At 71.4% G+C, this 53,601-nt stretch carries 58 protein-coding genes and 1 pseudogene (1 of these 59 running past the window's edge); 34 read left to right on the top strand and 25 right to left on the bottom strand.

Translation table 11 applies throughout. The annotated features are described in order from the left end of the window. Positions 1-46: 46 nt before the first annotated feature. Positions 47-874 (bottom strand): DUF1206 domain-containing protein, encoded by an 828-nt coding sequence (locus ACIGXW_RS14275; protein WP_399573111.1) that lies wholly within the window; start codon positions 872-874, stop codon positions 47-49. A gap of 324 nt (positions 875-1,198) precedes the next feature. Between ACIGXW_RS14275 and ACIGXW_RS14270 the strand changes: the two genes are divergently transcribed. Next, positions 1,199-2,374: a GH25 family lysozyme gene (locus ACIGXW_RS14270; protein ID WP_399573109.1), complete on the top strand. Its 1,176-nt coding sequence runs from the start codon at positions 1,199-1,201 to the stop codon at positions 2,372-2,374. A 48-nt stretch (positions 2,375-2,422) separates the two neighbouring features. On the opposite strand, the gene ACIGXW_RS14265 is transcribed toward ACIGXW_RS14270, so the two are convergent. Continuing rightward, positions 2,423-2,854 carry a peptidoglycan-binding protein gene (locus tag ACIGXW_RS14265; RefSeq protein WP_399573106.1) on the bottom strand — a complete coding sequence of 144 codons (432 nt, stop codon included), beginning with the start codon at positions 2,852-2,854 and terminating at the stop codon, positions 2,423-2,425. A 97-nt stretch (positions 2,855-2,951) separates the two neighbouring features. Between ACIGXW_RS14265 and ACIGXW_RS14260 the strand changes: the two genes are divergently transcribed. The 7 genes from ACIGXW_RS14260 to cutA all read left to right on the top strand — a co-directional run bounded on the left by ACIGXW_RS14260 (position 2,952) and on the right by cutA (position 8,471). Continuing rightward, complete coding sequence (locus tag ACIGXW_RS14260) at positions 2,952-4,211, top strand: APC family permease (protein WP_399573104.1); 1,260 nt, start codon at positions 2,952-2,954, stop codon at positions 4,209-4,211. A gap of 9 nt (positions 4,212-4,220) precedes the next feature. Next, complete coding sequence (locus ACIGXW_RS14255) at positions 4,221-4,949, top strand: tyrosine-protein phosphatase (protein WP_399573102.1); 729 nt, start codon at positions 4,221-4,223, stop codon at positions 4,947-4,949. A gap of 100 nt (positions 4,950-5,049) precedes the next feature. Beyond that, the gene (locus tag ACIGXW_RS14250; protein ID WP_399573100.1) at positions 5,050-5,535 is read left to right on the top strand and encodes a GNAT family N-acetyltransferase; all 486 of its coding nucleotides are present in this window, start codon (positions 5,050-5,052) and stop codon (positions 5,533-5,535) included. A 152-nt stretch (positions 5,536-5,687) separates the two neighbouring features. After that, entirely contained in the window at positions 5,688-6,245 is a 558-nt protein-coding gene (locus ACIGXW_RS14245; protein WP_399573097.1) for a GNAT family N-acetyltransferase, read from the top strand. Between the two features lie 233 nt (positions 6,246-6,478). Continuing rightward, positions 6,479-6,928, top strand: a complete 450-nt coding sequence (locus ACIGXW_RS14240) for a peptidoglycan-binding protein (RefSeq protein WP_399573095.1) — start codon at positions 6,479-6,481, stop codon at positions 6,926-6,928. 97 nt (positions 6,929-7,025) lie between these two features. Beyond that, entirely contained in the window at positions 7,026-8,060 is a 1,035-nt protein-coding gene (locus tag ACIGXW_RS14235) for a peptidoglycan-binding protein (protein WP_399573093.1), read from the top strand. A gap of 90 nt (positions 8,061-8,150) precedes the next feature. Next, complete coding sequence (gene cutA, locus ACIGXW_RS14230; protein ID WP_399573091.1) at positions 8,151-8,471, top strand: divalent-cation tolerance protein CutA; 321 nt, start codon at positions 8,151-8,153, stop codon at positions 8,469-8,471. A gap of 21 nt (positions 8,472-8,492) precedes the next feature. On the opposite strand, the gene ACIGXW_RS14225 is transcribed toward cutA, so the two are convergent. Next, the gene (locus ACIGXW_RS14225; protein ID WP_071967563.1) at positions 8,493-9,440 is read right to left on the bottom strand and encodes a glycosyltransferase; all 948 of its coding nucleotides are present in this window, start codon (positions 9,438-9,440) and stop codon (positions 8,493-8,495) included. A gap of 338 nt (positions 9,441-9,778) precedes the next feature. On the opposite strand from ACIGXW_RS14225, the gene ACIGXW_RS14220 reads away from it, so the two are divergent. After that, positions 9,779-10,012 carry a hypothetical protein gene (locus ACIGXW_RS14220; RefSeq protein ID WP_071967564.1) on the top strand — a complete coding sequence of 78 codons (234 nt, stop codon included), beginning with the start codon at positions 9,779-9,781 and terminating at the stop codon, positions 10,010-10,012. Positions 10,013-10,067: 55 nt separating this feature from the next. On the opposite strand, the gene ACIGXW_RS14215 is transcribed toward ACIGXW_RS14220, so the two are convergent. Next, positions 10,068-11,288: a beta-ketoacyl-[acyl-carrier-protein] synthase family protein gene (locus tag ACIGXW_RS14215; protein WP_071967565.1), complete on the bottom strand. Its 1,221-nt coding sequence runs from the start codon at positions 11,286-11,288 to the stop codon at positions 10,068-10,070. 149 nt (positions 11,289-11,437) lie between these two features. Next, the gene (locus ACIGXW_RS14210; protein ID WP_399573089.1) at positions 11,438-12,031 is read right to left on the bottom strand and encodes a PadR family transcriptional regulator; all 594 of its coding nucleotides are present in this window, start codon (positions 12,029-12,031) and stop codon (positions 11,438-11,440) included. Positions 12,032-12,129: 98 nt separating this feature from the next. On the opposite strand from ACIGXW_RS14210, the gene ACIGXW_RS14205 reads away from it, so the two are divergent. After that, positions 12,130-12,552: a nuclear transport factor 2 family protein gene (locus ACIGXW_RS14205; protein WP_399573086.1), complete on the top strand. Its 423-nt coding sequence runs from the start codon at positions 12,130-12,132 to the stop codon at positions 12,550-12,552. Between the two features lie 309 nt (positions 12,553-12,861). Here the strand turns inward: ACIGXW_RS14205 and ACIGXW_RS14200 are convergent, their stop codons facing one another. Continuing rightward, a complete protein-coding gene (locus tag ACIGXW_RS14200) occupies positions 12,862-13,617 on the bottom strand; it encodes a ferritin-like domain-containing protein (protein WP_399573084.1) in 756 nt (251 codons plus the stop codon). 197 nt (positions 13,618-13,814) lie between these two features. On the opposite strand from ACIGXW_RS14200, the gene ACIGXW_RS14195 reads away from it, so the two are divergent. Next, positions 13,815-14,390, top strand: a complete 576-nt coding sequence (locus tag ACIGXW_RS14195) for a TetR family transcriptional regulator (RefSeq protein WP_071967570.1) — start codon at positions 13,815-13,817, stop codon at positions 14,388-14,390. A 44-nt stretch (positions 14,391-14,434) separates the two neighbouring features. On the opposite strand, the gene ACIGXW_RS14190 is transcribed toward ACIGXW_RS14195, so the two are convergent. The 5 genes from ACIGXW_RS14190 to ACIGXW_RS14170 form a co-directional block, all read right to left on the bottom strand. Beyond that, positions 14,435-16,129, bottom strand: coding sequence for an ABC transporter ATP-binding protein (locus ACIGXW_RS14190; protein WP_399573508.1), 1,695 nt, complete (start codon positions 16,127-16,129; stop codon positions 14,435-14,437). Between the two features lie 67 nt (positions 16,130-16,196). Further along, positions 16,197-16,613, bottom strand: a complete 417-nt coding sequence (locus ACIGXW_RS14185; protein ID WP_071967572.1) for a lasso peptide biosynthesis B2 protein — start codon at positions 16,611-16,613, stop codon at positions 16,197-16,199. Then, entirely contained in the window at positions 16,610-16,867 is a 258-nt protein-coding gene (locus ACIGXW_RS14180) for a lasso peptide biosynthesis PqqD family chaperone (RefSeq protein WP_399573082.1), read from the bottom strand. Before ACIGXW_RS14180 ends, ACIGXW_RS14185 begins: the two co-directional genes overlap by 4 nt. A 4-nt stretch (positions 16,868-16,871) precedes the next feature. Beyond that, positions 16,872-18,794 (bottom strand): lasso peptide isopeptide bond-forming cyclase, encoded by a 1,923-nt coding sequence (locus ACIGXW_RS14175; protein WP_399573080.1) that lies wholly within the window; start codon positions 18,792-18,794, stop codon positions 16,872-16,874. Between the two features lie 152 nt (positions 18,795-18,946). Beyond that, positions 18,947-19,054, bottom strand: coding sequence for a keywimysin-related RiPP (locus tag ACIGXW_RS14170; protein ID WP_399573078.1), 108 nt, complete (start codon positions 19,052-19,054; stop codon positions 18,947-18,949). Positions 19,055-19,628: 574 nt separating this feature from the next. Between ACIGXW_RS14170 and ACIGXW_RS14165 the strand changes: the two genes are divergently transcribed. The 4 genes from ACIGXW_RS14165 to ACIGXW_RS14150 all read left to right on the top strand — a co-directional run bounded on the left by ACIGXW_RS14165 (position 19,629) and on the right by ACIGXW_RS14150 (position 23,422). Then, entirely contained in the window at positions 19,629-20,486 is an 858-nt protein-coding gene (locus tag ACIGXW_RS14165) for a hypothetical protein (protein WP_071967573.1), read from the top strand. A 32-nt stretch (positions 20,487-20,518) separates the two neighbouring features. After that, positions 20,519-21,775 (top strand): DUF1266 domain-containing protein, encoded by a 1,257-nt coding sequence (locus ACIGXW_RS14160; protein WP_399573076.1) that lies wholly within the window; start codon positions 20,519-20,521, stop codon positions 21,773-21,775. Between the two features lie 224 nt (positions 21,776-21,999). Then, positions 22,000-22,431 carry a hypothetical protein gene (locus tag ACIGXW_RS14155; RefSeq protein ID WP_399573074.1) on the top strand — a complete coding sequence of 144 codons (432 nt, stop codon included), beginning with the start codon at positions 22,000-22,002 and terminating at the stop codon, positions 22,429-22,431. A gap of 139 nt (positions 22,432-22,570) precedes the next feature. Further along, the gene (locus tag ACIGXW_RS14150; protein ID WP_399573072.1) at positions 22,571-23,422 is read left to right on the top strand and encodes an SAM-dependent methyltransferase; all 852 of its coding nucleotides are present in this window, start codon (positions 22,571-22,573) and stop codon (positions 23,420-23,422) included. On the opposite strand, the gene ACIGXW_RS14145 is transcribed toward ACIGXW_RS14150, so the two are convergent. Both ACIGXW_RS14145 and ACIGXW_RS14140 read right to left on the bottom strand, forming a co-directional pair. Further along, positions 23,400-24,866, bottom strand: coding sequence for an asparagine synthase-related protein (locus tag ACIGXW_RS14145; RefSeq protein WP_399573069.1), 1,467 nt, complete (start codon positions 24,864-24,866; stop codon positions 23,400-23,402). The genes ACIGXW_RS14150 and ACIGXW_RS14145 overlap by 23 nt on opposite strands. A 399-nt stretch (positions 24,867-25,265) precedes the next feature. Then, the gene (locus ACIGXW_RS14140) at positions 25,266-25,430 is read right to left on the bottom strand and encodes a lasso RiPP family leader peptide-containing protein (protein ID WP_177338725.1); all 165 of its coding nucleotides are present in this window, start codon (positions 25,428-25,430) and stop codon (positions 25,266-25,268) included. Between the two features lie 158 nt (positions 25,431-25,588). Here ACIGXW_RS14140 and ACIGXW_RS14135 point away from each other — a divergent pair, with 158 nt between their 5' ends. Both ACIGXW_RS14135 and ACIGXW_RS14130 read left to right on the top strand, forming a co-directional pair. Next, on the top strand, positions 25,589-26,293 hold the full coding sequence (locus ACIGXW_RS14135; RefSeq protein WP_399573067.1) for a hypothetical protein: 705 nt from the start codon (positions 25,589-25,591) through the stop codon (positions 26,291-26,293). A gap of 31 nt (positions 26,294-26,324) precedes the next feature. Beyond that, positions 26,325-26,708, top strand: a complete 384-nt coding sequence (locus tag ACIGXW_RS14130; protein WP_399573065.1) for a hypothetical protein — start codon at positions 26,325-26,327, stop codon at positions 26,706-26,708. 364 nt (positions 26,709-27,072) lie between these two features. Here ACIGXW_RS14130 and ACIGXW_RS14125 read toward each other — a convergent pair whose 3' ends face one another. After that, positions 27,073-27,363, bottom strand: a complete 291-nt coding sequence (locus tag ACIGXW_RS14125; RefSeq protein WP_399573063.1) for a hypothetical protein — start codon at positions 27,361-27,363, stop codon at positions 27,073-27,075. A 317-nt stretch (positions 27,364-27,680) separates the two neighbouring features. Next, positions 27,681-29,234, bottom strand: coding sequence for a hypothetical protein (locus ACIGXW_RS14120; protein ID WP_399573061.1), 1,554 nt, complete (start codon positions 29,232-29,234; stop codon positions 27,681-27,683). Between the two features lie 239 nt (positions 29,235-29,473). Between ACIGXW_RS14120 and ACIGXW_RS14115 the strand changes: the two genes are divergently transcribed. Further along, positions 29,474-29,833: a hypothetical protein gene (locus tag ACIGXW_RS14115; RefSeq protein WP_399573059.1), complete on the top strand. Its 360-nt coding sequence runs from the start codon at positions 29,474-29,476 to the stop codon at positions 29,831-29,833. A gap of 10 nt (positions 29,834-29,843) precedes the next feature. Here the strand turns inward: ACIGXW_RS14115 and ACIGXW_RS14110 are convergent, their stop codons facing one another. Further along, entirely contained in the window at positions 29,844-30,230 is a 387-nt protein-coding gene (locus ACIGXW_RS14110; RefSeq protein ID WP_071967581.1) for a hypothetical protein, read from the bottom strand. Positions 30,231-30,525: 295 nt separating this feature from the next. Here ACIGXW_RS14110 and ACIGXW_RS14105 point away from each other — a divergent pair, with 295 nt between their 5' ends. Further along, a complete protein-coding gene (locus ACIGXW_RS14105) occupies positions 30,526-31,083 on the top strand; it encodes a hypothetical protein (RefSeq protein WP_399573057.1) in 558 nt (185 codons plus the stop codon). A gap of 129 nt (positions 31,084-31,212) precedes the next feature. Here the strand turns inward: ACIGXW_RS14105 and ACIGXW_RS14100 are convergent, their stop codons facing one another. After that, a complete protein-coding gene (locus ACIGXW_RS14100; RefSeq protein WP_071967583.1) occupies positions 31,213-31,653 on the bottom strand; it encodes a MarR family transcriptional regulator in 441 nt (146 codons plus the stop codon). An 86-nt stretch (positions 31,654-31,739) separates the two neighbouring features. Here ACIGXW_RS14100 and ACIGXW_RS14095 point away from each other — a divergent pair, with 86 nt between their 5' ends. Continuing rightward, positions 31,740-32,114 (top strand): cupin domain-containing protein, encoded by a 375-nt coding sequence (locus ACIGXW_RS14095; RefSeq protein WP_399573055.1) that lies wholly within the window; start codon positions 31,740-31,742, stop codon positions 32,112-32,114. 54 nt (positions 32,115-32,168) lie between these two features. Further along, entirely contained in the window at positions 32,169-32,672 is a 504-nt protein-coding gene (locus ACIGXW_RS14090) for a GNAT family N-acetyltransferase (RefSeq protein ID WP_399573052.1), read from the top strand. A 69-nt stretch (positions 32,673-32,741) separates the two neighbouring features. Here ACIGXW_RS14090 and ACIGXW_RS14085 read toward each other — a convergent pair whose 3' ends face one another. Then, positions 32,742-33,398, bottom strand: a complete 657-nt coding sequence (locus tag ACIGXW_RS14085) for a hypothetical protein (protein WP_399573050.1) — start codon at positions 33,396-33,398, stop codon at positions 32,742-32,744. 134 nt (positions 33,399-33,532) lie between these two features. Then, positions 33,533-34,096 carry a hypothetical protein gene (locus tag ACIGXW_RS14080; RefSeq protein ID WP_399573048.1) on the bottom strand — a complete coding sequence of 188 codons (564 nt, stop codon included), beginning with the start codon at positions 34,094-34,096 and terminating at the stop codon, positions 33,533-33,535. A 33-nt stretch (positions 34,097-34,129) separates the two neighbouring features. Here ACIGXW_RS14080 and ACIGXW_RS14075 point away from each other — a divergent pair, with 33 nt between their 5' ends. The 10 genes and pseudogenes from ACIGXW_RS14075 to ACIGXW_RS14030 all read left to right on the top strand — a co-directional run. Then, positions 34,130-34,840 carry a response regulator transcription factor gene (locus ACIGXW_RS14075; RefSeq protein WP_071967587.1) on the top strand — a complete coding sequence of 237 codons (711 nt, stop codon included), beginning with the start codon at positions 34,130-34,132 and terminating at the stop codon, positions 34,838-34,840. Beyond that, positions 34,837-36,225 carry a sensor histidine kinase gene (locus ACIGXW_RS14070; protein WP_399573046.1) on the top strand — a complete coding sequence of 463 codons (1,389 nt, stop codon included), beginning with the start codon at positions 34,837-34,839 and terminating at the stop codon, positions 36,223-36,225. The genes ACIGXW_RS14075 and ACIGXW_RS14070 overlap by 4 nt, the downstream gene beginning before the upstream one ends. Before the next feature lie 130 nt (positions 36,226-36,355). Beyond that, positions 36,356-37,786 carry a cellulose binding domain-containing protein gene (locus ACIGXW_RS14065; RefSeq protein ID WP_399573044.1) on the top strand — a complete coding sequence of 477 codons (1,431 nt, stop codon included), beginning with the start codon at positions 36,356-36,358 and terminating at the stop codon, positions 37,784-37,786. 117 nt (positions 37,787-37,903) lie between these two features. Then, the gene (locus tag ACIGXW_RS14060; RefSeq protein WP_399573042.1) at positions 37,904-38,920 is read left to right on the top strand and encodes a lytic polysaccharide monooxygenase; all 1,017 of its coding nucleotides are present in this window, start codon (positions 37,904-37,906) and stop codon (positions 38,918-38,920) included. A gap of 125 nt (positions 38,921-39,045) precedes the next feature. Then, positions 39,046-39,603 (top strand): PadR family transcriptional regulator, encoded by a 558-nt coding sequence (locus ACIGXW_RS14055; protein WP_071967590.1) that lies wholly within the window; start codon positions 39,046-39,048, stop codon positions 39,601-39,603. A 64-nt stretch (positions 39,604-39,667) separates the two neighbouring features. Further along, a complete protein-coding gene (locus ACIGXW_RS14050; protein WP_399573040.1) occupies positions 39,668-41,389 on the top strand; it encodes an acyl-CoA dehydrogenase family protein in 1,722 nt (573 codons plus the stop codon). Between the two features lie 125 nt (positions 41,390-41,514). Further along, complete coding sequence (locus ACIGXW_RS14045; protein WP_399573038.1) at positions 41,515-42,438, top strand: oxidoreductase; 924 nt, start codon at positions 41,515-41,517, stop codon at positions 42,436-42,438. Positions 42,439-42,569: 131 nt separating this feature from the next. Beyond that, positions 42,570-44,276 (top strand): amidohydrolase, encoded by a 1,707-nt coding sequence (locus tag ACIGXW_RS14040; protein WP_399573036.1) that lies wholly within the window; start codon positions 42,570-42,572, stop codon positions 44,274-44,276. Positions 44,277-44,308: 32 nt separating this feature from the next. Then, a complete protein-coding gene (locus ACIGXW_RS14035) occupies positions 44,309-45,313 on the top strand; it encodes a response regulator transcription factor (protein ID WP_399573034.1) in 1,005 nt (334 codons plus the stop codon). Positions 45,314-45,513: 200 nt separating this feature from the next. After that, positions 45,514-46,587, top strand: a pseudogene (locus tag ACIGXW_RS14030) (serine hydrolase domain-containing protein); the annotation flags it as partial. Positions 46,588-46,643: 56 nt separating this feature from the next. Here the strand turns inward: ACIGXW_RS14030 and ACIGXW_RS14025 are convergent. Beyond that, entirely contained in the window at positions 46,644-48,014 is a 1,371-nt protein-coding gene (locus ACIGXW_RS14025) for an MFS transporter (RefSeq protein WP_399573032.1), read from the bottom strand. 89 nt (positions 48,015-48,103) lie between these two features. Beyond that, positions 48,104-48,901: a helix-turn-helix domain-containing protein gene (locus tag ACIGXW_RS14020; RefSeq protein ID WP_399573030.1), complete on the bottom strand. Its 798-nt coding sequence runs from the start codon at positions 48,899-48,901 to the stop codon at positions 48,104-48,106. A gap of 6 nt (positions 48,902-48,907) precedes the next feature. Between ACIGXW_RS14020 and ACIGXW_RS14015 the strand changes: the two genes are divergently transcribed. Together ACIGXW_RS14015 and ACIGXW_RS14010 are read left to right on the top strand one after the other, a co-directional pair. Then, the gene (locus ACIGXW_RS14015) at positions 48,908-49,279 is read left to right on the top strand and encodes a hypothetical protein (protein WP_399573027.1); all 372 of its coding nucleotides are present in this window, start codon (positions 48,908-48,910) and stop codon (positions 49,277-49,279) included. Positions 49,280-49,351: 72 nt separating this feature from the next. Beyond that, positions 49,352-50,494 (top strand): NAD(P)/FAD-dependent oxidoreductase, encoded by a 1,143-nt coding sequence (locus tag ACIGXW_RS14010; RefSeq protein WP_399573025.1) that lies wholly within the window; start codon positions 49,352-49,354, stop codon positions 50,492-50,494. A 38-nt stretch (positions 50,495-50,532) separates the two neighbouring features. Here ACIGXW_RS14010 and ACIGXW_RS14005 read toward each other — a convergent pair whose 3' ends face one another. Next, positions 50,533-51,192 (bottom strand): TetR/AcrR family transcriptional regulator C-terminal domain-containing protein, encoded by a 660-nt coding sequence (locus tag ACIGXW_RS14005; protein WP_399573022.1) that lies wholly within the window; start codon positions 51,190-51,192, stop codon positions 50,533-50,535. Between the two features lie 76 nt (positions 51,193-51,268). On the opposite strand from ACIGXW_RS14005, the gene ACIGXW_RS14000 reads away from it, so the two are divergent. Beyond that, entirely contained in the window at positions 51,269-51,724 is a 456-nt protein-coding gene (locus tag ACIGXW_RS14000) for an ester cyclase (protein WP_399573020.1), read from the top strand. Between the two features lie 498 nt (positions 51,725-52,222). Here the strand turns inward: ACIGXW_RS14000 and ACIGXW_RS13995 are convergent, their stop codons facing one another. The 3 genes in view from ACIGXW_RS13995 to ACIGXW_RS13985 are tightly spaced (at most 23 nt apart) and all read right to left on the bottom strand, a layout consistent with a single transcriptional unit that may run on beyond the window. Next, a complete protein-coding gene (locus ACIGXW_RS13995) occupies positions 52,223-53,128 on the bottom strand; it encodes a glycosyltransferase (RefSeq protein WP_177338731.1) in 906 nt (301 codons plus the stop codon). Between the two features lie 23 nt (positions 53,129-53,151). Then, positions 53,152-53,376: a hypothetical protein gene (locus tag ACIGXW_RS13990; RefSeq protein WP_399573018.1), complete on the bottom strand. Its 225-nt coding sequence runs from the start codon at positions 53,374-53,376 to the stop codon at positions 53,152-53,154. Further along, a protein-coding gene (locus tag ACIGXW_RS13985; RefSeq protein ID WP_399573016.1) for an NAD-dependent epimerase/dehydratase family protein crosses the window boundary here: on the bottom strand, positions 53,376-53,601 show its end. The gene runs 1,004 nt beyond the window's last position; the window shows 226 of its 1,230 coding nt (coding positions 1,005-1,230); its start codon lies off the right edge, out of view; its stop codon occupies positions 53,376-53,378. Before ACIGXW_RS13985 ends, ACIGXW_RS13990 begins: the two co-directional genes overlap by 1 nt.

Below are 53,601 nucleotides of genomic sequence, written 5' to 3'. Positions count from 1 at the left end.
CGCGAACGTCCCGCGCTGCCGACCGGCCCCGCCTTCCCGTACGGCGTCACACTTTCCGCCAGCGCGCCATCGCGAAGGAGAACAGCCCGAACATCACGAGTCCCACCGCCACCGCGGTGAGGAGCCACGTGCCGGCGGGCGTGTCGGCGAAGCTGCGGAGTGTGTCGTCCAGCCCCTTGGCCTGCCCGGGGTCGTACGTCGCCGCCGCCTGGATGGCGAATCCGCCCGCGGCGGCGAAGAGCAGGCCCCGGCAGATGCCGCCACCGACCCCCAGGACGTCCACCGCGTTTCGCGTGCCGGCGGACATCTGCAGCAGATTCAGGTTGTCGCGGTAGGCGCGCATGGCGGCCCGTACCCCGATCCAGACACCCGTGCCCGCCAGTGCGGCTCCGGCGACGATCAGCAGCACCTGCCCGCCGGGCCAGTCCAGCACCCGGGCGGTGATGTCCTTGGACTGCTCGTCGGTCGAGCCGGCCCCGCTGCCCCGCTCGCCCGCCGCGAAGGCGATCACCGAGCCCGCGACGACGGAGTAGAACACGAAGCGGACGGCCGACAGCAGCCGTTTGCGCTTCTTCCGGCCGTCGGGGCCCGCCGAGCCGAAGACCACTTCCGACAGCCGCCACAGGGCCATGCAGATCAGCCCGATGCCCACCGCCCAGACCAGCACCTGGCCGAACGGCTTCTCGGCCAGCTCCTGCACCGCTCCACCCCGGTCGGCCTGTTCACCGCTGCTGCCGTGGGCGATGCGCAGAGCCAGCACTCCGACGAGCAGATAGATCACCCCGCGTGCCACCAGTCCCGCACGCGCAGCCGCGACCGTCCCCGTCCTGCGGGCCGCCTGTGCACTGTCGCCGTTCGGCCACTGCCGCATCATGCCGCCTCTCACATCACGCGCTCGGTCCGCGCCATGGATAGGTTCAGCTGCCCCCGGGTTCCCGGAGCGAAACGGCCCGCACGGGGGACGGCGCCGGGCCGGCGGGGGCCGACTGCACCCCGGGGTGGAGAAGCGGCCGCTCGCACCGGCCCGGGTGTCGGCCGCAGGGATGAGACGCCTCACACGCTACCGCCTGGGTTCACGCGCCGACTCAACCCCGCACGGGATGGTCCCTGGCATGTCCTCGTCGATAACGTCCGGGGTGCCCACCGACGAACGGCACACCGCACCGGCGCATCGGCAGACCAGAAGGGAACACCTCCGTTGAGAACATCCCTGAGCCACCGTTACCTGACCGTAGGGGCAGGCGCCCTCGTCCTGGCCCTCGTCCAGCCCGGCACGGCCCGCGCGGGCGAGCCCGTACCGCCGCCTTCCGGCATCCGGACAGCGGCCGACGTACGCGGCCTCGACGTGAGCAGCCACCAGGGAGAAGTGGACTGGCCCGCCGTGGCGGCCGCCGGGGCCTCGTTCGCCTATGTGAAGGCCACCGAGGGCCTGACGTACAAGAACCCGTACTTCGCCCAGCAGTACAACGGCTCCGCAGCCGCAGGGCTGGTCCGCGGCGCCTACCACTTCGCGAGACCTGACAACTCCGGCGGCGCCGCACAGGCCGACAACTTCGTCGACAGCGGCGGGACCTGGACAGCGGACGGCAAGACGCTGCCGGGCGCCCTCGACATCGAGCATCACCCGGTGCCGGGCGCTCCGGTCTGCTACAGCCTCGGTCAGGGCGCCATGGTCGACTGGATCAGCGCCTTCGTCGAGCGGTACCACGAGCGGACCGGACGCTACCCGGCCATCTACACGACCACGGACTGGTGGTCGCAGTGCACCGGCAACTCCGCCGCGTTCGCCGCGAAGTCACCGCTGTGGATCGCCAACTACAACGGCACGCCCGCCCCGCTCCCCAAGGGCTGGTCCGCCCACACCGTCTGGCAGCACGCACGGTCCGGCACGTTCCCCGGCGACCAGAACGTCTTCAACGGCTCGCTCGAGGACCTCAGGACCTTCGCGAAGCGCGACTACACGCCTCCCCCGACGGTGGCCTGGCCGATCGTGAAGCAAGGGCAGAAGGGCCCGCACGTGACCGCGGCCCAGTATCTGCTCAACGCCCGGGGCGCCGCACTGGAGGTGGACGGCGCGTTCGGTGGCGCCACGCGCGCCGCCGTCGTCGCCTTCCAGGAGGCCAACGGCCTCGGCGCCGACGGCATCATCGGCCCCAAGACCTGGCAGGCACTGATCACCACGGTCCGGTCGGGCTCGGGCGGGGACGCCGTACGGGCCGCCCAGTCCCTGCTCAACTCCCACGGAGCGACGCTGCAGGTGGACGGCCTGTTCGGCGCCGGCACGCGCGATGCCGCCGTCTCCTTCCAGAAGAGCCGCAACCTCACCCCGGACGGTATCGTCGGCCCCCACACCTGGCAGGCGCTCCTCTCCTGAGACCGGGCAGCGACGACGCTGCCGCCGGTCGACGGGGCCGGTCCCAGGTCAGCTGTGCCGCAGCTCCGCCCAGGTCCTGGCGTCGACCACGCCTGTCGGAGGCAGCCCGCGGCGCTCCTGGAAAGTCTTCGTGGCATCCTCGGCGTTCGGGCCGAACACGCCCTCGGGCTCCTCCTCGGTCTTCTGCAGACCGGTCCAGAACAACAGGAGGCACTGTGCTTCCTTCACCGTATTGCCGGTGCTGCCGACCTGAACGGTGGGCGGTGGGTTGCGGTTGTCGAAGCCGCAGGCCAGTCCTTCGATCTCCGATCCCGCGGCCGCTGTCGCGGTTCCGGCGGAGAAGGTCAGGGCCCCGGCGAAAAGCGAGGCGACGAGCGCGGTCGATGCCGCGGTGCGAGTAAGTAATTTCATGGTCCGGACCTTACTGATCAATGAGTTCGGGGTGACATGGATTTTTTCAAGCTGTTTGGCTTGGAACATTCCGTGAAAGGCGCCTCTCGCGAAGAACGTCTATCGTGCCGGGCGACAACCGGACGTGAGACGGCGGCGTACGAGCCCGCCGGGGCGGAGAAGCGACATGACCGAGCCCGAGGGAGCGCCCCCAGGGGGCGCGCTGCGGCGGCGCCTGGGCGTGGGCGACGCGGTCGTGATCGGCCTCGGGGCGATGATCGGCGCAGGGATCTTCGCCGCCCTCGCTCCCGCTGCCGCCGCCGCGGGCTCCGGCCTGCTCGTGGCCCTGGCGGTCGCGGGCGTGGTGGCGTACTGCAACGCCACCTCCTCCGCCCGGTTGGCCGCCCGCTACCCGGCCTCCGGCGGGACCTACGTCTACGGCCGCGAGCGCCTCGGCCCGTTCTGGGGATATCTCGCCGGCTGGGGATTCATCGTCGGCAAGACCGCCTCCTGCGCGGCCATGGCCCTCACGGTCGGGACCTACGCATGGCCCGGCCAGGCCCACGCGGTGGCGGTGGCGGCCGTGGTGGCGCTGACGGCGGTGAACTACGCCGGGGTGCAGAAGTCCGCCCTCCTCACCCGCGTGATCGTCGCCGTGGTCCTGGCCGTGCTCGCCGCCGTGGTGGTCGCCTGCATCGCCTCCGGTTCCGTGGATCCGGCACGGCTGGACGCCGGCCCGGACCTCACCTGGGGCGGAGTGCTGCAAGCGGCCGGTCTGCTGTTCTTCGCGTTCGCCGGGTACGCGCGCATCGCCACCCTGGGCGAGGAGGTCCGCGACCCGCGGCGCACCATTCCCCGCGCCATCCCGATCGCGCTCGGCATCACCTTGGCCGTGTACGCGTGCGTCGCCGTGGCCGTGCTGACGGTGCTGGGCCCGCGGCAGTTGGCCCAGGCCGCGGCGCCGCTGTCGGATGCCGTGCGGGCCGCGGACGCGGGCGGCCTGGCCCCGGTTGTACGCGCCGGTGCGGCGGTCGCGGCGCTCGGGTCGCTGCTGTCCCTGATCCTGGGAGTCTCCCGCACGACCCTGGCCATGGCCCGCGACCGGCACCTGCCCCACGCCCTGGCGGCCGTCCACCCCCGTTCCCACGTGCCGCACCGGGCCGAACTCGCCGTCGGCGCGGTGGTGGCGGTGCTCGCCGCCACGGCCGACGTCCGCGAAGCCATCGGCTTCTCGTCCTTCGGCGTGCTGGCCTACTACGCCATCGCCAACGCCTCCGCATGGACCCTCACCCCGGCCGAAGGCCGCCCGGCCCGACCCGTTCCGGTGCTCGGCCTGGCAGGCTGCCTGGCCCTGGCCTTCGCTCTGCCCGTGGCCTCGGTGGCCTGGGGCGCCACCGTCCTGGCCGTCGGCGCCACCGCCTACGGCATCCGCCGCACACACTCGTAGGGTGACCCCATGAGCAGACACATCGCGTTCGAGCGCCTGCACAACTTCCGCGACCTGGGCGGCTATTCCTCCGACGACGGCCGTACGGTCCGATGGGGCCGGCTCTACCGGTCCGACTCGCTCGCCAAACTCGGCGGTGAGGACTGGGACCGCTTCCTCGCACTCGGCGTGCGCACGGTGATCGACCTGCGGTATCCGTGGGAGATCGAGGCGAAAGGACGCGTGCCGCACAGCGACGGGCTGGCCTACTTCAACCTCAGCGTCGAGCACCGTCCCTACGACCAGGCGGAGATCGACGCGGATGTGGACCCCTGGCGCTTCCTCGCCGACCGGTACGCCGAGGTGGCGCTCGACGGCGTCAAGGAGCTGAGGCAGGCGCTGGACGTCATCACCGCCGCCGACGGCCCCGTCGTGTTCCACTGCGCCTCGGGCAAGGACCGTACCGGCCTGCTGGCCGCCCTCGTGCTCTCCCTGCTGGGAGTGACCGAGGACGACATCGCCACGGACTTCGCCCTCACCGAACTGGCGACGGAACGCCTGATCGCCGACTGGCACGCCACCCACCCGGGCCGCCCCCTGCGCTGGCCCGGATACGGCCGGGCCCCGGCCGAGATCATCCGCCTGTTCATGACCGACCTGACCACCCACCACGGGTCGGTGCGCCGCTACGTCACCGACCACCTGGGCTTCGACGAGAAGCAGATCACCGGACTGCGCGACCGACTCCTCACGGCGTGATCGCCGCTCATCGCGCCGGCCGTACTGGGTTCGGCCGCTCCCGGCCGAGTGATACTGCCCCAGCCGCCATCGCCCGGCGGACAGGGTCGAGGAGGAACGCATGAGCGACATCGTCATCCGTCCCGCCCTGCCCGAAGACTTGGTGCCCGTCGCCGAGCTTCGGTGGCAGTGGCTGCAGGAGAACCAAGGAGAAACCGTCGCGACCCGCGAGGAGTTCGTGCGTCACTTTGTGAAGTGGGCAGAGGCGAACCCGTCCCACCATTGCATGGTCATTTCCCGTGCTGGCTCGGTCATCGGCATGGCGTGGTTGGCGATCGTCCAGCGCGTGCCGCACCCGCGTGCCCTTGAACGGGCGTCCGGCGACGTGCAGTGCGTGTACGTGGTGCCGGAGGAGCGCGACGGCGGCCTCGGAGGACGGCTCATCGATGCCGTCCTGGCCCTCGCGCGTGACCTCGGGCTCGAGCGGGTGACGGTCCACTCCAGCGACCGGGCCATCACGGCGTACTCCCGTCATGGATTCGCGACCTCCCCGCGACTGCTCCAGTCGGCCACCGCGCCGGCCCCCGAACAGCCGACTGCGCCGTGATGGCGCTCATGGGCCCCGAGGCCATGGCGAGCCCCAGCAGGATGGCGCAGCCGATCGGCAGGACTGCCACGACCGCCGAGATGACGGACAAGGCGATGCGGATGCCGCATAATCGATCGCCCCGCTCACCGCGATCCCGCTAGGTTCACGCGATGATCGAGAAACCGACCGAGCTGCGAACCGCCCGCCTCCTGCTCCGGGGATGGCGCGAGGCCGACCTGGCCCCGTGGGCGACGATGAATGCCGATCCCCAGGTCCGGGAGTACTTTCCCGAGGTACTCACGCGTGAGCAGAGCGACGCGTCCGTCGCCCGCTACCGGGCGGATCTCGACCTGCGGGGCTGGGGATGGTGGGCGGTTGAAGTGCTTGCCACCGGGGAGTTCATCGGATTCGCCGGCCTGGACCCGGTGGAGGAGGACATGCCGTTCACCGGGGTGGAGGCCGGCTGGCGGCTGGCGCGGCCGGCCTGGGGACACGGCTATGCCACCGAGGCCGCGCTGGCGGTGCTTTCCTTCGGCTTCGAAGAGCTCGGTCTGCCGGAGGTCCTGGCGGTGACAGCGGCCACCAACGTTCGTTCGCAGGCGGTGATGCGCCGCATCGGGATGACCCGTGACCCGGCCGACGACTTCGACGACCCGACCGTGCCCGCGGGGCCGCTGCGCCGAAGCGTCGTCTATCGTGCGGTGCCTTCCGGCGTCGCGGCGAGGTGATGCGGGCGGGCAGGTGGGCGGATACCACCGATGCTGTACAACCCCTGCCGCTACCGCGGTTGATGGAGACGGATGCCGGTTCCTGGTCGAGCGAATGTCAACTCCCGGGTTGATGAGCGCCGGTTCGCCGAGAGATAGCTTCTGTGCCTGCAGAAGAGAGACGGGATCGACGCGGCCGACGACCAGTGCGCCGGCCTCGTGAGGTGCCGCCCCACGACCCGAAAGGTGAACGAATGCGACCGAATGCTGTGACCAGGACGCTCGTCAGTGTCACTGCCCTCGTCGGGATTGCCGCCGGGAGCCTGACGGGCGCGAGTGCCGGCTTCGCGGCGTCCGCGCCGGCCTCGAAGCCGGCGACGAGCTCCGAAGCCATCGCGCCGTTCGCGGTGAACAACCTCGGCCTGAATGCCGAGGAGGCCAAGAAGGTCCAGCGCTGGCTGAGGACGTACTGGGGGTACACCGCAGGGATCGACGGGCAGCTGGGCACCAACAGCTGGAAGTCGTTCCAGCGCTGCCTGAAGGAGAACTGGGGCTACGGCGGCGCCATCGACGGAATCGTCGGTAGCGGCACGGTGAAGGCGTTGCAGCGCCTGCTGCAGAACTGGGGCTACACCGGCGACATAGACGGAATCGCCGGATCGGGGACCAAGGCCGCGTTCAAGCGGTTCGCCAACGGCATCTAGCGGGCAGCGGACCTCCCGGCGCGTCCCGGGAGGTCCGCTGCTGTCAAGACCGGCCCGACCGTTGCCAAGCGACGTGGGCCGCGGCAAGGATGCTGGTATGGCGAGCCAGGGGGATATGGCGCCGCACGGGGCACGGGACGCGGCTGAGTTCGTCGCTCTGATGCGGCAGCTGAAGGAACGATCCGGGTTGACCTACCGGCAGTTGGAGGAGCGTGCCGCCGGGCGCGGTGAGGTTCTGGCGCGCAGCACGCTGGCCGATGCCCTGCGCCGGGAGGCGTTGCCCCGCTCCGAGATGCTGTCCGCGTTCGTCCGCGCCTGCGGGGACGACCACGAGGTCGACGCCTGGCTGGAGGCCCGGGACCGGATCGCCGCCGCCGAGGCACCTCCGCCCGGCGGCACCTCGAGCACCTCGGCGGTCTCCCGCGCATCGTCCCTCCCACGGCGCGCCCGCGTCACCGCGGTCGTGGTCACGGCTCTCCTGCTGGTGACGTCCGCGTGGACGCTCGTCCTCGAAGGCTCGAACCGGAGTGCGGCCCGTCCCGGCGCGCCCGCCAAGAACGCGGAGGCGAGCGGACAACCCCTGCTCTCGTCGAAGGCATGCGCCGCGACCCTGTCCAAAGGCGATCACAGTGTGTGCGTCCAGGAGGTGCAGAAGCGGCTCCAGCACCACGGACTCGACCTTCCGGCCGACGCCGTCTTCGGTCCTTACACCAAGATGCGACTGTCGGCCTTCCAGGTGTTCGCCGGAGTACCGGTGACCGCGATGGCGGACGACGTCACCAAGAAGGCCCTGTACAAGCAGAGCCTCAAAATCACCATGTGGTCGCCGGAGCGGGTGGAGCGGCGACTGCGCGAGGTGTTCCCCGAAGAGCCCGAGACGGCGGTGCGGCTCGTGCGGTGCCTCTCTCAGTTGGATCCCCTGTGGATCTGGGGCCATCGCGACGGCAACCGCGAATGGGGCCTGTTCCAGTTCTCGGACCTGGAACTCCGGGAACTGCGCGCCACCCCCGCGACCGCCCTGGACCCCGAGTGGAGCATCCAGCGTGGACGGGCCGTCTGGGCACGTACGAAGGACTTCGGCCATTGGTCGTGCACGCCCCGCGTCACGGCGATGGACGATCAGCAGGGTTGACCGGCACGGGCACCGGCACCGGCATGGGCATCGGCACCAGTTCCGGTCCGGCGCGCGGGACGGGAACCCCATGCCTCTACGCTCTGTGGCATGAGGAATGAGTGTGCCGTCGTGACCACGACCACCGACTCCGAGGACAAGGCCCAGGCACTGGCCGCCGGAGTCGTCGAGGGCGGACTGGCTGCTTGCGCGCAGGTCTACCCCATCGGCTCGGTCTACCGTTGGGAGGGCAAGGTCGAGTCCGCGCGGGAATGGCGGATCGACTTCAAGACGCGCTCCGCGCTGGTGGACGAGCTGACCGCGTTCCTCGTCGGCAAGCACGACTACGACACCCCGGAGGTCATCGCCGTGCCCGTGACCGGAGGGCATGCCGCGTACCTGGCCTGGGTCACGGCCGAGACGCGACCCTGACGCACCGCCCGGGGCCGCGGATCAGTGACGGGAGCGTTCCCGCTCTCGCTCCGGCCAGCCCGGCAGGCCCATGAGCGGCGGCAGCTCCGCCGTCCGGGCGGCGCGCCGGACGACCTCACCAGGACGTTCGCCGGGCGTCATGACCACGCTGCCCCAGTGCTCGGGCAGCGGCTGCCCCTGGGCGCGCAGCTCGTTCCGCAGCGCCACGTAGAGCAGTTCGAACGCCTGCAGGGAGATGTGCGCCCAGTCCCCTTTGACGTGCTCCTTGTAGCGCAGGTCCACCTGGCCGATGGCCTCGGCGCCGTGCCGGCGGCTGATCTGGTCGAGGATGGAGAACTCGGTACCCCACCCCACCGGGAACACCAGCTCGGCCAGCGTCGTCCGTCGGCTGGCGTGCTCGCCGCTGAGCGGCTGCCGCATGCCGGCCAGCTCGGGATGCAGCAGCGACAGCACCGGACGGGCCATGGCCTCGGTTGTACGGCCGCCCCCGTAATGGTCGTAGAACGCCCGTACGTGGTGGAGGGACGGGTCGCGCAGCAGGGGGCCGATCAGCCGGGAGACCTTCGAGGAGTCGAACCTCAGATGGTCGCCGTCGATGAAGACGACGATGTCGCCCTCGCTGGCCCAGATGCCCTTCCACATCACCGACCCCTTGCCGGAGTCGGGGATGTCGGTGATCGGCCCGGCGGTCGGGAAGTCGACCACCCGCGCCCCGGCGCCGGCCGCCAGCCGGGCGGTGTCGTCCGAGGAGCCGTGGTCGACGACCACCACCTCGTCGATGACCCGGGCGGTCAGGAGGTCCTTCACGACCGGCGTCACCACCCCCTCGATCGTCGCGGCGCAGTTCCGGGCGGGAACGACGACGGATATCCGCAGGGGAGTACCGCTGTCCGTCGTACGAGCGGCTTTGACTGCTGCGAGATCCTCGGGGGGATCCGCGTCGGAACCGAGGAAAGTCTTGATCGTCACGTTGCTCAGTCCCTTCGATCCTCACGACCTTGAGTTGCGGGGGCCGGCCAGAGCGAGGGCACGTGGTTGCGCGAGCGCAAAAGGATGCTGCACCCAGTGGAAATCTAAGGCGTGCCGCCACGGGCCGCGACTCGGGGCGACGACCCGGGGCGACGACCCGGGCCCGCGGCGGGCGGAGCCGGGGCCGCAAGGGTCCGGCCGTACGGGCGATACGGGCGATGTTCGCCCGCCCGCACCGTGGCGCTGCGGGGCACGGGGGCCCGTCGGATGCATCCTGGCGACCGAGCGCCGGACCGCGAGGGTGTCCCGGCGGGCGACCCGGCCAGGAGAGGTGCGGCATGGCGCAGTGCGAGGTATGCGGAAACGACTACGGCATGGCCTTCGAAGTGCACGCGGCAGGGGCCGTACACGTCTTCGACAGCTTCGAGTGCGCGGCCTACAAGCTCGCGCCGATCTGTGACAACTGCGGGTGCCGCATTCTGGGCCACGGCCACGAGACCGACGGCAAGTTCTTCTGCTGTGCCCACTGCGCCCGGAAGAAGGGGTACACCAAACTGGCCGATCACGTCTGAGCCGCATCTGCGTCGTGCCGGGCCCCGGCACGACGCAGATGCGGCCGGCCCCGGTTCAGGGAGCGGGGGTGAACACCAGCGAGGCGTTGTGGCCGCCGAACCCGAAGGAATTCGTCAGCGCCGCCTTCAGCGCGCCCCGCCGGGGCGCGCCCGCGACGACGTCGAGCTTCACCTCCGGGTCCAGGGTGTCCAGGTTCTGGGTGGCGGGGATGACACCGTCGCGGACGGCGAGGATCGCGGCGAGTGCGCCCATGGCTCCCGCAGCTCCGAAGAGGTGGCCGGTCATCGACTTGGTCGCGGTGACGGCCGGGTGGGTGCCGATGGCTTCGCCGATGGACAGGGCCTCCACGAGGTCGCCCTTGGGCGTGGACGTCGCGTGGGCGTGGACGTGCTCGATCGCGAGCGGGGAGAGCCCCGCGGAGGCAACGGCCGACCGCATGGCGCGGACCTGTCCGTCGGCGTGGGCGGCGGTGATGTGGTGCGCGTCCGAGGTGACGCCGGCTCCGGCGAGCGTCGCGTGGACGCGGGCCGTCCGCGCCGCGGCGAACTCGGCGCGCTCCAGGACGACCACGACCGCTCCCTCGCCGATGACGAACCCGTCCCGGTCGACGTCGAAGGGCCGGGACGCCAGCCGGGGTGCGTCGTTGCGCGTCGAGTGGGCCTTGGCCTGCGCGAAGCCGGCCAGCGGCAGCGGATGGATGCACGCCTCGGTGCCGCCCGCCACGACCACGTCGGCCCGGCCGAGACGGATCAGGTCCAGGCCCATCGCGATCGCTTCGGCACCGGAGGCGCAGGCGCTGACCGGTGTGTGGGCGCCGCCGCGGGCGCCGAGGTCGATGCTGACCCAGGCGGCGGGGCCGTTCGCCATCAGCATGGGCACGGTGTGGGGCGAGACGCGCCGCACGCCTGACGCCTCGAGGACGTCGTCCTGGCCGAGCATGGTCAACGCGCCCCCGGTGCCCGTGCCGATCACGACGGCCAGCCGCTCCGGATCGACGCCGGGCACGCCGGCGTCGGCCCATGCCTCGCGCGCGGCGACGAGCGCCGTCTGCTCGCAACGGTCCATGCGGCGGGCCTGTACCCGGTCCAGGACCTCGGTCGGTTCGACCTTGAGCCTGCCCGCTATCCGCACGGGCAGGCCGGCCGCCCACTCGTCCTCGATCGCGCTGATGCCGGACTCCCCGGCCAGCAGCCCGGCCCAGGTCGAGGCGACGTCCCCGCCGAGCGGCGTCGTGGCGCCGAGCCCGGTCACCACCACTTCGGTGTTGGCACCCATCGGATGAACCCCCTTGTCGTAGAGATACAAATCCCGCGTGCTGACGACTGCGGGAAGTGATCGACTTCCCTGTCACTCTGCCAAGGGAATGACGGGTGATCAGGTGTCGTGATCCACGGAGTCCGGGGTCGGGGTTTTGTGGGATTCGATCATTCACGGTCGTGATCGACGCGTGCGATTCCTCCGCGGGCCGCCCCCCTCTCGCGCAGGGTCGCCGCGCTCAGCTCGCACCAGTCCCGGTTCCCCCGCTCGAAGGCGAGGCCGCGCAGGCAGGTCAGGTACGGGCCGATGCGTTCGCCGTGGCGCAGGAACTCCTCCTCGCCGCGGCCGCCGCGCATCTTCTCCAGCAGCGTGCCGAACAGCTCGATCTTGGCCTCGGCGAAGGCGGCCCGTTCGGTGAGCCGTGCGATCAGTTCGCCGGTGTCGACGTGGTCGGCGGCCTGGACCTTGACGAGCAGGTCGTCACGGATGAACGAGGGCTTGGCGGCGGTGGTCGCGAACCGTTCCATCTCGGCGAGACCGGCGTCGGTCACCTTGAACAGGCGCTTGTTGGGCCGGGTGTCCTGCACCACCTCCCGGCCGACGACCAGTCCCTCCCTCTCCAGCCTCGTCAGCTCGGTGTACAGCTGCTGGGGCAGGGCGTGCCAGAAGTTCGCCACGCCCGTGTCGAAGGCCTTGGCCAGCTGGTACCCGCTCAACTCCTCGTTCAGCAGTGCCGCCAGTACGGCGTGACGCAAAGCCATCGGCTCGTCTCCTCCTCGCCCTGTTCATGGAACCTGCGGGCATGATACTCAAGGAATTGAGTAATCAGATTGATGACTATCGAGGAGGGCCCAAGCCCATGGCACCCGCAGAGCGCTTCCGCGCCGCCGTCGAGAGCCGCGATCTCGCCGCCCTGAACGGCCTGTTCGCCGAGGACATCCGCTTCTACAGTCCCGTGAAGTTCACGCCGTTCGAGGGCAAGCCGATGGTGATGGGGCTCTTCGGCGTCCTCCTGCGCACCTTCGAGGACTTCCGCTACATCGGTCACTTCGACGGCACGGCCGAGACGAGCGCCGACGGCGCCGAGGCACCCTCGGCGATCCTGCTCTTCCGGACGACCGTGAACGGCCAGCAGATCCACGGCACCGACCTCCTGCACTTCGACGAGGAGGGCAGGATCAAGGAGTTCACGGTGATGGTCCGCCCGCAGTCCGCGGTGCACGCCCTCGGCGAGGCCGTTCTCGCCGGCCTGGTCGCCGACGGCCTTCTCCCGGCCTCCTGACGGCCGGAGCCCCGTCGCGCCCGGCCGGGCCGGAGACGGAGGAACGGGTCCCTCCGATGATGGCCCGGCCGTACGCCGTTCGGACTACGGCGCTCTGGCCCCGGGCACTTCCCGGCGGCAAGTGTGGGCCCATGCAGCGACCCAGATGGGACAGGCTCGCCATTGTGCTGATGTGTCTCGCCGCGTTCCTCGACGCCGGCATCAACGGCCGGTCGCACGCGTCGGCACGCCTGAACGACGACCCGGCGCGGGCGATCGCAGGTGCCTCTCATGCGCTGAGGTCCACGGAACCGTCAGGCTACGCCGGGGTCACGACGCGCTGAAGCCGGTCCGGGGCCTCGGGACGGCCAGGGGCCGGGTGGTGTCCAGGACGGCCTCCACCGTCCCGCTCGTGGAGGCCATCACGTCGGCCACGAAGCGCCCGCGTCCCACTCCCAGGTGCCCCAGCGCCGGTCCGTGGTCCACGGCGACGAACACCGTCGCGCCGAGGACCAGGCCGCGCCACCCCGTCATCGCCAGCCGGCGCAGCGGCCGTCCCGGCAGCTCGGCGACGGAAGCGCGCAGGCGGCGGCAGTGGAACGGGATGTGGCGTTCCTCGTCCGCCAGGATGCGGGCCGCCACCTCCGACACCAGCGGGTCCCCGGAGCCGTCGCGCACGGCGCGGTAGTAGCGCACGGCGACGAGCTCGGCGACCATCAACGTCATCAGCTCCATCCGCAGCCCGAGCAACCGGCGCAGCCGGACGAACACCCGGTCGCTCCAGCATGTATCGATGGTGGGCTGCCCGCCGGCGGCCAGCAGTAGTGCCAGCAGACGCGCGTGGTTCTGCTCCTCGGCGACGAACAGCCGGACCGCCTCGGCGTAGTCGGCGTCCCCCGCCGCGTCCGCCTTGCCGATCAGATTCGCCCCGTCACCGTTCTCCCCGGTCTGGAAGCGCTGCAGGCTCCGCCAGACCACGTCGGGCAGGCCGGCGCCCACCGCCCAGTCGGGGTCGCCGACGCGCCCCCGATGCTCGGCCTCCGCCCGGAAGTGCCGCGTCCACTCCGCGAATCCCCCTGCGCTCATGTGGTCGTCCCGCCCCCGCCTCGTCGTGCGCCCGCCGTGGTTCGCCGACGAGTCAACCAAGCGTTTGTTCTGGTTCCGTAGCGGGTGTGTCACGTGGTGATCCAAACGGTGCGCCTGTCGGACGGCCGGACGGCTCCGCATGCACTACTCTTCCTGTAGTGGTCAAGACGTAGTACTACGAGCGGAGTGGTAAAGCCATGGTGCGCAGAAACGTCGAGCGGAGGGTGGCCCTCGTCGATGCCGCCATCGAGGTGCTGGCCAGGGAGGGCGCCCGGGGGCTGACCTTCCGGGCGGTGGACACCGAGGCCGCCGTCCCCACCGGCACGGCCTCCAACTACTTCGCCAACCGCGACGCACTGCTGATCCAGGCAGGTGCCCGGGTCTACGAACGCCTCCAGCCCGACGAGGCCACGATCGCCCGGCAGCGGGCGAGCGCACCGGACCGCGAGACCTACGTGATGCTGATGCGCGAAGTGATCGGCCGCATCAGCGCCTTCCGGGCCGGATATCTGGCACTGCTCGAACTGCGCCTGGAGGCGACCCGGCGCCCGGAGCTGCGGGCGTTGCTGACCGAACGCGTCCGTGCCGACGTCGACGCCAACGTGGCCTATCACGAGGACTCCGGCCTGCCCGGCGACGCCACCGCCGTCCGGCTGCTGTACCTGGCCTTCAACTGGCTCATCGTCGAACAGCTCACCCTGCCGGGCGTGTTCTCGGAAGCCGAGCGCGATCAGCTCGTCATGGCCGCGGTCGAACGCATCGTGACACCGTGACCTGATCCCGGACCGGCCGCGGGCGAACGTGGCCGCGGGCCGGGTCACGGGTTGAGCAGTTGGGTGCTCGCCAGTTCGCCGTAGAGGGCGTCCTGCGCCATGAGCTCGGCATGGGTCCCCACCGCCCGTACCCGCCCCGCCTCCATGACCACGATCCGGTCCGCCGTGGTCACGGTCGACAGCCGGTGGGCGACCACCAGGACCGTCGTGGCGCGGGCGGTGTCGGTGATCGTGTCGCGCAACGCCGCCTCATTGGCGGCGTCGAGCTGGGAGGTGGCCTCGTCCAGCAGCAGCAGCCCCGGGCGGCGCAGCAGGGCGCGGGCGATCGCGACGCGCTGCCGCTCACCGCCGGAGAGGCGGCTGCCGCGATGGCCGACGTCGGTGTCCAGCCCCTGGGGCAGCCGTTGCGCGAGGCCGTCCAGCCGTGCCAGACGCACGACGCGGGCGAGCTCCTCGTCGGTGGGGTCGGGGGAGCCGAACGTGAGGTTGTCGCGCAGGGTTCCCGCGAGGACGGGTACGTCCTGCTCGACGTAGCCGATGGCGGCACGGAGCCCGGCCATCGGCCAGTGCCGTATGTCCCTGCCGTCCAGGAGGACGCGACCGGAGTCGGGCTCGTAGAAGCGCTCGATCAGGGAGAAGAGCGTGGTCTTGCCCGCGCCGGACGGGCCCACGAACGCGGTGAGCCCGCCCGCGGGAACGGCGAAGGAGACCTTGTGGTGGACCCGGGGCGCCCCGGGGCGGTAGGCGAAGCACACCCGGTGGAACGCCACGCTCAGGGGCGGCCGGCCCAGTGCGGGAGGAGGGCCCTGCGGCGCCGCCGGGCCGACGGCCACGGCCTCCGGTTCCTCGGTCTCCAGCTCTTCCACGTCCCTGATGCGGGCCGCGGCCGCCGACGCGATCTGGACCTGGCCGACGCCTTCGACCAGCTGGCCGATCCGAGGGGCGAGCGCGAAGAGATAGAGCAGGAAGGCGACGAGCGTGGAGACGCCGATCGCACCGGAGGACACGCGCGCGCCTCCCACCCCGAGCACCACGAGGAAGGCGGCCTGGATGATGACCGCCGACGTCGTCGCCGACACCGCCTCCCACGCCGCGGCCCGTACACCGGTACGGCGGGCGTGCTCGGCCGCCCGGTGCAGCGCCCGGGACTCCCGCTGCTCGGCACCCGACGCCTTGACGGTACGGAAGGCACCCAGAAGCCTCTCGAGCGCGGCGCCGATGTGCCCCACCGACTCCTGCGTGTGCCGGGTGGCACGGCCGATCCGCGGGGCCACCACCGCGACGATGACGCCGGCGAGGGCGATCACCGCGAGGGTGACGCACAGCAGCACGGCGTCCAGCAGCCCCATCATGACGACGGTCGCCACGGTGACCAGCGTCCCCGTGACCGCGGCGGACACCGCCTGCGGCGCGCTCTGGCGCAGCAGCGTCGTATCGGAGGTCACCCGCGCGATCAGCTCGCCCGGCTCACTGCTGTCCACGACCGGTACCCGCAGCCGCACAAGACGGTCCGTCAGCCGGCAGCGGGCGGCGCAGACGACGGACTCGGTCGCGCACTGCAGTACGTAATGTCCCGCTCCGGCGAGGGCGGCTCCGGTCACCACCAGCAGGCTGAGCAGGAGTACGGGCCCGGCCGCCGGGTGCCCCTGGCCCATGTCGTCCACCACGCGCTTGGCCGCCAGGGGCTGGGCCAGGCCCATCACGCTGCCCACCAGCCCCAGCGCGACACCCGCGGCCATGCGCCCGCGCTGCGGCCGCAGTTGGTCCACCAGCGCGGCCGGTGCGGGCAGTGTCGAGGTCACCGGCTCACTCCACGGTGAAGAAGCGCTGGAAGTACTCCGCCGGGGCGCCCTCCCCGACCAGGACCCCTTCCGCCTCCACCCACGCGTGCGCGGCGAACGGCGGCCGGCTGCGCACCCCTACGCACCAGGCGGGCCACTGGCCGTACCAGCGGCACAGCAGCACGGTGGCCAGGGACCGGGGCAGACACCCCTTGTGCCCGCCCGCGGCCAGGCTCACCGTGAGCACCGTCCGCCGTGCCGCGCTCGCCTCGGCGAGTGTGGCGGGACGGGCGCCGCGGCGCAGCCGGACCAGGATCGCGCGGATCCGGCGGGGTGGCTGGGTGGCCAGCACATGGGCGCACGCCACCGCCGCCCTGGCCAGGAAACGGCGGGCCGGCGGAATGGAGCGCGGGTGGTAGAGAACCGCTTCCGGCGTCGTCATGAGGTGATCAGCCCCGCGGCGCGCAGTTCGCCGACGATGCGGCTGACGTCCAGGGCGGCCAGCTCGGCGTCGACGTCGTCGTAGCGCTCGGTCAGGGCGCGGGCCGCCTGTTCGGTGCCGTGGCCGTCGAGCAGGGTCTGCAGGACGAGGGCGGCCGTCGGGTTGAGCGTCCAGTACTCGGCGCTCTCCTGGTCGAGCAGCGCCATCCCGTACTCGGTCTCGGTCATCAGGACACCGGGCTTCAACGCGAGCACCGTTTCACCTCTCCGGATCGGCTACGGGCACAGTGGGGGACACGGTCACGGCGTCCCGGCCGTCGGGCCGGTCCGTCCGAGGGGTGGGTGGTGTCATCTCCCGGGAGCGCAGCCACACTTCGCAGGCGATGGTCGGATGCAGCAGATAACTCTCCGACTCCGCCGTCAGGGCGCGGCGGCACCAGTCGCGCAGGATCTGCTCGTCGACCAGGCCCAGGCGGGCCAGCCGGGAGTCCTCGCACAGCGCCAGCAGCGCCCGGCGGTGCTCCCGCAGCCCCGCCTCCTCCTCGAACGTGGCGTTCGCTTTGGTGCCGCGGGTGCGGCTGGCCTCCGGAACGATGCCGCGCATGGCCTCGACGATGAGCGGCTTGTACCGCCAGGGGGTGATGCGCTCCTGCGGCCGGACGGCCAGGGCCGCGTCGATGACACGGGCGTCGTAGTAGGGGGCACAGACCTCGATTCCCCAGGGGGCCGCCATCTGCCCGATGTGCCGGGCCCATTGGGAGATGCCGTCCATGGCGACCAGCTCGCGGTGTTCGCCGTGCCCGGTGCCCCGGGGTTCCGTGGTGGGCAGGCCGGCGCGCAGCAGCTCGCGGACCGCGGCGACGGCGTCGGGTGTGGCCCAGGGCGGCATGCGGGGCGGCATGGACCAGCCGAGCAGGGGCTCGTCGACGGCGGGCGCCGGCTCGGTCAGGTCGCGGGCGACCCGGCCCAGCCAGGTCCGGTAGGAGCCGCGGTCCATGAGCTGGCGCAGCACCGCTCGCCGGGTCCAACGGTATTTGGCGGCGTATCCCCGTATGCCGCGCAGGGCGACGAGGGGGTGGGCGGGAAGCAGCGTGTGCAGCCGGGCGGGCGTCCCGGCGAGCAGTTCGTCGCCGCCCAGGCCGGTGAGATGGACGCCGGAGCCACGGGATGCGGCCAGCTCCACGATGCCCATGCGGCGGTTGCGGTCGACGGTGAGGATGCTGGGCGTGTCCAGGACGTCCTGGAGGGTGTCGACGCCGTCGAAGGTCATGGCCGTCTCGTGGGCCGGTACGACGTGGTGCTCGACGCCGTCGAGGGCCCGGACGGTCCGTTCGGCCCAGTACACGTCGTCGCCGGCCTCGTCGTGGAGGGCGGCGGTGTAGGCGACGACCTTGGTGCTCCCGAGGGCCGCGGCACAGCACACGGCCGTGGAGTCCAGCCCGCCCAGATCGGAGGAGACCAACTCGTGCCCGCGCGTGCGCACCTCGACCGCTTCGACGAGCGCTTCCCTCAGCCGCGCGGCACCCTCGGCGAGCGGCAGGACGGGCTCCGGCGGTGTCCACCGTCGTGTGGTGGAGGTCCGTCCGTCGGCGTGCATCGCCAGACAGTGGCCGCCGGGCAGGGCGTGCACGCCTTGCCACAGCGCGTCCCCTGCCCAGGGGTACGGCACGCCCACGGTGAGCAGCTCCATCGCGACGCGGCGCTCGTCCAGGCGGGCCCGGGTCAGTTCGGCCAGGACGTCGGCCCGGTCGGACGCCACGGTCACCGCTCCCCGGCCGGGCACGTCGACCCGGGCGTGGAAGACGCGCCGCAGACCCACGACACCGCCCTGCACCTGCATCAGTCCGCCGCCGCTCGCGACCAGGTGGAAGCTGCCGGCCCAGCCGGCGGCGTGGTCCAACGCCGTGAGCAGCGAGGTGCCGGTTGCCGCCGAGGCGGCCCGTTCGGCTTCCCTGGCGGTGACGACGTGCTCCCCGAGTACCGCCACGCGCGTGTCGCCGTGCTCTCCCACCACGACCGTGCCCGGCGCCCAACGGCCCACGAGCCAGGGTCGTCCGGAGGCGTGGCGCAGGCTCCGGGAGGCGTGGGTGAGCGCTTCGGCGGCGAGAGCGGCGGCCGCGTCGGTGTCGGGGAGGGCTACGAACCAGGCGGGTACGGCCTGGAGAGACAAGGACTCATCCATAGGCTTACGGCCTTCGATCGGTGACGACAGCGATGCTCGGGGCCGGGGAGCGGGTGGCGGCCGGATGCCGCCACCCGAGAGCCGGGCCGGCCCGGAGGCCAGGCCCGGCGCTCTGGGACCCGCGGTCGCTCAGCGGACGCGGGTCTGCCCCGTCAGAGGAGCTGCTTGCCGCCGAGGACGTCCTTGGGGCCGGTGCTCTTGATGCCGGTCACCTTGCGGAAGCCGCCGGCCTTGGCGAGAGTGGGACGCTCGTACGTCATGATCGTTCTCCTTTTACCGTGGGGACGATGAATACAACAGACGTCTGCGCGACGGACCCTGACCGGGTATTTCCTTGCGGAAGTCCGGTCTTGGATCCGTGGCACCCACCGTAAGTATGAAAAACGCCATATCACAATGAGGCCTCGGACATTGTGGGGGCACGCCGGGGGCGTGTGCTCGGGCATTTCACTGACGAAGGATGTCTCGCGCCCCTCCGACGACGCGAGGAGAAATGCTCGGAAAATCGTTTTCCCGAGCCGTCGCCAACGGCCGGAACAGCAGAGAACGCTTCTGCCCGGACTAAACGCGAACAGAATGCCGAGCGATGGGAGAATCGTTCGCCCTGAGGACTTGGTGCGCGACCCCAGAAGCTCTACGTCCGACGCCCGCGCCGGGTCTTCCCGGTCGCTTCACGGCCGGACGCGATGTCGGCCCGACGGGCCCGACGACGCCCTGGACCGGCCCCACGACCCCCTGGACCGCCCCGCGCTCACGGCTGGTCACCGGCATCCCGATCACTGGGTAGAGTGTCGCCGCCACAAGGGACATCGCAGGTGAGGCAGGGTCAGGGGCATGGGCATATTCGACCGGGTGAAGACTCTCGGCGACTCGGTGGGCACCGCGGCCACCAGCTTCGGCAGGGACGTCGCGCAGGCCGTACAGCGCGGCGCCGACGCCGGACGCGCCGGTACGAACGCCTCCGGCGACTGGGTCCTCTCCGTGCTGCGCTCCCTGCCCGCCCCCGCCGCGCCCACGCACGAGGAGTGGGAGTTCTCGCTCGGCGCCCTCATCTGCCGCCACCCCCGGGTCCCCGCCATCACCGCCAAGGCGCTGCGCCCGCTGGACGCCATCGGAGCACTGCGCTTCGGCCCCGACTCCATCGGTTTCGACGGCGAGGACATCCCCTGGTCGAAGGTCGTCCACCTCCAGCTGCACGACGCCTTCAGCGCCATGACCACGGAGGCGCTCGACGCCGAGATCGACCGGATCCGGGACCTGCTGCCCATGCTCCCGGGCCGCAAGTGGGTCGTCACCAAGGTCGTCGAAGGCCTCGCCTCCGTCATGCTCGCCGCGCTGGAGCAGGCGGGCGAACAGCGGCTGGAGACCGTCACGGTCGCCTGCGAGATCACCTACCGGGGCGCGCTCGGCATGAAGAAGACGCTGCGCGCCAACATGTTCACCACCGCCCTGCTCGCCCAGCAGGCGGAGGTCATGCGCAGCCTGGTGCTCACCGCGCAGGCCAACGGCGTGCCCGTCCTTCCCGCGGAGGCTCCCCAGGCGGGAACGCGCACCGCCGAGCGAGTGCGCGCACTGCGGGCACGCACCGACGCGGTCGCCGCCCAGCTGCGTACCGAACCCGACACGGACGCCCCCGCCCTGGAAGCCGCCCCCGCCCCCGCGCCCTACACGCCGACCCGCCCGACGGGCTGAGAAGCCGCACCCCACCCGGCGAAAGGAGCCCCATGCACGCGGCAGCCGAGGACGAGGTCCACGACGAGTTCTTCCCGGTCGTCCCGGCTCCGGCCGACGGCGGCCACTGGCAGGCGCCCACCGACCTGGAGCAGCAGCTGTACAAGCTGAGCCGGGCGGACAACGCGTACGCCTACCTGCGCACCCTCGCGATCGAGGGCGTGTACTACCCGGTGCGCCTCGACGAGGTGCGGGCGGCCGGTGCGGACACGTACCCCATGCTGACCAACGAGACCCCCGACGGCCGCACCGTGGCACAGGTCTACACGGCCGGCCTCCTGCCGCGGCCGCACCCGTTCCTCGTCTACGAGTACGCGACGCTCGGCGCCCTCGCGCACATCGTTCCCGAAGAGGTGGAGATCCTCGCGGTCAACGCGGCCACGCCCTGCGAGCAGTACTTCCTGGCCGGCGACGACGAACGGGACACCTGGCTCGATCTGCACCACGAGCTGTTCTCGTCCGACGCGCTGATGGACCGTGTGGTGACCCGGCGCACCGGCGCCCCCGCCCCCGGGCCCCTCCTGCACGGCCTGGCCTGCGGGGCACACCTGTGCTTCCGCAACGGCGACGCGTGGAACACCCCGCACTGGCACGGCACGGGCTACCGGGGCGAGATCGAGCGGATCGCCGACGACTGGAGCGTGAACGATCGCGGGGACTGGCTCGTGATGCAGGAGCGGCTCCTGGACCAGGAAGTGAGCCCCTGGTACTGGGACTTCGTCCTGGGTGCGCGCAACGCCCTGGCCGCCGCGCGCGGCGGGCGCGTCGACCCCGAGGAGTGGCGCGACACGGTGGAGGGCACGCTGCGCGTGCGTGCCCAGGAGAGCGGCACCCCCACCGACGACCGCGAGTTCGGCGAGTTCGTCGCAGATATGCGTGCGCTGGTGGGCAAGGTGCTGCGCTACGAGGCCCGCTTCCGCGCCGACGAGCTCCTGCCGCCCGACGGCTACGTCCGCACGATCGCGGCCTGGGACATCGGGCGCGCCTCCAAGATGGCCCGCTGGGGCAGGGGTGCCCGGTACGCCACGGAGGCCGAGATGCGCACGGCGATCGAACGTGCGTCAGGGGCGGCGCGGTCCGCCTACGACTCGTGGGAGGAGTTCTCCGCCGGGTACATACTCGGCCGGTGCCTGCACTTCGACGAGGAGGCGTTCGGCCGCTGGTACACCACGGTCCTGGACGCCCACCGGGCGCTGACCACCGACCCGGAGAGCCCGTGGCGGACGGTGCCGTTCGGGAACCGTACCTGAGCCGGGGCAACGCGGCGGTCGGGCAGAGCGGGCGGCAAGCCGCAAGGCCAGGGCGGGAATTCGCCATTGCGTTCCCTTGTCTCGACTCTCCGCGGGGCGGAACCCATCATGGTCGCCGGCGCATCCTCCGTCCGATCGGGCCCGTCGCGCGTACCGGGCCGAGCACGGTGACTTCGCCATGATCGACGGGGGACGGCATTCCCTGACCGAAAGGAATCCGGATCATGCAGAGGAACGCCAGACGTCTCGTCTCGACCGCGGCCGGGCTCGTACTCGCCGCCGGCACCCTCATCGGAGGGTCGACCGCGGCCAGCGCGAGTGAAGCCGACTCCCGGAGCAAGGACGGGGTCGCGTCCTGCTACGGCAGCGCGAAGGCGTACTCCAAGCCCGCAGGGCAGGACTTCTACCCCGACAACGGCGCCTCCACCCTCACCACCACGACGAACTGCGCCGACATCAACATAAAGACGAACACCAACCGCTATGTGGCGGTGTGCTTCTGGAAGAGCACGGGTGGCTGGCTCTGCAACCAGGACCACTGGACGTACGCGAAGGCGGGCCAGTGGACCACCGTGGCGCGCAGCGTGCTCAACGGCAGCCGTTTCGTCTTCTCCTTCAGGTCGGACGCCAAGTCCACCGGCCACTGGGCCGCCTGACCCGGCTGCCCGCCCGGTACCGGATGTTGGCCGATTGGCCACTGTGATCGCTGTTGTCCGTGGGGCGAGGCTTGCCGAGGGGCCGAGGAAGTCAGGGGCCCCGAGGTCAGGTCATGAGGCCGACGGCGAGGGAGCACGCATGAGCCAGGACGGCGCCGCATCCGGTACCACTGAAGAGACGACACGCCGTTACTACGAATCCGCTGACGTCGACGCCTTCTACGACGCCGTGTGGGGCGGCGACGACATCCACACCGGCATCTACGCGCACCCGGAGGAGCCGATCGCGGACGCCTCCCGGCGCACGGTAGACCGGCTGGCGGACCGGCTGGTGGACCGCCTGGGCCCCGGGCGGTCCGTACTGGACCTCGGGTCCGGATACGGCGGGACCGCTCGCCATCTGGCCGCCCGCTTCGGCTGCACGGTCGTCGCCCTCAACCTCAGCGAGGCACAGAACGTGCGTCACCGCAGGACCAACGCCGAGCGCGGGCTCGACGGTCACATCGACGTCGTCACCGGTTCGTTCCATGACATACCGTATGGAGACGGGCGCTTCGACGCCGTGTGCTCCCTCGAGGCCTTCTGCCACAGCGACGACCGGGAGAGGGTGCTGCGCGAGGCGGCACGCGTCCTCAAGCCCGGCGGCGTGCTGTCCTTCACCGACCTCATGGCCGCCGAGGACGCACCCGACCGGACCCTCCGCCCGGTCGTGTCCCGTCTCGGCGTGGACGCGCTGGCGACCCCCGCCTTCTACCTCCGTGAGCTCACCCGGCTCGGCCTGGACCACGCCGATTTCGAGGATCACAGCGACCAACTGCCCGTCCACTACGACCGGCTGACCGAGGAGACCGGCCGGCGGGAAGCCGAGCTCCGCGGCGTCATCAGCTCCGACTACGTCGACCACCTGCTCGGCAACCTCCCCTTGTGGGCGGCGGCCGCCCGCAGCCGGCAGCTGCGGTGGGGCATCTTCAGCGGACGCCGCTCCGCATAGGGGCCTCCCCGCCGTCGCGGCGACGGGGCAGGGAGCGAAGCCAGGTCTCGCAGGCGACCGTCTGGGAGAGGGGCGTGATGATGCGCGTGGTGGGCTGCGGAGCGAGCAGCGCCGCGCGCAACGCGGCCGGGTCGATGAGCCCCATGCCGGCGAGCAGGGAGCCGTCGAAGAGTTCCAGGAGCTCCACGCGGTGGCGGTGCAGGGCGGCGTAGAAGTCGGCGCTGTAGTCGCCCTTGGTGGTGCGGGCCAGGAGCCGGTCCGCGACGATGCCCCGCATCGCGGCGGCCAGGAGGGGCTTGCCGGCGGTGGGCGAGGCCCGGTCGTGCAGACGGACCGACAGCGCCGCATCCATCACCGCGTCGTCCAGGCACGGCGCGGCCTGGGGCAACCCGGCCCGCCCGGTGGCCTGGTCGAGGCGGCGCACCGCGCCTCCGGCGACACGCGCGTACAGGATCGCCGCGTGTTGCGCGCGCTGCCGGGCCAAGGGTTCCGCGGCACCGGGGACGTCCTCGCGCAGCAGTTCCTGCGTGGCCCGGACCGCGTCCGGGGTCGCCCAGGGCGGCATGCGCAGCGCCGGGCCCCAGTCCATGGACGGCAGGACGGAGGTGTCGGGCAGCGTGGTCAGCCGGTCGACGGCGCGGGTCAGCCAGCGCGCATACGGGGTGCGATCCACGAGGGCGCGCAGCAGCGGTCCCAGCGGGTACCGCAGACGCAGGCGGTAGGCACGGACATGGGCAGGCGCCGTGAGCGGCCGGCTGCGGACCAGGTCGTAGAGGCAGCGGGGTGTGAGGGTGAAGAGTTCGTCGCCGCCGTAGCCGGTCAGGTGCAGCCGGGAGCCTGCGGCGTTCATGCGGTGGGTCAAGTCCTCCAGACGTGCCCGGTCGCGCACCCACGTGCCCGGTTCCTCCCACGCCGGATACGAACCGCTCACCCCGGCGAACCACACCGGGATCCGGTTCCGGCCCACCCGCTGGTGCTCCGCACCGGGTAGCGCGGCCGTGGTGTGTCGTACCCAGAGGGCGTCGTCGTTGCCGGGGTCGGTTCCCTCCCGGTGGACGGTGACCAGCCGGGCCGGGCCGCGGGCGGCCAGTACGCACAAAGTGGTGGAATCCAGGCCGCCGGACAGATCGGCACTGACCGTTCCCCCGCCTGAGGTGCAGGAGTCGACCGCGGCGACCAGAGCCTGCCGTAACGCGGTCGCCCCTTCCGCCAGGGGGAGGGCCGGCTCGGGTGCACGCCACCAAAGCCGCGCCACCGCACGGCCGTCGGGCTCGACCAGCAGACAGTGGTCGGGCGGCACCGCCGTGACGCCCCGCCGGATGCTTGCGCCGTCCAGCGAGTGGACGGCGCCCGCCGGCAGCAGCCGCGCCGCCAGGACGCGCTCGTCCACAGGGGCGCCGATCACCGTGGCCAGGACGTCACAGCGGTCCGCTGCCACCGTCACGCCGCCCACCCGGGCGTGAAAGACACGCCGGACCGACGCCGCACTGCCACGGACGCGTACCCGGCCACCGATCGAGGCGACCAGATGGAAGCTGCCCGCAAGCCCCTCGACGATCCGCTCTACCGAGCCGACATCGTCCGTACGGCCAAGGCGGACCGAAAGCTCGGCCGCCGTGACGGGGCAGCGCCCGATGACCGCCACCCTTGCCTCTCCGGCCTCACCCACCACCACATGACCGTCGGGCCAACGGCCCAGCAACCACGGCCGGCCGGACGCGTGAGCAACGATGCGATCGGCCGACGGGCGCAGCACACGTGCCGCGGTACGAGCCGCCTGCCCATCGGGCACTACGGTGAACCACACTCCATCCAGCATCTTCGGTACGCGCGCCGCGGGGCTCTAGAACCACCACCGCAGACCTTCGCCGCCCTCTTCGAGGACGTTTCCTTCGGGCCACCCGAGCGTCAGGGCGGAGAAGTCCCCGACCTCGACCAGCACCGGGGGCTCGTACACCGACGCGTCGGGGCCCGGGCCACCGGATCGCGTCACCGTGAGATCCGCCATCGTCCGTTTCCTTTCCGAAGAGAACGTGCCGTCGGGGACATTCCTACCCATGGGGGACTTTGTGTACGTGATCGCACGGTTGTAGGAGTCGGCTCGAAGCGCGCACCGGCGCGGAAAAGGGCGTGCGTCGGGCGACCGGGCGCGCCGATACTGGGTCGGTGCTGATCGCGGATGCTGTCCTGGAAACCATCGACGTCGCCGACTTCGCTCTATGGCCTGTCGCCGCCCTGCCCCCTTACGGCTTCCTGGCTCTGTCCGGGCGGATGTCGATGCCGGAGGTCGGTACGGCCATGGCGATCCTGACCGACTACAACTCGGGAGACTCCGACGACGACCACGGCCTCGAAGACGATCGCCCCGCATCCGACCCCGCCGAGCGAGTGCGCCGCCTGATCACTACCGACCACCCCATCGCACGAGGTGGCGTGCGCCTCCGTGACACCGGCACCGGCGTCACCGTGAACCCCGGGTGCTGCTGCGGGCTGGAGGACTGGCACGAGTGGTTCGGCATCCCGAACGGTGACCTCCCCTGGCTCGGCCACGACCCCTCTCCACGCATCGAGCCCGCCGGGCAGGCCGGGCACGCCATCCGGCTGTGGCCTGACGGCGGTGATGCGGATGAAGCGCCCTCCACGGACCCCATAGAGCTCGCCCTGGCCGACCTGCCCGGCATGCTGGGGACCGTCCGCGATGAACTTCGCGGGTTCCTCTCGCTCGTGGAGCAGTGGGCCGGTCGCTACGTTCCTTCCCTCGGCGGAGAACTGACCGCCCGGATCGAGGCCGCTCTGGCACCGCCCGACAGCTGCGGACCGCCAGGGCGACGGGATCAGGGCGCGGCTCACCCCCGGGGCGTGAGGCCCTGACGACAGGTGACGGCGGGCCCTCGGTCAAGTCGTGACCGTGCCCGGAAAGGCCCGGCTCCAGCTCCTCGCCGGGCAGGTAACGGCCGGGGAGGTACAGGGCCTCGTGCGCCAGGTCGTGGGCGTCGGCGCTGCCGTGCAGGGTGCTGCTGGTGCGGCGTTGCTGGCGCTGGTTCATGCGGCGGTCGATGCTGTCGGCAGGCCAGTCCCGGCTGACCTTGTCGGCGGAGATGTTGCGGGCCTTGGCGATGTCGACGACTTTGATGCCCCGGTCCCGGGCCTGCTGGGCGATGGCGGCGTCCAGGTCCTGAATGTCCTTGCTGATCTCCGCGGACCCCTTGAGCAGCGCGAGCGTCTGGGAACGCAGGGAGTCGGCCCCGCTGAGCCCGGTGCGGTCGGCGTGCGCGAGGTCGCGTAACCGGTCGACGCGCTGCCCGAGTTCGTCGAGGATCTGCTGGACGTACTGGTCGTGGCGCTCGGCGTCAGGTGACGTCCTACGGGCCGCACCGGCCCGGTAATAGGCCCTACGGCAGGTGTCGCTGCAGTACTTCCTCGGCCTGCCCGACCTGGTGGAGGTCTCCATGGGGCTGGAGCAGGCCGGGTTGTGGCAGGTCGCCGTGCTGCCCGCACCGTTCATCATCTCGGGGGTAGCCCTTTCGGGGTGCTTGCTCTGCCTGCGGGTTTCGTGGGACCGGCGGTCGGACCCGGCCGGAGTCGACGGCGGTACGCGGGTGCTGTCGGGCCGGCGTTCCCCTCCCACGGGCCCGACAGCGAGTGCCGCCTTACATGCCGTGCGGCCGTCGGCAACGCAGGCAGGAGCGGTCCACGTACGCCAGCACGGCGACGACCGGGGCCGGTGCCGCGGCTGTGGCAGCCGCCGCACGGACGGCATCGGGCGAGAAGATGAGCATCAGCCCGACCACGAGCAGCGCCAGGAATGCCGTTCCCTGAAAGCTTGTCGTCAGGTAACGGACTTCCCAGGTTTGGCCGGGGCCATGGCGCGGGATGTTACGGTCGGCCCAATGCGGCGCGGCGCCGGAAACGGCCTGTAGCAGCGTGCGGTCAGGAGGCATAGCACCCTCCGGGATCGAGATGGACAAGGCAAGAGGGCCCTGGCAACTGGTTGACGGCCGGCCAGGGCTTTCTCGTTTCCCAGGACGCTACCGGGCCAAGACTTCGATACGCCAACATGACGAACCGCAAAGGGCAGCGTTGCCCGAACGAACAAATAATCCCCAATACCGGGCACGCGCATGGTCGTTATCGATCTCCTGCTCCGCCACTTTGTGCCATCGACGGCCAAGCGTCATGGGGTGGGGGGTGGGGCAGCCCGGGCGTGGAGAGTGTCGGGATCGGCCCGGCGCCGGGCTGGGCAGGGACGTGGCGTCCGCTACTTCCGTCGAGCGTGCCGGCCCTTGCCGCGGCGGAGGACTCCCCGGAGGAGTTTGAGCGGCCCCTTCGGCGCGGGGAGCGGCAGCTCGGGCGCCGGAGCGATGGCCTCGACCGGTGCTCCGGCGGGGTCCTCGTGTCCCGGTTCCGGATGTGCTGTCACATATGACACGGCGACGGACGCTGACAGCGTGGGGAAGGTCGCTACGCCGAGGTGGCTGGGCAACGCGGTCGCCAGCGTGCCTTCGGGAGGCGCGACGTCGGACGGGGCCGTGGGCGACCAGGAGGAGGGCGGATACAGCGGGCCTAGGAGGCAGTAGGGGTCATAGCCGGGATCCCACCCCTCGGGCGGGTAGGCGTGCACGAGGTAGCCGTCGTCCACGTTGCCGGGGGGAGTGCGACTGTCGAGCGCGCCCCGTTGGACGTACTCGCCCCAGGCGGTGAAGTCCCATCCCGTCATGGGGACGTTCGGGATGAGCGGCGGTGGGACGTGCTCGGCGGCGGAGGCCATCGTGGCCGAGACCTCGAGGAGCGCGGCCTGTTCGGCGTTCGTGCGCTCGAGCTCGTCCCGCTGGCTGCGCATGTCGAGAACCAGACTCTGGGCGTCCGCGGTGTCCTTGCGTGCCCGTGCGGCCGCGTCCTCGGTCTCGGACAGCCTGCCCTTGAGGCTCTTGATGTGCTCTTGCTGGCGGGCCAGATTCGCCCGCAGGGCCCTGGTCCGCCGGCGCTCGAGATCGAGCTCGTCCTTCAGCAGCCATGCGTCGATCTGCGGACGCCGGGCGGGTGCGACACGGTGCTCGGCCTCGCGCAGCTCCCGCTTCGGTCCTTGCTCCTGCCGGCGCTGGAGCGCGTGCAATCGGTCCTCAAGGATGCTGCGGAACTGACGCTGGGCCTCGCACTCGTCCTGCAGCATGCAGTCCGCGTACCGGTGCGGGGCGCAGGCGCGGAGCATGTCGTAATAGGACACCATGAACGCCTGCCGGTCCTCGCGCGGGAGGTCCCGGCCGTCCTGGCCCAGCAGGTGCAGGAGGCGACCGATCTCGTGCCGCCCGGGCAGGTGCGTGCCTTCGCAGACCGCCTTCAGCACGGCAGCGGACAACGCGTCGTCGCCACCGGACCCCGCCGCCGCGCTGAGCCGCTCGCTGATGTCGTCGAAGTCGCCGCCCAGCGGGTCGATCACCTTGCTGCGAAGGCCGGCGGTGAACGCCTGTACCGGTGCCGGGAGAGCGAGGTAGTCCCTCTCCTGCTTCGCTTCGCGCCACAGTGCTTCGAAGCGGGGCCAGACCACGTCGGGCGGTCGCGGGTCCTTGCCGTCCTTGTGCAGCTGTAAGACCACGAGCTTGAGGGTCTCCAAGCGGGTCAGCCGCTTGCAGGTGAGCACGTCGCCGACGGTGTTGTGCGACGCTGTCGCCGTCCGTTCCTCGTCCGCGCCGATGCTGTCGGCGATGACGCGGTATGACGGCTCGCCCGCCTCCTTGTGCAGCGCGCGCACCGCGTCGCGCAGGCGGAGCAGAGCGCCGCCGGGCCCCTGCTCAGCCGCAGTCCGAACGGGCATGGCCGAGGGCTCCCTGCTGTCAGAACATTCAGAGAATCACGATGCTGACATCACACGGGCCCCACCGGCGGTGATGTGACAACCATTCACTCGTAAGAGCACGTAAGCCACTCCTTGCCAGGGTGTCGACTGGTAGAGGCCGACCGGTGATCCGCCGTCGGCCTCGATACGACCGGGCCGCCGCAGACCAGCTGGGCAGCAGGGGACGGCGGCCCGGTCCACACCCACCAAGGGGCACCATGCATCCTAGGAAGCAGCACACCCGGCACGCCCATCCCGGCCAAACCCGCCACAAGACGGCGCCGGTGAGCTACCGTGCCCGCCCTCACGCAGCCCTCCTGGCCGTCTTCATCGCCATGGCACCCGCCAGCACGGCACGGGCCCAAGAGATGCCCGCGTCCCCACCGTCCTCCGCGACCCCGGCATCCCCCGGCGCCACCCACCCCATGGCGCCGGCCACCCAGCCCCCCGACCTGACGGTCGACGGAGTCCTGCGCGCGTCGTTGCCTGGTTTCGTCGCCGGTCTCGGCTCCGGCACGGCACTCGCCGTCACGGGGTGGGCCATCAGGAAACTGACCGCGCGCCGTTCGGCGCCTTAGGGGAAGACCCTCAGTTGGTGAGGGTGACGCAGGGGAGGCCTACGCTCGCTCCGCCGCGGAAGCCTTCCGCGCAGAGCCTGGTGCCCGCGGGGAAGTGCCGTTGGGGGTAGGCCTGGTCCCGGTACGTCCTGAAGGCGGCGACGTCCTCGACCTTGGTCCTGGCGCTCCAGCCGTTGGTGGTCCATACCCGGGCGCTGATGCGGTGCGGTTGATTGGTGTTGACGACCGACACCTCCACCCTGCCCAGGTAGGTGCCCGTGTCGTAGGTCTCGATGCAGACCGAGTTGTTGCACCACTTGCCCGCGGCCGCCGCCGGAGGCCCGGAGACGATGACGCAGCCGATCGCCGCAGCCGTCGTGGCGATCCCCGCGATGATTTTCCTGATGACGTCGTGCATGGTGAGCGCCCTCGTCGTTCTTCCCGGCCCCGGCGCACGGCGTCGGGGCCCCGTCGGTCATGTCTGGCGGGGCCCCACAGTCTGGCTTCATCGGATGAGCGGAGCCCCGGACGGACCAACGCACGGAAAGATCACGAGTTACGTGCTCGGTCGCGGAGCTGCGCTCGCGCCCCGGGGACGATGATGACCTCCCCCGTCCGGGGGAGAGCCGCCGTCCCGGCCTCGTTCTCGTGGCAGTGCGAGTCGACCGCGCAGGCGGATGAAGCCGGCCGGGCCGCACGCGACGATGATTGACATGAGCATCGACGCGACCGTCCCCACAGCCGAGACCACCCTCACCTCCTCGGCAGCGCCGCCCCGTTGGGCGGTCCGGGCCGCACGCCTGACACCGTGGGTGGTCCTGCCGAGCGGGTTGTGGCGGATAGCCCTGGTGCTCGGGTACCCGGCCGGCTACACCGATGCCGGCTTCGAGGACTTCCAGTCGATCGGCGCGAAGGCCTGGATGCTGGCCCTCAGCGTGATCTGTGAGCTCGCGGCCTTCCTCACGGTCGGGCTGGTACGTCCGTGGGGCGAGGTCGTGCCCCGGTGGATACCGCTGATCGGAGGGCGCGTTGTGCGCCCCATGGCCGCCGTCGTTCCCGCCGCCCTCGGCGCGTTGGTCATGACCGCGCTCTGGGCCGACGTCCCCTGGTGGTGGACCTACCCGCACGACGACATGACGCACACCGGCAACCTCGTCGTGGGCATCCTCTACCAACCACTGATCCTCTGGGGCCCGCTCCTCGCCGCCGTCACCGTCTCCTACCACCGCCGTCACCGCACCGCCCGCCGCCGAGCGGACATCACGGTGTGAACGCCGGGCCACTGCAGTCCCGATTCCGGATGGCTTCGTCATGCGTGTTTACGCTGCATTCCGAGAAGACGGCCGGATCATGGTGTTCGGCCCCGTGCGCGGGGCCGCGAGCCGTCTGTGGTCGTCGGCTCACCAGGCGGGGCGGATCGGCCCCTGCGGTGCGAGTCGGGTCAGGTCGGCGACGAGTTCCTTGAAGCGTTCCTCGCCCAGCGCCTCACGCCACGGCGCGACGGCCGCCCGGGCCGCCTGATCGGCGGCGCGAGTGGCGGCCCAGCCGTCCTCGCTCAGCGCCAGGAGCCGGGCGCGGGCGTCGCGGGGGTGGGGGAGGCGCAGTACGTACCCCTTGCGGACCAGCTCCTCGACCAGCTGGGCGGCCGCCTGCTTGGTCACCCCCAGGTGCTCGGCCAGATCGGCCGTGGTGGCGTCGCCGAAGGAGATGCGGGCGAAGGCGAAGCCGTGCGCGGGCCGCAGGTCCTCGAATCCTTCCTGGGACACGCGCGCGTGGATCTTCTGGACCAGCTGTCCGGAGAGTGCGAGCACGAGCGCGGAGAAGGCCAGGGCGTCATCCATGGGCTTGACTATAACTGGTCAAGTTGCTTGTCTATATGGGCAAGCAGCTTGTCTATGTGTTTCATTGCGTCCATGAGGAGACCGGCATGCCCTTCATCCGCAGCAACGAGGCCCTGGTGCACGAGATCCACGGCGTCCGCTTCACGTCCTACGTCAGGCCGGCCACAGGAAGCCGGGACCTCGCGGCCTGGCGCGGTGAGATCCCGGCCGGAACGGTGGGTCCGGCACATGTGATCAGCCACGAGGAGGCCTTCTACGTGCTGTCCGGCCGGCTGCGGTTCACCATCGACGGCGACGTCGCCGAACTCGGCGCCGGTGACGCGGCGGTGGCTCCGGCAGGCGCCGCGCTGGCGGTGGCCAATACGACCGACGAGCCCGCGCACATGTGGGTCACCACGCGCGTCGGCCTCAGCGCCGAGCTGGCCGACGGCAGCATCATCACGCCGCCCTGGGCCAACTAGGGCGAGGGGCGCCGGCCGCGCACCACAGGGCGGATCCGGCCGTAGGGTTCTCCCATGCCCGAACTCAAGCCCGAACTTCAGCTCCTTCGTCTCGATCACGCCCCGGCCCTGCTCGCGTTCGAGCAGGAGAACCGGGCCTACTTCGCGGCGTCGATACCGGACCGCGGCGACGACTACTTCGCCGACTTCGACGCCCGGCACGATGCCCTGCTCGCGGAACAGGCCGCCGGGCTGCACTTCTTCCACGTGCTGGTGGGAAGCGACGGCGAGGTGCTGGGGCGGGTCAACCTGATCGACGTGGCGGACGGTTCGGCCGAGCTCGGGTACCGGATCGCCGAGAAGGCCGCCCGCCAGGGCCTCGCCACGACCGCCGTCCGCCAGACGTGTCTCCTCGCCGCCGCACAGTACGGTCTGAGCGCGCTGCGGGCTGTGACGACGCTCGACAACCCCGGCTCGCGAGCCGTGCTCGCCCGGACAGGATTCGTACCGGTCGGCGAGATTATGCTGGACGGCCGCCCGGGGACGCGCTACACCCGGGACCTGAGCGCGACGAGCTGACGGCCCGGCTGCTCCGCCACGCCCCCGACCACCTGCCGGCCCACGGTGCTTCCCGGGAGCCGACCGGGTTCAGCCGATGCCGTCGGTCAGATCGGTGACGAACTTGCGCAGCAGGCCGGCGCGTACGGGCAGCACGCCGTGGAGGACCTGAGCTCCATAGGCGACGGCGACACCGGGCGGCGTGGCGGTGACCCAACGGGTGCGCACCGCGTCACGCAGCCAGTCGGGTGCGGAGTAGTGGGCACGCTCGTGCGGCAGCCGATGGGTCAGCGCCGTACCCGGCGCGTATCCCTCCTCCTCACCGACTTCCTTCCCCGACCAGATGACGGGGCTGGAAGTGGTCTCGACGTAGAACTCGCCGCCCCGGCCGGGCCCGTCGAGGACGACCCCGATGCGCCCCAGCCGGCGCGGCCGGACGGCGGGATCCGGGATTCCGTCGAGGTGAGCGGGAACCTCCTGCCCCACGGTCAGCTCCGTGTACGCCCACGGTGCATGCGCCGTGACCGAGGGGAGGACCCGTCGCAGGACGGGCAGCGCACGGGTGGTGGCGGCCCGCAGGATCTCCTGTGCCTGGCCCGGGGCCGCGATGACGTCGGCCTGCGAGCGGGGTTTCCAGCCGGTGGCGGCGTGCTCGGCGTCCATGATCTTGACCAACTGGGCGAGCTCGTTCGCGTCGAGGAAGTCCTCGACCGTCTGCAGGGCCAGGGTCTCACTGAGATGGATCACGCTGGAGCTCCCTTCTCGGACGAAGCGTCGCGGGAAGTGTCATGCCCGCCCCGCCGCGTGTCGAGGGCACCAACCAGCCGCCCCGAACGCTTCCGCGCACTGCCGACCGCCCGGACGCGGGAGTGTCGAAAGGGTCAGTTCTCCACGGTCTGGACCTGGGGCGGGTGGCCGTTCCAGGTGACGAACACGGAGGTGGTCCTCGTGCCCGCCGCGAAGTCCACCCGTATCCACTCGCGTTGCTTCCACACCCGCATCTGCCAGCCCTCGTCCGGCGTCGCCGAGACGAGCGCGGCCGAGCTCTCGCCGAGATCGAAGACCGCACGCCCGCCCCGGACCGGGAAACTCTTCACCTCCCCGGCGGCCGACGGAGTCTGGGCCTCCGGGCTCTGCACGGCACCGACACCGGCACCGGCCGTGGGCGGGAGCGAGACCGTGGGCTCGACGCGCGTCGCGGACGGTGCCGGAGCGCCCGGGCGCGGAGAGGCCGGCGGCCCGGGGGCGCGGGTCGAGGAGGCCGACTGCCCCGCCGACCGGCCCGCCGACGGCGCCGCCGTGCCGGAGATCGGCAGGGCGCGCGGCGGCTCGTAGGCCGTGCCCGCCAGAACGGTTCGTACCCCGTACCAGGACACCGCCATGGCGACCGCGGTCGCCAGCGCCCACGCCAGGGCCTGCATGATTCCTCGCCTCACCTGGCTCATAGTGCCTCACTCGAATGGCGTACGGTGCGGGCCATGGCAAGACTGCTCGTAGTCGAGGACGATCCGTTCGTGCGCTCCGCCCTCATCCGGCAGCTGACGGAGGCTTCGCACACCGTACGCAGCGTCGGAACCGCTCTTGAGGCGCTGCGCGAAGTGGCCCAGGTGGGCTTCGACCTGGTCATCCTCGACCTGGGGCTGCCCGATCTCGACGGGGCGCAGGCGCTGAAGATGCTGCGCGGCATCACCGACGTGCCCGTCATCGTGGCCACCGCGCGGGACGACGAAGCGGAGATCATCCGGCTGCTCACCGACGGAGCCGACGACTATCTGGTCAAGCCGTTCTCCGTCGCGCACTTGACGGCGCGCATGGCCGCCGTGCTGCGCCGCACGGGCAGTGCCGGCGCCGCGGGCGAGCCGGTGCCGTCCGCGGCGCTGCGGATCGGCGGCCTGTCCGTCGACCCACTGCGACGCCTGGCCGAACTGGACGGCGCCGCACTGGACCTGACCCGCCGTGAGTTCGACCTGCTGGCCTACCTGGCCGGCCGCCCGGGCGTCGTCGTCCCCCGCAAGGAACTCCTCGCCGAGGTCTGGCAACAGTCCTACGGCGACGACCAGACGATCGACGTCCACCTGTCCTGGCTGCGCCGCAAGCTGGGCGAGACCGCGGCCAGGCCGCGCTACCTGCACACCGTGCGCGGGGTCGGGGTGAAGCTGGAGCCGCCGACCGCACCGGAGCAGCCGTGAGATGGGCGCTCATCAGGGTGTCGCTGGCCGTCACCGTGATGGTGGTGCTCGCCTTCGCCGTTCCGCTCGGGCTGGTGGTCAAGGAGCTGGCCCGCGACCGCGCCTTCGCCGACGCCGAACGGCAGGCGGCCCAGATCCGGCCCGCACTCGCCATCACCACCGACCGCGACCAGCTGGAACGGGCCGTCGCCAGCTCGCAGGCCGGCGGGGACGGGCGCATGGCCGTCCACGTACCGGGCACCGACGGCACGCGCAAGGGGACCGGCCCCGACCCGCACGAGGCGTACGACATCGGCCGGCGACGGGCCGATCCACGCGACGTGGAGACGGCCCGCCGCGGCCGCTCCGCCGTCACCTCCGTGCCCGGAGGCTACGCCCTGCTCCAGCCGACGGCCCTGAGCACCGGCGAGTTCGCGGTGGTCGAGGTCTACGTACCGCACCGCGCGGTCGGCAACGGCGTCACCACCTCCTGGGTGATCCTGGCCGGCGTGGGCCTCGGTCTGGTCGTCGGCTCCCTGGCCACCGCGGACCGCCTCGGCCTGCGCCTGGTGCGCCCGGCGGAACGGCTCGCCAAGGCCGCCGCCGAGCTGGGGGAGGGGAAGCTGGGCGTGCGCGTACGCGAGGACGGGCCGGCGGAACTGCGCGCCGCGGCCGTCGCGTTCAACTCCATGGCCGACAAGATCGTGCAGCTGCTCTCCAACGAACGGGAGCTCGCCGCCGACCTCTCGCACCGGCTGCGCACCCCGCTCACCGTCCTGCGCCTCAACGCCGCATCGCTCGGTGACGGCCCGGCCGCCGACCAGACCCGCGCCGCCGTCGCGCAGCTCGAGCGTGAGGTCGACCAGCTGATCCGCGCCGCCCGCGAGCAGGGCGAGCACAAGGAGCGTCCCACCCTCGGCTGCGACGCCTGTGAAGTGATCCGTGACCGGATGGCGTTCTGGTCCGCACTCGCCGAGGACGAAGGTCGAACGGTACGCCTCGCCGGTGTCGACGCGACCGTACGGATCCCCGTCGCCCGCCCCGAACTCGTCGCCGCGCTGGACGCGATGCTCGGCAACGTCTTCCGGCACACCCCCGAGGGCACCGCGTTCGCGGTCGACGTGCACCACAGCGACGAGGCCGTGATCGTGCTCGTCTCCGACGCGGGCCCGGGCATCGCGGACCCGGACGCCGCGCTGCGCCGTGGCCACGGCGCCGGAGGCCCCGGCTCCACAGGTCTCGGCCTGGACATCGTGCGCCGGGTCGCGGAGTCCACGGGCGGCGACGTACGGATCGGGCGGTCGGTGCTCGGCGGAACGGAGGTGCGGGTGTGGCTCGCGTTGAACGGGGGCGAGCCGCGACGCCGTGAACGCCGTCGGAGGGTGCGGCGCAGGCCCCGGCATTAACGCCCACCCATGCGTACCTTAAGCCCGCCATAAGAAGCCTGCCCCGGACCGCGATTCGGCGATTTGCCCGGTTCGCTCTCGCTAGCGTGCCGCCCGTACCTACCCCCCAGTCAGAACAGGCAGGCACGCGATGGGTTCCTCCGCACACCGCCGACGAGTGAGCCGCAAGGCGAGGCTCGCCGGCATCGGCGTCGCCGCGGCGATCGCGACGGGCGCCGCGTTCACCCTCACCGGCACGGCACAGGCCACTTCCGTCGGCGTGACCTTCTCCACGGGCAGCACCTGGTCGGGCGGCTACACCGGGCAGTACGTACTGACCAACGGCACGGGCAAGGAACTGCCGGGCTGGAAGCTGACGTTCGACCTCCCCGAGGGTGCGAAGATCACCTCCCTGTGGAACGGCAAGCACACCGTCAGCGGCCGCGGCGTCACCGTCGAGCCCGAGAGCTGGAACAGAACCATCGCCCCGGGCGCCTCGGTGACCGTCGGCTTCGTCGCGACCAGTACGAGCGCCCCCACCGTGCCCGTCAACTGCCGGATCAACGGCGCGAAGTGTTCGGCGGACGAGAACCCCGCCCCGCGACCCAGCCAGACCACCTCCGGCCCGTCCCGCCCCGAACCGACCCCGACCGGCCCGGCTCCGACCAGCCCGGCCCCCGGCGGCGCGAAGGCCGCCTTCGCCCCGTACGTCGACACCTCCCTCTACCCCGCCTACGACCTGTTGGGCACCGCCCGGAAGACGGGCGTGAAGAACTTCAACCTGGCCTTCATCACCTCCGGCGGCGGCTGCACCCCCAAGTGGGGCGGCGTGAGCGACCTCGGCAGCGACGCGGTCGCCCGGCAGATCGCTCCGCTGCGCGAGGCGGGCGGCGACGTACGGGTCTCCTTCGGCGGCGCCGCGGGCTCCGAACTGGGGCTCGTCTGCTCCTCCGCCGAGGAGCTGGCCGCCGCGTACGGCAAGGTCGTGGACGCGTACAAGCTCACCAAGGTCGACTTCGACATCGAGGGAAGCGCACTGCCCGACACGGCGGCCAACACGCGCCGGGCCCAGGCCATCGCCCTCCTCCAGAAGAAGCACCCCGGCCTCGACGTGTCCTTCACCCTGCCGGTGATGCCCACGGGCCTCACGCAGGACGGCGTCAAGCTGGTGGAGAACGCCAAGAAGAACGGCGTGTCCATAGCGGCCGTCAACATCATGGCGATGGACTACGGATCGTCGTTCAACGGCGACATGGGCCAGTACGCGATCGACGCCGCCACCGCGACGCACGCGCAGGTCAAGGGCGTGCTGGGGCTGAGCGACCAGGCCGCCTGGAAGGCCCTGGCGGTCACCCCGATGATCGGCGTCAACGACGTGGCCGCCGAGATCTTCAAGGTCGACGACGCGACGCGGCTGGCGGCGTTCGCCCGGTCCAAGGGCATCGGCTGGCTGTCGATGTGGTCCGCCACGCGCGACAAGCCGTGCCCGGGCGGTGCGCAGAATTCCGCTTCCGCGACCTGCAGCTCGATCGCGCAGGACGAGTTCGCCTTCACCAAGGCGTTCGCGGCCGGCCAGACCTGACGCGCTTCCCCCCACACTTCCCCCCACACACTTCCCCCCCACACCGCCCCGCACGCACGGCACCCCCCACCACAGGCCGGCGTGCGGGGCCACCCCCTCACCCACTAGGAGACCCCCATGCGCATGCGTCACACGGCCCTGCGAGTGTCGCTGCTCGGTACCGTCCCCCTCGTCCTCACCGCGCTGACCGCCGGGCCCGCGGCCGCGCACGGCTCCATGACGGACCCCGTCAGCCGGGTGTCCGCCTGTTTCGCGGAGGGGCCCGAGCATCCGCGTACGGCCGCCTGCAAGGCGATGGTCGCCGCCGGCGGCACCCAGCCGCTCTACGACTGGAACGAGGTCAACATCGGCGACGCCGCCGGGCGCCACCGTCAGATCATCCCGGACGGCAAGCTGTGCAGCGCGGGCCGTGACAAGTACAAGGGACTGGACATACCGCGCGCCGACTGGCCGGGCACGAACCTGGCCGCGGGCAAGCACACCTTCCGGTACCGGGCGACCGCCCCGCACCGTGGCACGTTCGAGCTGTACATCACGAAGGACGGCTACGACCCGAAGAAGCCGCTGAAGTGGGCGGACCTGGAGGCGAAGCCGTTCGCCAAGGTCACCAACCCCACCCTGAAGGACGGGAGCTACGTCTTCGACGGTACGGTCCCGAAGCGGTCCGGCCGTCACCTGATCTACAGCGTCTGGCAGCGCTCGGACAGCCCCGAGGCCTTCTACACGTGCTCCGACGTGGACCTCGGCGGGAAGGCGCAGGCGACGAAGGCGTCGGCGCCGGCCGCGGCCGCTCCCAGCGACGAGCAGATCGCCGAGCTGGCCGCCAAGTCGACGGTCGACCACGGCGGACACGGCGGGGACGGCCCCGGTGAGGGCGCCCCCGGCAACGGCGGCCCCGGGCACGTCGGCGACGGGCACGAGCCCCACTCCGCGGCGAAGGCCGCCGACGCCCCGACGACCGGCGACGCTCCGGCGACCGGCAACGCACCGGCCGCCCAGGGCGGCCACCTCGCCGAGACCGGTGGCGACAGCCGTACGACGGTGCTGGCGGTCGGGGGTGCCGGGGTCCTGGCGGCCGGGTCCGCCATCCTTCTTCTGGCCCTGCGACGACGCTCGATCCGGAACCGTGCCTAAGGATCCCGTTTTGCTCAATTTTGCGAATATCTGAGAAGGGTGGCTCCTGCCGCCCGGGTGAGACGCGTCTCACCCGGGCGGCAGACGCTTGTCTATGAAACGAGTTGCATAGCAGGATCCGGGGTATGGCACTCGAGCACGCGATCCTCGTCTCCCTGCTGGAGAAGCCGGGGTCCGGTTATGAGCTGGCCCGGCGGTTCGAGCGGTCCATCGGCTACTTCTGGACCGCCACCCATCAGCAGATCTACCGCGTCCTCAAGCGCATGGAGGGCGACGGTTGGATCGACGTGCGCGAGGTGCCGCAGCAGGGCCGGCCGGACAAGAAGGAGTACTCCGTCGCCGCCCTGGGGCAGGCCGCCCTCTCCCGCTGGCTCCACGAACCGATCGAGCCCGAGAGTGTCCGGCACGACCTGGCCGTGAAGATCCGGGGCGCGGCCTTTGACGACCCGGCCGCGCTGATCCGTGAGGTCGAGCGGCACCACCAGGCGCACACCGACCGGCTCGCGCACTACCTCGCGGGGGAGCTGCGCGACTTCACCGGCCCCGAGGCACCCGGGACGCCCGACGCCGGACGGGAGCTGCAGCACGTCGTCCTGCGCGGCGGCATCGCCTACGAGCGGATGACGCTCGCCTGGCTCGACGACGTACTCGAAACCCTCCACCGCATCCGCCGCGAGCGCTGACCCCGGCGCCGGCTCCGCAGCCACCCACGTCTTCTCACCCTTCAAGCCGGAAAGGCGAACCCCCATGACCGACCAGCTCCTGTTCAACCCGCGCACCTACGACCCCGCGCACTTCGACGCCGAGACCCGCAGGCTGCTGCGCGCCACCGTCGACTGGTTCGAGGAGCGCGGCAAGCGCAAGCTGATCGAGGACTACCGCTCCCGCGCCTGGCTGGCGGACTTCCTCGCGTTCTCCGCGAAGGAGGGGCTGTTCGCGACCTTCCTCACCCCGGCCTCCGCCGCCGACGGGAACGAGGACAAGCGCTGGGACACCGCCCGCATCGCCGCCCTCAACGAGATCTTCGGCTTCTACGGGCTCGACTACTGGTACGCGTGGCAGGTCACCATCCTCGGCCTCGGACCGGTCTGGCAGAGCGACAACGCCGCCGCCCGTGCCCGTGCCGCCGAACTCCTCGCCCAGGGCGAGGTGTTCGCCTTCGGCCTGTCCGAGAAGTCCCACGGCGCCGACATCTACTCCACCGACATGCTGCTGGAGCCCGACGGCGACGGCGGTTTCCGGGCGAGCGGCTCCAAGCACTACATAGGCAACGGCAACGCCGCCGGCCTCGTCTCCGTCTTCGGCCGCCGCACCGACGTCGAGGGCCCCGACGGCTACGTCTTCTTCGCCGCCGACAGCCGCCACGAGGCGTACCACCTCGTGAAGAACGTCGTCGACTCCTCGAAGTACGTCAGCGAGTTCCGCCTGGAGAACTACCCGGTCGCCGCCGAGGACGTCCTGCACACCGGCCGCGCCGCGTTCGACGCCGCGCTCAACACCGTCAACGTCGGCAAGTTCAACCTCTGCACCGGCGCGATCGGCATCTGCGAGCACGCGATGTACGAGGCCGTCACCCACGCGCACAACCGCATCCTCTACGGCCGTCCCGTCACCGCCTTCCCGCACGTGCGCCGCGAGCTGACCGACGCCTACGTCCGCCTCGTCGGGATGAAGCTGTTCAGCGACCGCGCCGTCGACTACTTCCGCTCCGCCGGCCCCGACGACCGCCGCTACCTCCTCTTCAACCCCATGACGAAGATGAAGGTGACCACGGAGGGCGAGAAGGTCATCGACCTGATGTGGGACGTCATCGCAGCCAAGGGCTTCGAGAAGGACACCTACTTCGCCCAGGCCGCCACCGAGATCCGGGGCCTGCCGAAGCTGGAGGGCACGGTCCACGTCAACCTCGCGCTGATCCTCAAGTTCATGGGCAACCACCTGCTGAACCCCGCCGAGTACGCGCCCGTGCCGACCCGCCTCGACGCGGCCGACGACGACTTCCTCTTCCGCCAGGGCCCGGCCCGCGGCCTCGGCGCCATCCGCTTCCACGACTGGCGCACCGCCTACGACGCGTTCGCCGCCGTGCCCAACGTCGCGCGCTTCCGCGAGCAGGCGGACGCCCTGTGCGCGTTCGTCACCACCGCCGCCCCCGACGAGGAGCAGAGTCGCGACCTCGACCTCCTCCTCGCCGTCGGCCAGCTGTTCGCGCTCGTCGTGCACGGCCAGCTGATCCTGGAGCAGGCCCGCCTGACCGGCCTCGACGAGGACGTGCTGGACGAGCTGTTCGCCGTCCTGGTCCGCGACTTCTCCGCGCACGCCGTCGAGCTCCACGGCAAGGACTCCGCCACCGAGGACCAGCAGCGCTGGGCCCTCGGCGCCGTCCGCCGCCCGGTCGTCGACGAGGCCCGCTCGGCACGCGTCTGGGAGCGCGTCGAGGCGCTCTCGGGGGCGTACGAGATGGCGCCGTAACCCGGAATGACGATGCCGGCCCGCCACCGCGCGGGCCGGCGTCCAGCCCCCACGGGGGAACTCCCGTCGCCTCACACATGCCTTAATCAATGGCCCGGCAGCCACATCCCGGACATGATCCCGGCATGACCTCACAGACAATCACCGCAGCCGCATCGGGTACCTGGACGCTGGGCGACTTGGCGGTCAACCGGATCGGATTCGGGGCCATGCGCCTGCCGCAGACCGGCGAGGCGTTCGCGGCCGACGCCGCTCCGCGCGACCGCGGCCAGGCGATCGGCGTGCTGCGCCGCGCCGTCGAGCTCGGCGTGAACCACATCGACACCGCGGCGTTCTACTTCTCGCCCCTGCGCTCCGCCAACGAACTGATCAACCGGGCGCTGGCCCCCTACCCGGACGATCTCGTGATCACCACCAAGGTCGGGCCGGGCCGCGGCCCGTCGGGCGCGTGGCTGCCCCACGCCACCCCGGAGCAGCTGCGCGGCCAGGTCGAGGAGAACCTGCGCCAGCTCGGCCGTGACCACCTCGACGTGGTGAACCTCCGCATCGTCGGCACCGATTCCATCGCCGAGCGTTTCGGCGCACTGGCCCGGCTGCGCGAAGCCGGACTCATCCGCCACCTCGGTCTCTCCAATGTCACCCCCGAACACCTCGCCGAGGCCCAGGCCATCGCGCCGGTGGTCTGCGTACAGAACCAGTACGGGATCGGGGTGCGGCCCGAGCATGACGAGTTCGTGCGTGCCTGTGGTGAGCAGGGCGTCGCGTTCGTGCCGTTCTACGCGATCGCCGGCGCCGGGCGGGAGGCGGGCGCGAGCGGCGCCGACAGCGACGCGGTGCTCGCCGTCGGGCGGGCGCACGGGGCGAGCGCGGCGCAGGTACGGCTGGCCTGGACGCTGCACCAGGGGCCGCACGTGCTGGCCATCCCCGGAACCGGCGACCCGGATCACCTGGAGGCGAACGTGGCCGCCGGCACACTGCGCCTTTCCGAGGACGAACTGGCCGTCCTGGACTCCCTCCACCGGGACGGAGCGGGAGCGACCACCTCGTGACGCCGGCCTCTCGCGTTTGATCGGTCGAATGACCGATGTGCGCGGCCCCCGGCAGGGCGCACAGTGTTCTCGGCCGCCGCGGATCCCCTCCCGCGGCGGCCGCACTGACAGTCCGAGAGGAAGGCATCGCCTTGCCCGCCACCCCGGCAGACCTCGTATTCGTAGGCGGCTCGGTCCTGACCGTCGACTCCCGCTTCACCACCGCCTCCGCCCTGGCGGTCACCGACGGCCTCATCAGCGCGGTCGGGGAGCGGGCGGAGGTCATGGCGCACGCCGGCCCCGGGACCCGGGTCGTCGACCTCAAGGGCGGAACGCTCCTGCCCGGCATCAACGACGCGCACCTGCACGGCTGTGCCCTGGGGCTGATCCGGCCGCCGCTGTCGGTCGACGTCGCCCACCCCGCCGTACGGTCGATAGCCGACGTGGCCGAGGCCGTGGGGAAGGCGGCCGCGCGGACGCCGGCGGGGGAGTGGATCACCGGGCACGGGTGGGACGCGGGCTACCTCGCCGAATGCGTCGCCGACCCCTCCCGGCTGCCCACCCGCCAGGACCTCGACGCCGTCAGCCCGGACCACCCCGTCCTGCTGTACTCCGCCACCGGACACTCCACCTGGGTCAACTCCGCGGCGCTCGCACGGTCCGGAGTGGACCGCGACACCCCGGTCCCGCCCGGGGCGGTCATCGTCACCGACGTGGCGGGAGAGCCCACCGGCCTCCTCCAGGAGGGCGCACAGGACCTCGTCCACCGGGCCCTGCCCGCCCTCTCCCCACAGGTGAGGGCCGAAGCGATCAGGGCCACCCTGCGCACCCTGGCCCGGCTCGGCATCACCAGCTACACCGAGCCCGGCCTCGGCCCGGGCGGTGACGCCCTGATGCGCGGAGCCCTCGCCCACAGCACCCTCGACGTCTACCGGCGCCTGCTGGCCGACGGCGAACTCACGGCACGGGTCAGCGTGCTGCTCCTGCCCTCCGGCATGACGAGCACGGCCGAGGACTTCGTACAGGCACTGGCCGCCATGGACGAGCCCCCGTCCGCCGACCCCCGCCGCCTCCACATCATCGGGGTCAAGCTGTTCGCCGACGGCATCCCGGTCAACAAGACCGCCTGGATGCACGAGCCGTACGTCGGCGGCGGCTGCGGCTCCCTGTGCGTCGGCGGCGACACCGACGAGGAGCGCGTCGCCCAGATCGCGGAGATGATCCGGTACACGCATGCCGCCGGATACCAGGCCGGTGTCCACGTCACCGGCGACCGGGCCATCGACACGGTCGTCGACGCCTTCGCCGCCGCAGACGCCGCACACCCCCGGCCGGATGCCCGGCACTACGTCATCCACGGCGACTTCCTCACCGCCCGCAGCATGCGCACCCTGGCCCGGCACGGCTTCGGCGTCAACATGAACCCCACCATCAAGTGGACCGTCGCCGACCTCGAGGAGGAGTTCGTCGGCCCGCAGCGCGCCGCGTACGAGTGGCCCTACCGGGACGCGATCGACGCCGGCGTGACCGTCACCAGCGGATCCGACGCGCCCGTCACCCTCCCCGACTGGCGGCAGGGCGTCTCCACGATGATGCTGCGCGAATCCAAGGCCGGCGGCCGCGTCAGCGGCCCCGACCAGCGCATCCGCCTCGCCGAGGCGATCCGCACCTACACCGTCGACGCGGCCTGGCAGGACTTCGCCGAGGAGTGGAAGGGCTCGCTGGAAGTGGGCAAGGTCGCCGACCTGTGCGTGCTCGGGGGAGACCTGCTGACCGCCGACCCGCACGACATCCCCGGCATGCCGGTCGTCTTCACCGCGGTCGGCGGCGACATCGTGCACGACGACCTCACCATTTGACCCTTCGGACACCTGATGATCATGCTGAACGGATGACAGTGAAGCAGAGCACGACGGACGTGCTGAGCGCCGCCCTGCACGTACGGGAGACCGCGCGCCGAGCCGTAGGAGGCACCGGCGGCGCGGACTCCGTCCTGACGGCACTGTCCGAGCTGATCGACTACGACCACGCGTCGCTGTCCCGGTGGGACCCGCTGCGCCGCCGCCACCTCACGATGGCCGGCAGCTACCCGGCCGGCGCCACCCGGTACATCGAGAACCGCCTGCACGACGACCCCGGCTTCTCCCTCATCCGCGACTCGGCCGACACCACGCGCTGGTGGCACGACGTCCCCGGCCCGGTGCGGCGGACCTCCACCGGGTTCCACGAGGTCCTTCAGCCCCTGGGCGTCGAGGACGGCGTGGCCCAGTGCCTGTTCGCCGCGGACGGCCGGTACGTGGGCGTCCTCAACGTGAGCACCACCCGGGCACGGTGCGACGAGCCGGCCGTCCGGGCCGTGATGACCCTGCTCGGCGAGTGCCTCGCGGCCGTCACCGACCCGCTGCTCGGGCCCCGCTCCTCCGGCGGACCCGCCGGACCCGGCGACGCCGTCGGCGGTTCCTGCGCCATGCTCGTACCGGAGGACGGGGACGCCGCCCCGGTCGTGGTGAGCGGCGAGCCACTGCCCGGTCTCACCGAGGCCGGCTCCCCGCTGGCGGCCCTGCTGCGGCGGGCGGCCGCCCGGCAGGGCGCACCGGCCACCGTGCTGGTGCCGTACCGGCAGCGGACGCTCGAACTGCGCCTGACCCGCCAGGACGCCGGGACGGTCGTGGTGTGCCGCACCGTCGCCCGCCCCTCGGCCCTCTCCCCGCGGGAGCTGGAAGTACTGGCGGAACTCACCCAGGGGCGCACCAACCGGGAGATCGCCGACCGCCTCTACCTCAGCCCGCGCACGGTCGCCACCCACATCGAGCACATCCTCGCCAAACTCGACGTCCCCAACCGCGCGGCCGCGGCGGGCCGGGCCGTCGCCTGGGGCCTCGAACCGGCGTCCTGACCGGGGGAGGGCGTACACCCGGTGGAGTACGCCTCACGTCGCATCGGACGCCCAACATCCCCGAGATTCATCGGGGTTGACGCTCCCTCCCGGAGGAGGGGGCGAGCTGTACCTGCGGGGGACGCCCGGGCGGGGCCGGGCTGCGAGGCTGTTTCCGCAGCGGGCCGGTGGGACGACCCCGGCCCTGGGAGGGGACAGAGATGAACGACAGCCGGCCAACGGCTCGGCGCGGGCGTCGTGCGGTCGTGCGGGCGACCGCGGCCGCTCTCGCCGGAGCGACCGTTCTCGCAATCGCGCCCATGGCGTCGGCCGCCCCGGCCCCGTCGACGCCGGTCTCGGACGGTCGTCACCAGCCCGTCGACCTGGGGGAGGACCTCAGAGCACTGGTCGACCGGGCCGGAGCGTCGGCCGCGCTCGCCGAACTCCGCGACCGCGGCCGTATCACATGGCGGGGAGCGGCCGGAAAAGCCGACCTCGCGACCGGGGCACGGGCCCGCGCCGACGGCAGGTTCAGGATCGGCAGCGTCACCAAGACCTTCGCCTCCGTGGTGACGCTCCAACTGGCCGCCGAGAAGAAGGTCCGGCTGGACGACCCGATCGAACGGTACCTGCCCGGCGTCGTACCCAACGGCGCCGAGATCACCGTGCGGCAACTGCTCAACCACACCAGCGGCATCTTCAACTACACCGACGACCCGCAATTCGCCCTCGACGACGAGGCGAGCCTGCGCCGCTTCCTGGCGGAAGGGCGGTGGAAGAACTACACCCAGCGGCAGGTGGTCGACGTCGCCAACAGGCACGACCCGTACTTCCCGCCCGGCCGGGGCTGGAAGTACTCCAACACCAACTACATCCTCGTCGGGATGCTGATCGAGAAGGTTTCCGGCAGCACCTGGCAGCGCGAAGTGGAACGACGCGTCATCCGCCCGCTGCGCCTGGACGACACCAGCATGCCCACGACCTCGACGCGCATCCCCGGCCCGCACGCCAAGGGATACTTTCCCTTGCCGGAAGGCCCGGCCGACGTCAGCCGGATCAACACCACCGTCGCCGGCACGGCCGGTGCGGGCATCTCGTCCACCGACGACCTCAACCGCTTCTACGCCGCCCTCTTCGGCGGCCGGCTCCTGCCGGCGGCCCAGCTGGCCGAGCTGAAGAAGACCGTCCCCGCCCCCGACCTGGGCGCCGGCGCCTCCTACGGGCTCGGCGTGATCCGCTACGACACGGCCTGCGGCCCGGTGTGGGGCCACCTCGGCGGCATCGCCGGGTATTCGACCGTACTGCTCGGCAACGAGAACGGCAGCCGCAGCCTGGCGTTGTCGTCCAACCCCTACGGGGAAGACACATCAGGGGGCGCGGTGCTCGAACGCCTGCTGGACAAGGCCCTCTGCGGGACAGCCGCCAAGCCGGCGAAGGGCGCGGAACGGAAGCTGCCGCTCGGCGCCGGGCTCAACACTCTGCGCTGAGACCGTGCGGATGACGACGGGGCGCCGGCGCCGGGACGGTTGCGTTCCGCCCACCGGACCGCCGGGCCCATCGCACAGCCGGCGCCCAGGAAGAGCCCGCCGAGCAGAAGCCAGCCCGGCACGCCCCACGTCATCAGGAGCGCGGTGACCAGCAGCGGTCCGAGTGTGCGCGCCACGGCGACGCCGGTGCCGAAGAAGCCCTGGTACTGGCCGATCTGGTGGGGCGGGGCCAGGTCGAAGCCGATCTGCCAGGAACCGGCTGATTGCTTCATCTCGCCCACGACCTGGAGCGTCGCGCCGGCGATGAGGACCGCCACAGCGGCCCAGGCCGGGAGGCGGGCGGCCGACACCGCGAAGACGGCGCACGAGACGAGGAGGAGGACACCCGCGCGGCGTACCGTGCGTGAGGCCGAGCCCAGATCCGTGACCGCGTGCGCGGTACGCACCTGAAAGAGCATCACGGCGACGGTGTTGAGTACGAAGAGCGCCGAGGACAGCCAGGTCAGTCCGGGAAAGCGGGAGGCGGTCCACAGGGGTATCGCAAGGCTGAGCAACGGCAGCCGCAGCAACAGGACCGTGTTGAGGAGCGTGACCACGGCGTACGGCCGGTCGCGCAGCACGGCGAGCCGGGGCTCGTCGTCCGTCCGCCTGTGGGTGGCCCGCACCGTGGGCAGCCGCAGCAGGATCAGGGCGCCGGCGAGGAAGCAGAGCGCGTCGAGGGCGAAGACGGCGAGGAAGGCCGCGCGGGTTCCGTCGCTCAGGGCCAGTCCGCCCAGCGCCGCGCCCACGGCCAGACCCGCGTTGAGGGTCGACTGCATGTGGGCGAGGACTCCGGTGCGGTCGGCCGGCTCGACGAGTCCGGCCAGGAGCGCCTGGCGGACTGCCGCGAGGCCCGACTGGGCGGTGGAGTACAGACAGGACACGATCAGGAACGGCACGAACGAGCGGACGACGAGGAAGGACGCGACGACCACCGCGGTGGCCAGGGTGAGCAGCACCGCCGTGGCGCGCGGTCCACGCCGGTCGGCGAGATGCCCCAGCGGCACGCCGGCCAGGGAACCGACGGCCCACGCCGCCGTCAGGCCGAGGCCGAGGTGAGTGGGCGGCAGGCCGACGACCTGGGTGAAGTACAGCGCCGAGCACGTGTAGTACATGCCGTCGCCGATGGAGTTGCTCAACTGGGCGGCGGCGAGAGCGCGCGGCGCCCCTGCGGGCGGCATGATCCGTGTCGACATGGAACTCCCCTGGGCCGAGCCGCCCAGGAGCCGCTCACCGTCTTGACCAGATCACTCTAGGCAGCGAACGGCCCAGTGATCCGGGCCAATCAGGCCTCATGACAGTGGGCCACTTCGAGGGAGGCCGCAGCGCTGCGTAGCGTGGACGGAGCGCGACCGAGCAGGCTGCGGGCCGTGCGCGTGAGATGGGCCTGGTCGGAGAAGCCGGCGTCGGCAGCGGCCGCGGCCACCGTCGCGTCGGGGAGGGCGGCGAAGGCCGTACGCAGCCGTCCCCACTGGCGCAGCCGTGCGAGCGGGATGCCCACGGAGGCATGGACCAACGCGCGAAGCCGTGGTGCCGAGAGTCCGACATCGGTGGCGATGGAGTCGAGGGAGGGGCCGGGCCCAGGGCCCGGGTGCGTGGCCGTTCTCAGGGCATGGGCCACCCGTGGGTCGAGGGGGAGCGCGGCGCCGGTGAAGGCGGTGAGTTCGGCGAGTTCGGTGTGGGCAGCGGTCAGGTCCGGCGCGCTGCCGGGGCCGTCGACGCCGGTGGTGCCCAGGGCGTCGAGGAGGCGCCGCACGGCGGTGGCATCGAGCGGTACCGGCTCCCCCGGTGCCCCGCGCAGGAGCCAAGGGTCGATGAAGAGGGCGGCGTAGGGGGAGGTCGTCACGCAGGTGTGGGCGAGCTGGGGAGGCACGATCAGCCCGGCCGCCGCGAGCGGGTTCCGCCCGTCCAGCCCGATCTCGGCATGGCCGCCGACCGGCAGAACGACCTTCCACGCGGGGTGGAGGTGACGGGTGACGCGGAACGCACCGGACTCGGCGAACATCGTCGCCTCGGTGCCGGTGGCGAAGACCAGCCGGCGATCGTTTCGTTCAAGCGCCCAGGCGCGTGTGGAGTGGATCATCGCGCCATGCACGCTATCGCCGCCATCGCGCTTGCGGTATTCCTCATCGCTGTCGGGATCGCGCACTTCCTGATCCCGGACCACTTCCGTGCGCTGGTACCGCAGTGGCTCGGTCAGGCCGACCCCTGGGTGGCCGCCACCGGAGCAGCGGAGATCTTCGTGGGCGCGCTCGTCCTCATGCCGTGGGGCCGGTCGGCCGGAGGGTGGGCCGCCGCCGTGCTCATCACCGCGTATCTGGTCTCCCACGTCGACGCCTTGTGGCACGCCCGGTCCGATCGGCCCGGCGTGCTGGAGCGCCCGCTCGGCGCGGTGGCGCGGCTGCTGGTCAACGTCCTCTACATCGGCTGGGCGGCAGCGGTGGCACTGACCGCACCCTGACGCCGCTCTTCTCCGCTTCTCTCCGACGAAATCTCTCCGTATCTCTCCGTATCTCTCCATACGAGGCACAACATGAGCCATCACATAGTGGTCGTGGGCGCCGGTTACGCCGGCCTCACCGCCGCCAGGCGCACAGCCCGACGGCTGCGCCGCACAGATGTCACCGTCACACTCGTCAACGCCACCGACCAGTTCGTCGAACGGGTCCGGCTCCACCAACTCGCCGCCGGACAGGACGCGAGAGACCTGCCGCTGCCCGACCTCCTGAGGGGAACACGCGTCGAGCTGCTGGTCGCCCGGGTGACCGCGATCGACCCTGCCACCCGCACCGTGCGGATCGATCGTGCGCCCCACGCGATCGCCTACGACTCGCTGGTCTACGCCCTGGGGAGCCACACCCGCGTCGAGGACCTGCCGGAAGCGGCCGAGCACGTCCATACGATCGACGGCATCGGGCAAGCGATGCGACTACGGCGGCGGGTGGCCCGTATCGCCTCCGGTGGGACCCTCGCGGTGGTCGGGGGTGGCCTGACCGGGCTTGAGGCGGCCGCCGAGCTGGCCGAGACCTACCCCGAGCTGCGGGTGAGGCTGTTCACCGGCTCCGACACAGGAGGCGGGCTGTCACCCCGGGCCCAGCGGCACCTGCGGCGCTCGCTGGACAGGCTGCGGATCACCGTTCACCCGCACACCGTCGTGGCGGAAGTGCACCAGAACGCGTTGGTGACCGGTGACGGCGCGCCCTTCGCCACCGACGCCGTCCTATGGGCCGCCGGTTTCCGGGCGCCCGCTCTCGCGCGAGAGGCCGGCTTCGCCACGGACGACCTCGGCCGGATGAAGGTCGACCACAGCCTGCGTTCGCTCTCCCATCCCGAGGTGTACGCGATCGGGGACGCCGCCGCCGGGTACGCGACCGACGGCGCCGTCACCCGCATGTCCTGCCAGACGGCACTGCTCATGGGCCGCCGGGTGGCCGACGTCGTCGCCGGCCGGTTGACGGGCGACCGTGAGCCCGAGCCCGTACGGATCACCTATGCCTTCACCAACATCAGCCTCGGCCGCCGCGACGGCATCGTCCAGTTCACCCGAGCCGACGACAGTCCGCGCAACGCGTTACTGACCGGACGGGCTGCGGCGGTCTTCAAGGAAGGCGTCATCCGCAGCACGATTCCGACGATGCGGGGTATTCGCCCCTCTGCCTCTGCGCGGCAGGCGTAGGGCGCTGCCGCGTTACCGTCGGCGTCATGGAGAGACGGTCAGGCGCTGTGTGCCGCGCCGGCCTCGGCGAAGCCCGTCAGCAGGGCTTCGACCGCGAAGTGGAACCGCCGTGCGTCGTCCGTGCCCGCCCCGGTGCCGGCGGCCTCGACGACGAGCGGGTAGCGCCCGGCGTCCAGCCCGCCGAGCCATGAGGGGGAGCCGGCGGCGTCGGCCGGGGGAGCGGCGGCCTCGGCGGCGGTGTGGCCGACCACGAAGAGGGACAGGGCGTTGAGGGCGTCGACGGCCGTGCCGAGCGCGAAACCCGCCGACGTCAGGGCCTTCAGGCACCGCTCCACGGCGTCCAGCGTCGCCGGCGTCACCGCCGGGCGGCCCGTCACCAGGGGCAGCACGCCGGGGTGACGCAGCAGGGCCTCGCGCAGGGAGGTGGCGTACGTTCGCAGCAGCGTCCGCCAGTGCGCGTCCTCGTCCGCGAGGGGCAGGGCTTCGGCGAAGATCCGCTCCACGAGGGCGTCCAACAGTGCCTCCTTGTTGGGCACATGGTGGTAGAGGGTCATCGCCTCCACGCCCAGCTCGGTGCCCAGCCGGCGCATCGTCAGCGCCGTTCGTCCCTCGCGATCGACCAGGTCCAGGGCCGCGTCGATGACACGGTCCCTGGTCAGGCCTGCGCGCTCGCCTCGTGTCCGCTTCTTCGCGACCATGCCGGATCCACCCGCCCTTGACTTTTCTTACGCCGTAAGGCGATCCTATCCCGCGTCAGAAACTTACGACGTAAGAATGAGTGGGCAGGCGGACATGGGGACGAGCATGGCGAGCGACAACAAGAAGGCCGTCGAAGGCTTCTTCCGGGCGGTCAACGAGCGGCGCACCGCCGACTTCGGGCGGTACATGGCGGCCGATGTCATCGATCACAACAAGATCATTCACGGCGAGGCCGACGAGCCCGGTGCCGCCTTCGACGGCTTCCGGCAGCAGCTCGAGGCGTTCGGCGAGGCGAAGATGACCCCGCGCCGGCTCATAGCCGAGGGCGACACGGTGGTGGCCCACATCCTGGCCACCGGCACCCACACCGGCCACCACCCCCGGATGCCGGAGCCCACGCACCGCTCGTTCGAGGTGGAGCAGATCTGGATCTTCACCCTGCGGGCGGGAAAGATCGCCGAGATCCGGGCGGTCAGCGACCGGCTCGGCATGTTCCTGCAACTGGGATGGGACTGGCCGAGCGAGTCCTGAGTCACCGCCTCTCGTCGTGATGCCACCGTGAGGCGCGGACCCGGCGTCCTGAAAAGGACGTTGTCTGTCATCTGTATTGCGCCACGCGGCTTGAAAGTGCACCATCGCAAGGGCATCCCCTCACGTTTTCCCGGGCGTTGCTCCACTCTCCTGCCTCGCCGACGGTACCGGGCCCGTACAGGCCGCCGGCCTGTGGGTGGCCGTCGGAGCAGGGGCTGTGCTCGGGCTCGTTCTGACGGCCTTCGACGGTCTGACGGACCTGTTCTTCGCCCCCGACGTGCATGCGCATCCCACCACCGCACCGACTTCGTCCGCCCCGCGGAAGGATCCCCGATGAGCGTCTGGGCCGCCTTCACCATCGTCCTGTCCGTAGTGCGGCGGCGACCACGGCCGGGGCCGCCGAGGACCCAGGACCACGTACGCACTCATTCCCTGATCTGGGGGTCTGACGCGATCCCGGCGCGCGGTACGGAGGGGAAATGGACGACCTGGAGAACATCAGGCCTCGGGGACCGGTCGGCCGATTTGATCGCGGAGTGCGAAGCGCCGGACGAACCACGCGAAGCCGTAGGGGAGTGACGCGGCCAGCTGCTCGCGTCGGCGCCAGGCACCCCGCTCCTCGAGCATGAGCAGTGCCTCGCGGATGTGGTCCGGGAACTCCAGTGCGTGGAGCCGCACCATCTCCAGGATCATCGATTCGGGCAGATGAGCCGTGCCGAAACGCAGGCAGTTGTGGACCATCGCGGTGCGGGCCGAGCCGAGAAACGCGGTGACCTCCTCCCTGGGCTTGAAGCGGTGGCTGATCTCGATGTCGGTGGTGTGCACGATCTCCGCACCGGAGCGCCATGCCCGGACGCTGAATTCGGGTTCGAAGCCGCTGTAGTGGACCATCCCCTCGTCGTAGCCGCCGAGGAGCTCGAAGAGTGTCCGTTCGATGACGGTCCCGGCGGAGGAGGCGACGTGGACATGGGGGGTGGGTCCGGGAGGGCTCGTGTTCCAGTGGGTGCCCATGTGCGGGATCACGAGGCGGCAGCCGTAGCCGTGCCAGGCCGATGCCTGGTCCCGGATGGTGACGGACAGGATCCGCCGCGGTGCGATGAGCTTGCGGGCCACGCTGTCCCAGCCGTCGGAGAAGCGTGTGTGCGCGTCCGTGACGAAGAGCAGCCGGCCACTGGCGTGCCGGGCGGCCAGATTGCGTGCGGCGCCCACTCCGAGGTGCCGGCTGGAGCGGATGATTCGTACCCGGCGCCGGTCCGCGCCGGCGGTGACCCTCGGCCGCCCCGCAGGTGAGGAACAGTCGTCCACGACGACGATCTCGATGTCGTCGGGCACGGTGGCGGCGCCCAGGGCCGAGGCCACGGTGGCCCCGACCCGGTCGCCTTCGTCCCGCGCGGGTAGCACCACGCTGATCCCAGGCGAGCTCGATGTCACAGGCCGATGCCGTGGGTGTGGGTGATGGTGATGGGGATGGTGATCGTGAAGTACTCGCCCGTCGGCTGGGGGCTCAGGTGCTCCGCCTGGGCCAGCCGGACGCGTTCGGCGGAGGTCAGGCCGAATCGGTCGGCCAGGGCCTGGGGGTCGTCGCGCAGTTCGCTCAGGGTCGCGGGGTCCTCGGCCGCGGACAGCATGATCTGCTGGAGTTTCGTACTCATTACCGATCTCCTTCTTGCCATGGGTCGGATGTGACTTGCGTTGAAGAGTCCGGCACTTCCCCGGCGGCCGGTGCCGGACCGGGGTGCCAGCGGACGGTCGGCGGCAGCCTGTCGGCGTGGGCCTTGACGCGGTCGGCGTGCGGCAGGAGGTCGCCGATCATTCGCCGCAGTTCCTCGTCGATGGGCGCCGAGGGTTTGAAGCCCAGTGCGCGCAGGTTCTCGCTG

The organism is Streptomyces sp. NPDC053079 (genome assembly GCF_044546695.1).
Classification (GTDB): Bacteria; Actinomycetota; Actinomycetes; order Streptomycetales; family Streptomycetaceae; genus Streptomyces.
This window is presented reverse-complemented; position numbering and strand designations above follow the sequence as displayed.

What these genes read in the sequence shown, in the direction of transcription:
- ACIGXW_RS14275 (WP_399573111.1), bottom strand. Translation starts at nt 874, where the DNA reads ATGATGCGGCAGTGGCCGAACGGCGACAGTGCACAGGCGGCCCGCAGG.
- ACIGXW_RS14265 (WP_399573106.1), bottom strand. Translation starts at nt 2,854, where the DNA reads ATGTTCCAAGCCAAACAGCTTGAAAAAATCCATGTCACCCCGAACTCA.
- ACIGXW_RS14260 (WP_399573104.1), top strand. Translation starts at nt 2,952, where the DNA reads ATGACCGAGCCCGAGGGAGCGCCCCCAGGGGGCGCGCTGCGGCGGCGC.
- ACIGXW_RS14255 (WP_399573102.1), top strand. Translation starts at nt 4,221, where the DNA reads ATGAGCAGACACATCGCGTTCGAGCGCCTGCACAACTTCCGCGACCTG.
- ACIGXW_RS14250 (WP_399573100.1), top strand. Translation starts at nt 5,050, where the DNA reads ATGAGCGACATCGTCATCCGTCCCGCCCTGCCCGAAGACTTGGTGCCC.
- ACIGXW_RS14245 (WP_399573097.1), top strand. Translation starts at nt 5,688, where the DNA reads ATGATCGAGAAACCGACCGAGCTGCGAACCGCCCGCCTCCTGCTCCGG.
- ACIGXW_RS14240 (WP_399573095.1), top strand. Translation starts at nt 6,479, where the DNA reads ATGCGACCGAATGCTGTGACCAGGACGCTCGTCAGTGTCACTGCCCTC.
- ACIGXW_RS14235 (WP_399573093.1), top strand. Translation starts at nt 7,026, where the DNA reads ATGGCGAGCCAGGGGGATATGGCGCCGCACGGGGCACGGGACGCGGCT.
- cutA (WP_399573091.1), top strand. Translation starts at nt 8,151, where the DNA reads ATGAGGAATGAGTGTGCCGTCGTGACCACGACCACCGACTCCGAGGAC.
- ACIGXW_RS14220 (WP_071967564.1), top strand. Translation starts at nt 9,779, where the DNA reads ATGGCGCAGTGCGAGGTATGCGGAAACGACTACGGCATGGCCTTCGAA.
- ACIGXW_RS14215 (WP_071967565.1), bottom strand. Translation starts at nt 11,288, where the DNA reads ATGGGTGCCAACACCGAAGTGGTGGTGACCGGGCTCGGCGCCACGACG.
- ACIGXW_RS14210 (WP_399573089.1), bottom strand. Translation starts at nt 12,031, where the DNA reads ATGGCTTTGCGTCACGCCGTACTGGCGGCACTGCTGAACGAGGAGTTG.
- ACIGXW_RS14205 (WP_399573086.1), top strand. Translation starts at nt 12,130, where the DNA reads ATGGCACCCGCAGAGCGCTTCCGCGCCGCCGTCGAGAGCCGCGATCTC.
- ACIGXW_RS14200 (WP_399573084.1), bottom strand. Translation starts at nt 13,617, where the DNA reads ATGAGCGCAGGGGGATTCGCGGAGTGGACGCGGCACTTCCGGGCGGAG.
- ACIGXW_RS14195 (WP_071967570.1), top strand. Translation starts at nt 13,815, where the DNA reads ATGGTGCGCAGAAACGTCGAGCGGAGGGTGGCCCTCGTCGATGCCGCC.
- ACIGXW_RS14190 (WP_399573508.1), bottom strand. Translation starts at nt 16,129, where the DNA reads ATGGCCGCGGGTGTCGCGCTGGGGCTGGTGGGCAGCGTGATGGGCCTG.
- ACIGXW_RS14185 (WP_071967572.1), bottom strand. Translation starts at nt 16,613, where the DNA reads ATGACGACGCCGGAAGCGGTTCTCTACCACCCGCGCTCCATTCCGCCG.
- ACIGXW_RS14175 (WP_399573080.1), bottom strand. Translation starts at nt 18,794, where the DNA reads ATGGATGAGTCCTTGTCTCTCCAGGCCGTACCCGCCTGGTTCGTAGCC.
- ACIGXW_RS14170 (WP_399573078.1), bottom strand. Translation starts at nt 19,054, where the DNA reads ATGACGTACGAGCGTCCCACTCTCGCCAAGGCCGGCGGCTTCCGCAAG.
- ACIGXW_RS14165 (WP_071967573.1), top strand. Translation starts at nt 19,629, where the DNA reads ATGGGCATATTCGACCGGGTGAAGACTCTCGGCGACTCGGTGGGCACC.
- ACIGXW_RS14160 (WP_399573076.1), top strand. Translation starts at nt 20,519, where the DNA reads ATGCACGCGGCAGCCGAGGACGAGGTCCACGACGAGTTCTTCCCGGTC.
- ACIGXW_RS14155 (WP_399573074.1), top strand. Translation starts at nt 22,000, where the DNA reads ATGCAGAGGAACGCCAGACGTCTCGTCTCGACCGCGGCCGGGCTCGTA.
- ACIGXW_RS14150 (WP_399573072.1), top strand. Translation starts at nt 22,571, where the DNA reads ATGAGCCAGGACGGCGCCGCATCCGGTACCACTGAAGAGACGACACGC.
- ACIGXW_RS14140 (WP_177338725.1), bottom strand. Translation starts at nt 25,430, where the DNA reads ATGGCGGATCTCACGGTGACGCGATCCGGTGGCCCGGGCCCCGACGCG.
- ACIGXW_RS14125 (WP_399573063.1), bottom strand. Translation starts at nt 27,363, where the DNA reads ATGCCTCCTGACCGCACGCTGCTACAGGCCGTTTCCGGCGCCGCGCCG.
- ACIGXW_RS14120 (WP_399573061.1), bottom strand. Translation starts at nt 29,234, where the DNA reads ATGCCCGTTCGGACTGCGGCTGAGCAGGGGCCCGGCGGCGCTCTGCTC.
- ACIGXW_RS14115 (WP_399573059.1), top strand. Translation starts at nt 29,474, where the DNA reads ATGCATCCTAGGAAGCAGCACACCCGGCACGCCCATCCCGGCCAAACC.
- ACIGXW_RS14110 (WP_071967581.1), bottom strand. Translation starts at nt 30,230, where the DNA reads ATGCACGACGTCATCAGGAAAATCATCGCGGGGATCGCCACGACGGCT.
- ACIGXW_RS14105 (WP_399573057.1), top strand. Translation starts at nt 30,526, where the DNA reads ATGAGCATCGACGCGACCGTCCCCACAGCCGAGACCACCCTCACCTCC.
- ACIGXW_RS14100 (WP_071967583.1), bottom strand. Translation starts at nt 31,653, where the DNA reads ATGGATGACGCCCTGGCCTTCTCCGCGCTCGTGCTCGCACTCTCCGGA.
- ACIGXW_RS14095 (WP_399573055.1), top strand. Translation starts at nt 31,740, where the DNA reads ATGCCCTTCATCCGCAGCAACGAGGCCCTGGTGCACGAGATCCACGGC.
- ACIGXW_RS14090 (WP_399573052.1), top strand. Translation starts at nt 32,169, where the DNA reads ATGCCCGAACTCAAGCCCGAACTTCAGCTCCTTCGTCTCGATCACGCC.
- ACIGXW_RS14080 (WP_399573048.1), bottom strand. Translation starts at nt 34,096, where the DNA reads ATGAGCCAGGTGAGGCGAGGAATCATGCAGGCCCTGGCGTGGGCGCTG.
- ACIGXW_RS14075 (WP_071967587.1), top strand. Translation starts at nt 34,130, where the DNA reads ATGGCAAGACTGCTCGTAGTCGAGGACGATCCGTTCGTGCGCTCCGCC.
- ACIGXW_RS14065 (WP_399573044.1), top strand. Translation starts at nt 36,356, where the DNA reads ATGGGTTCCTCCGCACACCGCCGACGAGTGAGCCGCAAGGCGAGGCTC.
- ACIGXW_RS14060 (WP_399573042.1), top strand. Translation starts at nt 37,904, where the DNA reads ATGCGCATGCGTCACACGGCCCTGCGAGTGTCGCTGCTCGGTACCGTC.
- ACIGXW_RS14055 (WP_071967590.1), top strand. Translation starts at nt 39,046, where the DNA reads ATGGCACTCGAGCACGCGATCCTCGTCTCCCTGCTGGAGAAGCCGGGG.
- ACIGXW_RS14050 (WP_399573040.1), top strand. Translation starts at nt 39,668, where the DNA reads ATGACCGACCAGCTCCTGTTCAACCCGCGCACCTACGACCCCGCGCAC.
- ACIGXW_RS14045 (WP_399573038.1), top strand. Translation starts at nt 41,515, where the DNA reads ATGACCTCACAGACAATCACCGCAGCCGCATCGGGTACCTGGACGCTG.
- ACIGXW_RS14035 (WP_399573034.1), top strand. Translation starts at nt 44,309, where the DNA reads ATGACAGTGAAGCAGAGCACGACGGACGTGCTGAGCGCCGCCCTGCAC.
- ACIGXW_RS14025 (WP_399573032.1), bottom strand. Translation starts at nt 48,014, where the DNA reads ATGTCGACACGGATCATGCCGCCCGCAGGGGCGCCGCGCGCTCTCGCC.
- ACIGXW_RS14020 (WP_399573030.1), bottom strand. Translation starts at nt 48,901, where the DNA reads ATGATCCACTCCACACGCGCCTGGGCGCTTGAACGAAACGATCGCCGG.
- ACIGXW_RS14015 (WP_399573027.1), top strand. Translation starts at nt 48,908, where the DNA reads ATGCACGCTATCGCCGCCATCGCGCTTGCGGTATTCCTCATCGCTGTC.
- ACIGXW_RS14010 (WP_399573025.1), top strand. Translation starts at nt 49,352, where the DNA reads ATGAGCCATCACATAGTGGTCGTGGGCGCCGGTTACGCCGGCCTCACC.
- ACIGXW_RS14005 (WP_399573022.1), bottom strand. Translation starts at nt 51,192, where the DNA reads ATGGTCGCGAAGAAGCGGACACGAGGCGAGCGCGCAGGCCTGACCAGG.
- ACIGXW_RS14000 (WP_399573020.1), top strand. Translation starts at nt 51,269, where the DNA reads ATGAGTGGGCAGGCGGACATGGGGACGAGCATGGCGAGCGACAACAAG.
- ACIGXW_RS13990 (WP_399573018.1), bottom strand. Translation starts at nt 53,376, where the DNA reads ATGAGTACGAAACTCCAGCAGATCATGCTGTCCGCGGCCGAGGACCCC.